Source organism: Corynebacterium sp. HMSC078A10 (genome assembly GCF_001811565.1).
Lineage (GTDB): Bacteria > Actinomycetota > Actinomycetes > Mycobacteriales > Mycobacteriaceae > Corynebacterium > Corynebacterium hesseae.
Genome location: NZ_KV805185.1, coordinates 57,672 through 115,091, shown reverse-complemented (window position 1 = coordinate 115,091; position 57,420 = coordinate 57,672). Strand labels below are relative to the sequence as shown.

Genomic DNA, 57,420 nt, shown 5'->3' with positions numbered 1-57,420 from the left:
ATACCGGTGCTGTACGCAAGCGACTAACGCAGCGAATGGAGGAGGCCTCAGAGAACCTCGAGTTCGAGTTGGCTGCCCGCCTGCGCGACGATCTCGGCGCGATTGACAAGCTCATGGAGCAACAGGCTGTCGTGCTTTCCGACGGCACCGACGCCGACCTCATCGCGTTTAGCTCCGACGAGTTGGAGGCGGCAGTTCAGATCTTTCACGTGCGCGCGGGGCGCATCCGCGGCCAGCGAGGCTGGGTGGTGGAACGCTCCGGTGACCAAGCCATCACGGAGCCAATCGAGGAAGGACAGCCTGATCCGGGGCTTCCGGCGCTCATCCAGAATTTCTTAATCCAGTTCTATTCGGATGCCGTGGAGCGTCAGCGCCAGGAGGCCGCGGAAGACGCCAAGCTGGAGCGCAGGGGAGTAGACCAGGAATCCCATACCGCGGTTCATCGGGGAAACGCCATCCCCCGTGAGATCTTGGTCCAAACGCTGCCGGACGAAGCCGGTGAAGTGAAGATAGTTCTGGAGGACCTGCGGGGCGCGCAGATTGACTTGCGGGTTCCGCAACGCGGTGACAAGCGCGCCTTGATGGAGACCGTCGAGCGCAATGCGAAGGAGCAGCTGCGGCAGCACAAACTCAAGCGAGTCGGAGACCTTACTGCTCGATCCGCAGCCCTGCAGGAGCTGCAGGAAGCGTTGGACATGGATTCCGCGCCGCTGCGCATCGAGTGCACGGATATCTCGCACATTCAGGGCACCGATGTCGTGGCCTCCCTGGTGGTTTTCGAAGATGGGCTACCGCGCAAGTCCGATTACCGCCGCTACCGCATCAAGGAGGCGGCGGGCGATGGCCGCTCCAACGACGTGGGGTCTATCGCTGAGGTGACCCGGCGCCGCTTCAAGCACCACCACGAGGACAAACGAGCGGTTCCGGACGAGGAGCTGGAAAACACCACCTTCGCTGAAGAAATGGTCCGCGAGGAGGCCGCGAGCCAGACCAAACGCAGCTCCTACCCGCCGCAACTGTTCATCGTCGACGGTGGCGCACCGCAGGTGGCGGCGGCGCAGGCGGTGTTCGACGAGCTCGGCATCGTCGATGTGACACTCATCGGCCTGGCCAAGCGCCTGGAAGAAGTGTGGGTCCCGGGCGATGATGAGCCGGTGATTCTGCCGCGTAATTCGCAGGCGCTATTTCTTCTTCAGCACCTCCGCGATGAGGCGCACCGCGTAGCTATTACGTACCACCGACAGCAGCGGTCGAAGCGGATGCGCTCGTCCGTACTCGATGCGGTACCGGGATTGGGGCCGCAGCGGCGCACCGATCTGGTGAAGCACTTCGGCTCAGTGAAGAAGCTCAAAGAGGCCAGCGTGGAGGAGATTGCTGCGGTGAAGGGGTTTGGCCCGAAGCTGGCGCAGACGGTATTTGATCATCTCCAGGATTCCTAAGCAGGTTTCCCTCCTTGCCTCGTGATCAGATGGTAAGAATGGAAGTCATGACGCTGTTAGACTCCCCACCCATTTTGATCACGGGCATGTCAGGCGGTGGCCTGACGTCGGCGGCTAAAGTGCTGGAGGATAAGGGCTATTACGTAGCCCACAACATTCCGCCGAAGTCTATCGTCGACCTACTGAGGCTGTGCGCTCGGCCCGATTCCCCGGTGACAAAGATTGCCGCGGTGACCGATGTGCGTTCCCGAATGTTTCCGGGTTCTTTAGCGGAAACCTTGGAGGAACTCGAAAAGCTGGATATGAAGCCCACCCTGCTTTTCCTCGATGCGCGCGATGATGTGCTCATCCGTCGCTTCGATTCGGTGCGGCGTACCCACCCGATGCAGGAGGGCGAAACCCTCAAAGCAGGCATCCAACGAGAGCGCGCAGCGGTGCAATCAATTCGCGAGCGCGCGGACATCATCATCGATACGACCAACCTGTCCGTCCATGATCTGCGGCGCGCTATCGAAGCATCCTTCGGCGAAATGGGTCATGAGAAGCAACACGTCACGCTTGAGTCCTTCGGCTTCAAGCATGGCTCACCGCGTGATGCGGACCTTGTCGTTGATGTTCGCTTTCTTCCCAATCCCTATTGGGTACCTGAGCTGCGGGGGTACCGTGGCACCGACGAGCCAGTTGCAGATTATGTCTTGTCTCAAGAGGCGGCTGAGCCCTTTATCGAGCGGTTCATCACCATGTTTGACTCGATGCTCACCGGCTACCGCCATGAGGGGAAGAACTTCATCACCGTGGGCATCGGTTGTACCGGTGGGCACCATCGCTCGGTGGCCGTTACGGAAGAAATTGCCCGCCGCCTCAGGGACCGCGGTGACCTCGATGTGAGCACGTTGCACCGAGATATTTCTCGCGATTAGGTGCGATAAGATACATATTCATTCCCTACCTAAATAACTGAAAGCTATTATTCCCGTGACGACTCTCCCTATCCACATGGCTAGCCTGGGCGGCGGCCATGGGCTGTATCAAACTCTGCTGGCCGCACGCCGTACGGGCGCGGAGACAATCTCCGCCATCGTCACCGTGGCCGATGATGGCGGTTCCTCCGGCCGCTTACGCCGTGAGATGGACATCATCCCGCCTGGTGATTTGCGCATGGCCCTTGCCGCTCTGTCGAGCGATTCGGACGAAGGACAGCTGTGGGCTTCTACTTTGCAGCATCGATTCCAGAGCACAGGTGCCATGGCCGGGCACGCTGTGGGCAATCTCCTTATCGCCGGACTCAACGAGGTGTTGGGGGACTTCCAGGCGGCGCTCGATGCCGTTGCGCGTTTGACGGAGTCGGCCGGACGGGTGCTGCCGGCCGTCAATCTACCGCTCGAGATTGAGGCGGATGTTTCCGGGCTTGACGACGACCCCCGTATCATGCGCTCCGTGCGCGGCCAGGTCGCCGTTGCCTCAACTGTGGGGCAGGTGCGCCGCGTGCGCATCATCCCGGAGAAGCCGGAAGCTAACCCGGAAACGATCGCTGCGCTGCACGACGCGGATCTGATCACCTTGGGCCCCGGCTCGTGGTTTAGCTCCGTGCTCCCGCACGTTCTCGTTCCGGACATCGTCAACGCTATAACGTCGTCGGATGCCCTTCGCGTGGTGGTGCTCAATCTTTCCGCCGAACCAGGGGAGACCCAGGGGTTTTCTGCAGAGCGCCACCTGCACGTGCTAGCGCAGCATGCGCCAAACCTGCGGGTCGACAAAGTCATCGTCGACGGCACCGGTCTCCCCAATGAATCGGAGCGAGTCTTTGTGCAGCGCGCTGCTAGTGTGCTCGGCGCCAGCGCAGTATTTCGGGATGTCTGTCAGACGGACGCTGACGGGAACTCGCTGAACAAACACTGTCCAGACAAGCTAGCGCAGGTTCTTACCGAACTGTATGCCGAGTACGCTGCCGAACGTGGGGCGACGGCGGGTGCCCCGGGCACTCATCGGGGCTAGGCGCACGATAGACTATGGGGCATTCATTGTTCACTGCTACGTCATAGCGCACAAGTGCGGCGCGACGCGTTGCGTGCCTTCCAGAGTGAGGTCAGGCTGCGTCGTACTGCGCTACTGCCGACGTTCGCGGTGCACTGTGTCAAGAGTTGAAAGGGGAGGCACGAGGTGTCTGCGTCGTTGACCGATCAGGTCAAGGAAGAGCTTACGGCGGTGTCCGTACCGCGCCATTCCGCTCGTGCGGCGGAGGTTGCCGCAATTCTCAGGTTTGCCGGTGACCTCCACATCACCGGGGATCGAGTGATGTACGAGGTCGAATTGGAATCCCAGAGCGTGGCCAATCGTTTAGTCACCGCGCTCGATGAGCTGTACTCAATCGCGGCGAGCACCCATGTGGCGGGTCCCGCTGCATCCTCTAAGAAGAGTAGAGTGCAAGTGCGAATCACCTCCGGGGCCAAGGAGCTTACGAGGCGGCTGGGTTTGGTAACTCGTTCCGGACACCCCGTGGTGGGCCTGCCACCGCAGGTCATTTCAGGTTCTGTTGCTGATAATGAAGCGGCGTGGCGTGGAGCCTTCTTGGCTCAAGGATCATTGACAGAGCCGGGCCGCTCTTCAGCGCTCGAGGTGACGTGTCCGTGCCAGGAGGCGGCTCTCGCCCTCGTGGGCTGCGCGCGCCGTTTGGGCGTGGTGGCGAAGACCAAGGAAACACGCGGCGCCGACCGCGTCGTGGTGCGCGATGGCGACGCCATTGGCGCGTTGCTGACCCGTATGGGCGCTCAGGAGACTCGCCTGACGTGGGAAAAGAAGCGCATCCAGCGAGAGGCTCACGACACCTCTCGCCGCCTCGACAACTTTGACGATGCCAACTTGCGCCGTTCCGCTCGAGCGGCAGTAACCGCTGCGGCCCGCGTCGAGCGTGCCATGGTGATCTTGGGTGATGACGTGCCGGAGCACTTGGCTGATGCTGGCCGTCTACGTGTGCAGCACCGCGAAGCCTCCTTGGAAGAACTCGGGCGATTGGCAGATCCGCCGATGACCAAGGACGCGGTGGCTGGGCGTATTCGCCGCCTATTGTCCATGGCGGATAAACGCGCCAAGGAACTTGGTGTACCGGATACGACGAAAGCAGTGACTGAGGATCTCTTTGAGGAGTCCTAGAATCCAAACGTCTTAGTTTCCAATCCTTGCCCCAGACAGAGTCGTGGGTGCCCGTTCGGGCACTGAAAGGCTCGTCTGGGGCATTTTTCACGGTTTGAATGCCAGTACTGTTTTTGGGTTAACCCGCTTTTTTCCGGTTAAGTGAGATATCCCACCCTACAATTCCGGCACCCAACACAATCCCACATAATCGGGCATTACCGCAGGTGTCTGAACTTTGGTCCCCCACCATCCCGGTTTGAAGCCTCACTAGTGTACGCCTCTTTGTGCCGCCATGCGAGAGCTTGCAACAGGAGCTCACATGCTCACTGCGGGAAGCACAATGGGTCGGTATTATCGGCCGTGTTGGGAAAACCACCGAGCACGTCACGGAAGTGGCAGAGCAACGGTGCCGCGGAAGCGGTTTACCGCACTGCCGTTAAAGACAGAGTCTCGGAAGCCCCACAACAGAACTTCACTCGATTATTTGAGGAGACATTACAGTGACCATTCGCGTAGGTATCAACGGATTTGGCCGTATCGGCCGTAACTTCTTCCGTGCAGTTGCACAGGGCAACACCGACCTCGAGGTCGTAGCCGTCAATGACCTGACTGACAACGGCACCCTTGCCAACCTGCTTAAGTACGACTCCGTGCTGGGCCGCTTCGACGGCACCATCGAGCACGACGAGGAGTCCATCACCGTCAACGGTCACCGCATCGCTGTCTCCGCAGAGCGTGATCCGAAGAACCTGCAGTGGTCTGAGCACAACGTTGACATCGTCATCGAGTCCACCGGCTTCTTCACCGACGGTGAGGCTGCCAAGGCTCACATCGAGGCCGGTGCCAAGAAGGTCATCATCTCCGCACCGGGCAAGAACGTCGACGGCACCTTCGTCTACGGCGTCAACTCCGACAAGTACGATGCTGAGAAGCACAACGTCATCTCCGCTGCTTCCTGCACCACCAACTGCCTGGCTCCGATGGCAAAGGTCCTCAACGACAAGTTCGGCATTGAGAAGGGCCTCATGACCACCGTTCACTCCTACACCGGTGACCAGCGCCTGCAGGACGCTCCGCACCGCGACCTGCGCCGCGCCCGCGCCGCCGCCGTGAACATGGTTCCGACCTCCACCGGCGCTGCTAAGGCTGTCGCCCTGGTTCTGCCGGAGCTCGAGGGCAAGCTGGACGGCTACGCAATGCGCGTTCCGACCATCACCGGTTCCGCCACCGACCTGACCTTCGAGGCTTCCCGCGAGGTTACCGCCGAGGAGATCAACGCTGCCATCAAGGAAGCTGCTACCGGCGAATTCGGTGAGACCCTGGGCTACACCGAGGACCCGATTGTCTCCACTGACATCATCACCGACCCGCACGGCTGCATCTTCGATGCCGGCATGACCAAGGTCTCCAACGGTAACCTGGTCAAGGTACTCGGCTGGTACGACAATGAGTGGGGCTACACCAACCAGCTCGTCCGCACCACCTCCTTGGTTGCCTCCAAGCTCTAAGGATTAAATTCTTAGAATGAGCACAGTGAACCAAGCTGTGATTGCCTGCGGTAGCACCACAGGTTAGAAAACCGGCCCATGCGCCACGCCTCATGATTACGTGGCGTGCGCTGGGCCGTTATTCGTCTATCCAGAACGCACACGGCGCCCCGATCCCGCCGTGCTAGGCGTTCACCACACTTTCTAATTGAATAGCATTAACCTTTAGCTTGAATACCTACCTTTAAGGAGAACACTATGGCTTTCAAGACTGTGGACGATTTGCTTGCAGAAGGCGTTTCCGGCCGTCACATCCTTGTTCGTTCGGACTTCAACGTTCCGCTCGATGACGAGGGAAACATCACCGACTCTGGCCGTATCACCGCCTCGTTGCCGACTATCAAGGCATTGATCGAAGGCGGAGCCAAGGTCATCCTGTCCGCGCATCTGGGTCGCCCGAAGGGCGAGGCCAACCCGAAGTACTCCCTGGCACCGGTTGCTGAGGCACTGTCTGAGGCCCTGGGCCAGTACGTTGCCCTGGCCGGCGACGTCAGCGGTGAGGATGCCCATGAGCGCGCCAACGGCCTCAATGATGGCGATGTCCTGCTGCTCGAGAATGTTCGCTTCGATCCTCGCGAAACCTCCAAGGACGAGGCCGAGCGTGGGGCCTTTGCCGATGAGCTGGTTGCGCTCGCTGCGGATAACGGCGCCTTCGTTTCTGATGGCTTTGGCGTCGTCCACCGCGCACAGGCTTCGGTGTATGACGTCGCCAAGCGCCTGCCTGCCTACGCCGGCAAGCTGGTTCAGAAGGAAGTGGAGACCCTCGCAGCAGTGGCTGAGAAGCCTGAGCACCCGTACGTTGTCGTACTCGGCGGCGCTAAGGTTTCCGACAAGCTCGGTGTGATCGAAGCCCTTGCTGGCAAGGCCGACAAGGTCATCATCGGCGGCGGCATGTGCTACACGCTCCTGGCTGCAAAGGGCTACAACGTTCAGAATTCCCTGCTGCAAGAAGACCAGATCGACAACTGCAAGGAGCTGCTCGAGCGCTTCGGCGACAAGATCGTCCTGCCGGTCGACCTCGTTGCTGCAACCGAGTTCAACGCTGACGCAGAGAACAAGGTCGTTGCACTCGACGGAATTCCGGAGGGCTGGATGTCCCTCGATATTGGACCGGAGTCTGTAAAGAAGTTCGACGAGGTCATCGCTTCCTCCAAGACCGTCTTCTGGAACGGCCCGATGGGCGTGTTCGAGATGGAGGCCTTCTCCAAGGGCACCGCAGGTGTCGCTCAGTCCATCATCGACGCCACCGCGAAGAACGGCTCCTTCACCGTCGTTGGCGGTGGCGACTCCGCTGCCTCCGTCCGCCTCCTCGGCCTCGACGAAGAAGGCTTCTCCCACATTTCCACGGGCGGCGGCGCTTCCTTGGAGTTCCTGGAGGGCAAGGAGCTGCCGGGCGTTAAGGTCCTGGAATCCTAGTCATATACACCGTCAACACAGTCTGATCTAGAAAGGCTAATCATGGCACGTACCCCGCTTATTGCTGGTAACTGGAAGATGAACCTCGACCACAAGGAAGCCATCAGCTCCCTGCAGAAGTTCGCCTTCTCTCTGCCGAAGGACTACTACGAAAAGGTCGACGTGGCCTTCATGGTCCCGTTCACTGATATCCGCACTGTGCAAACGCTTGTCGACGGCGACGACCTCCAGTTCACCTATGGCGCACAGGATATTTCCAAGCACGAGTCTGGCGCCTACACCGGTGAAGTATCCGGCAAGATGCTGTCCGCCTTGGGCTGCTCGTGGGCAGTCGTAGGCCACTCCGAGCGCCGTCAGTACCATGGCGAGACCGACCAGCTCGTTGCGGAAAAGGCTGCAGCGGCGCTGGCCAACGGAATCAGCCCGATTGTGTGCGTCGGCGAACCTCTCAACGTGCGCGAGGTTGGCACTCACGTCGATTACGTGGTTACCCAGACGCGCAACTCCCTGCAGGGGCTTTCCGCAGAGGATCTTGCTAAAACCGTCATCGCATACGAGCCCGTGTGGGCAATCGGCACCGGTAAGGTTGCCTCCGCTGATGACGCACAGGAAGTGTGCGCCGCTATCCGTGAGCTCGTTCGCGAGCTGGGTGGCGATGAAGTGGCCGAAGGCATCCGCATTCTCTACGGCGGTTCCGTCAAGGTCGACTCCATCGCAGAGATCGTGGGCAAGCCTGATGTAGACGGCGGCCTCGTCGGCGGTGCATCCCTGAAGGGCGAGGAGTTTGCCAAGTTGGCGGCTAACGCTGCACAGGGCGCTTAGTTCTTCCAGCTGATCGCATCTGCACCACTCTGTCGTGGCGGGTCGGAATGGTTTCTGGCCCGCCACGTGGTGTATCATCAAGGTTTATTGCGCCCGTTCGCTGGCGCCCCTTTTCCAGCGTGAAAGTGATGCACACCTTCACGCGCCACACTAACCGTTTGAACGCGTACAACAAGGAACTATTTCATGATCTTGGCACTGGAAATCATCCTCGTGATTGCCGCAATCTTGATGTCTATCTTCGTGCTGCTGCACAAAGGTAAGGGCGGCGGCCTGTCCAGCCTCTTTGGCGGCGGCGTACAGTCCAACCTGTCTGGTTCCACCGTGGTGGAAAAGAACCTCGACCGCTATACCGTGGTCATGGTGGTCATCTGGCTCGCCTGCATCGTAGCCCTGAACCTGCTGCAGGCTTATAGCTAAAGGCCGCTGACGAGCCTCCGGCTCCGGACACGATTAACGCCGCGTGCCTCCTCACGTCGAGGGGACACGCGGCGTTATAGGTTTTCTCGGGTTGCGCGCACGCGTTGTTAGAGCTTCTGCGCGGCGTCTTCGCTCACGAAAAGCAGGGTCTCTTCTGTTCCCTGGGCGCCAGCGGCCGGCCAGTCTTCTGCGGTAGCGCCAGCAACGAGGTGTGATACCGCCTCGGCTTTTTCCTCGCCGGAGACAAGGAACCAAATGCGCTGAGAGCGGTTGATCGCGGGATAGGTTAGCGTGACACGCTCCGAAGGCGGCTTCGGGGAATCGTGGACTGCGAATGCATAGTCCGAGTCCTCGTAGACTGCCACCGAATGCGGGAAGAGGGAATTGATATGGCCTTCGTGTCCCATGCCGAGGAGATGCAGATCAAAACCCTCAGGTGCGAATTCACGAATCTCGCCTTCATAAGCCTGGGCGGCGTGTTCCATGGACACGGCGCCCAAGTCATAGCCGTGGATATGGCGCTCGGGAACGCCGACCTGGCTCAGGAGTGCTTCGCGGGCTTGGCCCTCGTTGGAATCAGGATCACTGACCGGCACGTTGCGCTCGTCGCCGAAGAAGACATGGACTCGCGTCCAGTCCACCGAGAGGGCAGGGAAGTCGGTTCCTTGCTGCTGGGCGGCGTGAGCAAGGCGAGCCAATTCGCGCAAGACACCAATGCCTGCACCGCCACCGGTGAGGACTACGCGGGCTACTCCGTCTTTGTGAAGGCCTCCGCCCGGGGCTTGAACCGCCGCAACCGTCTCAATGAAGGCGAGTGCGGCGGAGGATATGAGCTCATCGATGTCGCTAACGCGGCGAAGCGTGACCATAGTGCAGAAAGATCCTTGTGAATGCTGTGTCTAGGGGGTCTAGGGGTCTAGGTGAAAAAGAAAAGTCTACGACTACACACTGTAGTCCACTCGAGCTAAAGCGCGGAGAGAATGGGCGTATGTCTTATCTGCGTCGAGGTGGCGGAGTTCCTCTGAGAGTACTTCCGCTTCGGAACGTACGGTGAGGCTTACGAGGGACTCTGGGGAGCCGGGAACGCTGACCCTGACCGTCTCGGAATCGACAACGGTCACACTGACATCTGCAGTGGGGCGGCGGAAGACTACCGAGGAGATCGGGAAAGGACCCGCCGTGCAGTCCGAGACGGTGCGGGTGACGGGGACGGAGAGGGCGTCGAGAAGCCAGCCAGCTGCAAAGTCGACTGCAGCGTGGTGCTCAGCACCAGAAATTTCGACGGAAGTGACCGGCTCATGGGGGTGACGGTCAAGCGCCGAGGCTACGATGCCTCGCCACAGGGTAATAGCGCCCCACGACATGTCGGAATCACCAGGCGTGTAGCCCGAAGACAACACGTGCAGGTCATACTGGTCAACGCCGCTGCCGAAAGCCACGTTCGTAATGCGGCGTTGGGCGAGTGCGCCGATGGGCACCGCGGCTGGTGACGGCGGGCACGCGGTGGGCCACCATGCCACGATTGGGGTATCGGGAAGAAGAAGGGGAGTAACCACGGACTCCGCTTGGTCCGCTAGCGCGCCGTGCAGGTGCATCACGACGATTTCGGAAGCGCCCGCTTCGCCGCCCACGCGCAGCTCGGCGTCGAGCCGCGTCTCTTCCTCCAAGGAACCTGTGGCAATCACGATGACGCGAGAAGGGTGCTCGTGGGAGGCATCACGAACCGAGGCGAGAAGGTTGTCTAGGTCATCGCCCTCCTCAGTCATGACGATGAGGGTGAGGACGCGGCCTGTCGTGAGCGTGTAATGCTCCTGCATTTCCACGAGCTTCTTGGAGATCTTGCGCGTAGTCGTATCGGGCAAGGGGATAATCATTAAGCCATTCCTCCTAGGGACCTACGGACGACGCCAGGAATGTCCCCGGCGGCGCAGCATTTTATCGGCAGACTCCGGTCCCCACGTGCCGGCGCGGTATTGCTCCGGCTGACCAATGTTGGACCAGTATTCAATGATGGGATCGAGGATGGACCAAGACAACTCAACCTCTTCATTGGTGGGGAAGAGGGAAGACTCGTCAAGGAGGGCGTCGAGAATCAGGCGCTCATAGGCCTCGGGAGATTCCTCCGTAAAGGCCTCGGCATACGCGAAGTCCATGTTGACATCACGGACCTCCATCGTGGATCCGGGGACTTTGGAACCAAAGCGCATGGTGACGCCCTCATCTGGCTGAACGCGGATCACCACGGCATTCTGGCCTAGAGCCTCAGCTTGGCCTTGATCAAAAGGCTGGTGGGGTGCTGTCTTAAACACGAGCGCAATTTCAGTCACACGGCGGCCTAGGCGTTTGCCAGTGCGCAGGTAGAAAGGAACGCCCGCCCAGCGGCGGGAATTGACCTCAAGAGTGCAGGCTGCATAGGTTTCCGTCGTGGATTCCGGATCAAAACCCTCTTCCTCCCGGAGGCCTTTGACATATTGCGATCCCTGCCAGCCGGCGGAGTATTGGCCACGCGCAGTGGTCTTGTTCAGCGGATGCACGGCGTTGGTGGCTCGCAGCACCTTAATCTTTTCCGCCTGAAGAGCCTCGGGGTCGAAGGAGGAGGGCTCCTCCATTGCTACGAGAGCAAGCAATTGGAGGAGGTGGTTTTGGATGACGTCGCGCGCGGCGCCGATGCCGTCATAATAGCCGGCACGCCCGCCCAGCCCGATGTCCTCAGCCATCGTGATCTGCACGTGATCGATGTAATGCGCATTCCACATTGGCTCGAAAATCTGGTTGGCAAAGCGCAGGGCCATGATGTTTTGGACCGTTTCCTTGCCCAGGTAATGGTCGATGCGGAAAACCGAGGACTCAGGGAAGACGGCGTTGACAATCTCGTTGAGCTCGCGCGCGGAAGCCTGATCGTGTCCGAATGGCTTTTCAATGATGACGCGGCGCCAGGAATTATCCGTGCTATCGGCCATACCGACGCGCTCAAGCTGGTGGCAAATATCGGAGAAAAACTCCGGCGGTACCGAAAGATAGTAGGCCCAGTTTCCACCCGTGCCGCGGGAGTCATTGAGCTCCGCCAGCCGCGCAGAAAGCTTGTCAAAGCCGGCGTCATCGAAGTTGCCCTGCACAAACTCGATTCCCTTGGCAAGGTGCTCCCACACATGCTGGTTGAAGGTGGTTCGCGCACCTGCTTCGGCGGCCTCGCGGACATAGTCACAGAATGCCTGCTTGTCCCAGTCGCGACGGCCGTAGCCGACCAAAGTGAAGCCTGCCGGAAGCAATCCGCGGTTGGCCAAGTCGTAGATGGCGGGGAGGAGCTTCTTGCGCGCCAAGTCACCCGTGACGCCGAAAATCACCATGCCAGAGGGGCCGGCGATGCGTGGCAGGCGCTTATCCTTCGAGTTGCGCAACGGGTTGACCCACGCGCTGCTAGTGCTCACTAAGTGTCCTTTCGGTCTGTGTGAGGTAAGTCCAACAGCCCAGCATAGCGACACGCGCCCCGCCGACCATAGTTGCATGGCCATTTGCGGTGCGCGCGGCGATTGTAGGCGGTCAAGAATTCACGTTCGATTAGGAGAGGCGATCAGTCATGGAGGCAAGCAATTCCTCCCAGGCGTTGACGAACTTGTCGACGCCCTCCTTCTCCAGCACAGCAAAAACATCGTCGAAGTCGATGCCGACTGCCTTCAGTTGTGACCACACGTTCTCTGCCTGCTCAGCAGAGTCACTGAGAGCGTCGCCGTGCAGGTTGCCCTGTTCGAGAACGGCATCGATGGTTTTCTCCGGCATTGTGTTGACGGTATCTGGGCCAGCTAGCTCGGAGACGTACAGCGTGGCGGGGTAGTCGGGGTTCTTGACGCCCGTCGAGGCCCACAGGGGGCGCTGCGGGTGTGCACCAGACGGCAGGTGTGCGCCTGGCTCCTTGAATTCCTTGAGGAACAGGGCATAGGCACGCTGGGCGTTGGCAACCCCGGCCTTTCCACGCAGTGCGAGGGCCTCCTCAGTGCCGATCAGCTCGAGGCGCTTGTCCACTTCGGTATCCAGGCGGGAGACGAAGAAGGATGCCACGGAATGAATCGTGGAGACGTCCTTGCCAGCCTCGGCAGCGCGCTTGATTCCCTCCTTGTACGCAGCGATGACGTGGGCATAACGCTCTACGGAGAAGATTAGGGTGACGTTGACGGAGATACCTTCCGCAAGCGCCTCGGTGATGGCTGGTAGGGAGCCTTCCGTAGCCGGAATCTTGATCATGAGGTTGGGGCGGTCAACCTTGGCCCACAATTCGCGCGCCTGCTTCAAGGTTGCGTCTGCATCGGCGGAGATGCGTGGGTCAACCTCGATGGAGACGCGGCCGTCGCGCCCGCCCGACTTCTCGTAAATCTCAGTGAAGATATCGCATGCGTTGCGGACATCGTCGATTGCCAGCGAGTACACCGCCTCATCTGCGGCAGCGGACTTTTCCTTCAGCGCTGCGATGTCGGCGTCATAGGAGGTGCCGGAGGACATTGCCGCGGCAAAGATGGCTGGGTTCGTGGTGACGCCCACGATGGACTTGGTGTCCAAGAGCTCACGAAGATTGCCGGAGTCTAGGCGCTCGCGGGAAAGATCGTCGAGCCAGGTCGACGTCCCGAGGCGAGCCAATTCATCAATATGCGTCATGGTGTTGTGCAGATCCTTTCGTGGTGAGAACTCGGAACGGGAAACTAGCTTTCCTTGGCAGCGTTCAGTGATTCCCGGGCGGCGTCGGCAACAGCGTCGGCGGTGAAGCCGAACTTCTCAAAGAGCTCCGCCGCCGGTGCGGAGGCACCGAAGTGTTCCAGGGATACAGTGCGGCCGAAAGTACCGGTGTACTTGTGCCACGGCATCGAGATGCCAGCCTCCACGGAGACGCGAGCGCGGACCGAGGAGGGAAGGACCGATTCGCGGTAGGAGGCGTCCTGCTCGTCGAACCACTCCAGGCACGGAGCGGAGACAACGCGCGTTGCCGTGCCTTCAGCCTCGAGCTGCTTGGCGGCTTCTACCGCGAGCTGAACCTCGGAACCGGTGGCGAGGAGAATGACGTCCGGGGTTTCCTTCGATGCTTCAACGAGGACGTAGGCGCCGCGGCGAACACCTTCGGCGGCCTTCTCCTTGGTGCCCTCGAGCACGGGCAGGTTCTGTCGGGACAGCGCCAAACCCTTCGGCGCTGCCTTGTATTCGAGTGCCGCTGCCCATGCCTGGGCAGTCTCATTGGCATCGGCCGGGCGGATGACGGAGAGGTTGGGGATGGCACGGAGGGCAGAGAGCGTCTCCACCGGCTGGTGGGTGGGGCCGTCCTCACCCAGACCAATCGAGTCGTGGGTCCACACGTAGTAGGTATCAGTAGACATGAGCGCACCGAGGCGGACGGCAGGGTACTGGTACTCGGAGAAGATGAGGAAGGTACCGCCGTAAACGCGGGTATTACCATGCAGCGCGATGCCATTCATGATTGCGGACATGGCGTGCTCACGAATACCGAAGTGCAGGTTGCGGCCGTAAGGCGTGGCCGTCCAGGCGCCCGTGGTGATGGACTCCGGGCCGAAGGAATCCGCACCCTTGATGACTGTGTTGTTGGAACCCGCCAGGTCGGCGGAGCCGCCCCACATCTCCGGCAGGGAGGCTGCGAGCGCTTGGATAGCGGCCTCAGAGGCCTTGCGAGTGGCCAGAGATTCGCCTGCCTCCCAGGTAGGAAGGTCAGCGGCGAAGTCAGCCGGAAGTTCCCGGGCCTGGAGGCGGTCGAAGAGCTTCTTTTCCTCCGGGTGGGCCGCAGCCCATGCGTCGAACTTCTCCTGCCATTCGGCGTGCTTCTGTGCACCGCGGGCAGTCAGCTCACGGGTGTGAGCGAGGACTTCCTCGTCGATGTGGAAGGACTGTGTGGGATCGAACCCGAGGATTTCCTTGGTGGCGGCGACTTCATCCTCACCGAGGGCGGCGCCGTGGACGCCACCGGTGTTCATCTTGTTCGGTGCCGGGTAGCCGATGACCGTCTTCACACGGATGAAGGAAGGCCGAGAGGTCTCGGCGCGGGCAGCGGCGGCGGCTGCCTCGATGGCTTCAACGTCCTCGCCGGATTCGACGGTCTGCACATGCCAGCCGTAGGCCTCGTAGCGCTTGGCCACATCCTCATTGAAGGCAATGTTGGTGTCGTCCTCAATGGAGATGCGGTTGTCGTCCCAGAAGACGATGAGGTTCCCCAGCTTCTGCGTACCCGCCAGGGACGAAGCCTCAGCAGTCACGCCCTCCTGCAGGTCACCGTCCGAGGCGATGACGTAGATGAAGTGATCGAAGGGAGACTCGCCCGCTGGGGCGGAGGCGTCGAACAATCCGCGCTCCTTGCGCGCGGCCATTGCCATACCAACCGCGGAGGCCAGGCCCTGGCCCAGCGGGCCGGTAGTGATTTCTACGCCGTCGGTGTGGTGCACCTCCGGGTGGCCGGGCGTCTTGGAACCCCAGGTGCGCAAGGACTTGAGGTCCTCCATCTCGAGGCCGAAGCCACCGAGGAAGAGCTGAATGTATTGCGTCAGGGACGAGTGTCCGACGGAAAGGACGAAGCGGTCGCGCCCGGCCCAGTGGGCGTCTGCTGGATCGTGGTTTAGCACGCGTTGGTAGAGCGTGTAGGCCAACGGGGCCAGGGACATAGCGGTACCCGGGTGGCCGGAGCCGCAGTTTTGGACTGCGTCGGCAGCTAGCACGCGCACAGTATCCACGGCGCGGGTATCGAGGTCACTCCAGTCCGAAGGGTAGCGGCGCTGGACCATAGCCTGCAGTTCCGGGGACAACTTATCGTGCGACACGGCGAAAACCTCACTTCGCTTCTGGAAACAGATATACCGTTTATCAGTGTAAAGGTTTTTCGATCCTCGGCGGGGGATTATAGAAACCAGGTTTCGGACGGTAATCTGGCATGGTTGACGCCGTTGCTCCCTGCTATCGGCCAGTGGCCGGCGAGTTTTCTCCGGAGAATGATCTGGATTCTCGCCACGAGGTTTTCAGGATGTGTTCTAGACGTCCTTGGGAACTTTCTAGCACGAGCAGACGACCACTACTTCAGACCAATAAGCCATTCACCCACGTGCCGGATTTACGGAGGACTGTTCCTTGGAGACCATCAAGGCCTATTTTGCGCTAACGAAACCGAGGATCATTGAGCTCCTCCTCGTGGCAGCAATCCCGGCTATGCTCCAGGCCCAGCGTGGATTCGAGGCGGTGTCGTCGAATTTCTGGCTCATCTTATCCACCATCTTTGGTGGCTGGATGGGTGCCGCAGCAGCCCACACGTTCAACAACGTTGTGGACTATGAAATCGATCAGAAGATGCAACGTACGCGCGCTCGCCCGCTGGTGCGCAAGACCATTGCGCGCCGCAATGCCGCTGCCTTCGCCTGGGTCATGCTGGCGCTGTCCGTCTTTTGGCTGGGCGTGCTGGCGCATTCTTGGCTGGCCGCGTTCTTCGTGCTGTTGACCAACTTTTTCTACGTCATCGTCTACACGAAGTTCCTCAAGATGCGGAATTCCCAGAACATCGTGTGGGGCGGTCTCGCTGGCTGTATGCCCGCCATGGTGGGCTGGGCAGTGATTCGGGATAACGCGCCCGCGGGGGAGCCCGATAAGTGGTGGCAGGCCGTGGTGTTGTTCCTCATCATTTTCTTCTGGACCCCACCACACACGTGGGCACTCGCAATGAAGTACAAAGAGGACTACCGCAAGGCTGGGGTACCGATGTTGCCCGTTGTTGCCGGAGAAGTGGAAGTAACTCGCCAAATCGTTTGGTACACAATCGGAACGGTCATCGTAACCTTCCTCATCATCCCGGCCGCTTCGTGGATCTATCTGGTGGCCGCGGTGGCTTCCGGTGCGGTCTTCCTGTGGATGGCCATCCGCCTGCACCAAGGAGTAAAGAAGGGCGCAAAGGTCAAGCCCATGCGCCTGTTTATCTACTCCAACAACTATCTGTCAGTTCTTTTCATCGGCCTGTCCATCGACGCCATCGTGGGTTGGGAGCCCATCGGGCGCATGCTGGGTTGGTCAGCCACGCTCTTTTAATTAGCTAGTGTTTATCTAGCTATTCTTCCTCCCGCACGCGCAAAACAATTGAGCCGGTGGTCTTGCGCTCTTGGAGGTCGCGGTGGGCCTGAGCGGCTTCTGCAAGCGGATATTCTGCAGATACGCGGAAGTCAAGCTCGCCGTCGATAACCGCCTGCACCACGGCCTGAGCGCGCATCTGGAACTCGCCTTCTTGGGAGGTCCAGGCGCCGAGTTAGGGGCGGGTGAGGAAGATGGAGCCGTGCTTATTCAGCAGCTGCGGATCCATGGGCGGGACTGGTCCCGATGCGGCGCCGAAGAGCGCCACAGTACCGCGCGGGCGCACGACTTCGAGGGACTCGCCGAAGGTCGCCTTGCCGACGCCGTCGTAAACCACGTCAACCCCACGCCCACCGTTGTGGCGGCGTACCTGTTCGGCCAGGCCACTGCTGTAGCGGAAGACACAGTCAGCACCTGCGCTATAGGCCAGCTCTTCTTTCTCATCGGTGGAGACCACTGAGTAAACGGTGGCGCCGAGGGACTTGGCCATCTGCGTAAGGACTAGGCCGACGCCGCCCGCACCGGCGGTAATCAGGCACGATGCGCCTTCCCCAAGCTGATATACACCGTGAGTGAGGTAGTGTGCCGTCATGCCTTGGAGGAGCATAGACCCTGCGACAGCGGACGGGATCTCATCCGGGACGGCCACCACGCGGTCGCGCGGCACACAGACCTGCTCGGCATAGGAACCGAATGCGTGATCCCAGGCAACCATCGTGCCCGGGGCGATCTCCCCCTGGGGATCGTGCACAACCCGGCCGGTGCCTTCGAGGCCGAGGATGAAAGGCACAGAGGCGTTGTAGATGCCTTCGCGGTAGTAGGTGTCGATGTAGTTGACGCCGGCCACGGAGACGTCGACAAGCAACTGCTCCTGCGATGGCGTGGGGGAATCTACCTCGGCGTAGGTGAGGACCTCAGGCCCTCCGGTCGTGGTCACCTGAATAGCATGCATGGTGTCTAGGCTAAACGAGATCCCGGCCCCCGCGCAGCAAAAGCGCCGCCTTCCTCCTAGCGTGGTGGGGAAGACGGCGCTGTGAGCACCTACCGGGTTGCCCTAGCTTTGGGTTGCGGAGCTGCTTTCGACACCAATTTGAGTAGCGCTGGAGGAAGCAATTTCAGTGGTGCGGACGCGGCGCAGTCCATGCGCCCACAGTAGGGCGGTGAAGGCCGTAACCACCGAGGACATGCCCACGTGGAAGGGGACTGTCCAGCGTGGAATGTGCAGGTAGAACTGCGTTACGCCAAGAGCCCATTGGATGACGATGCAGGCAATGAGCACCCAGCCGTCCTTCCTGGCCGCCTTGGGCGCACCAGTGCGGTGAAGGAGGAAGACCACGATGAGGGTCAGCGCCAAGTAGACGTACATGCAGATAGCGTGGATGACGGCCATGCCATAGGTATCGACTCCGAGGCGTCCCTCCATGCCCACGCCAGCGTCGCCGGAGTGTGTTCCGGAGCCGGTGACAAAGGTACCGGTCAGCAGCACGATGGAGAGCGCTACCGCAGCAACGACCGCGAGGGTGCGCACGGCGGCAGGGAAGAGGCGAGTAGGGGTTCCGTCATCGGGTTCGTTGATGCGGGAGAACAGCATGGCCGCAATCCACACCAGGGCCATAGAGGGGAGGAAGTGAATTGCCACGCTCCACCAAGAAAGCTTCAGCACGACCGACAGGGCGCCAATGAGTGCCTGCACGAAGATACCTGCGAGCCCCGCCCAAGCATAGACCTTGAGCTCCTTGCGGCGCTGCGCCTTGTGAACGGCCACGATGCTGGCGATGGCCGCCGCCGCAACAACAAAGGTCAAAAGCCGGTTACCGAATTCAATGGCTTGGTGCAGCATGGGGGCCGCGCCTTGAATGGGGACGAGGGAACCGGGGTGGCAGTTGGGCCACGTCACGCAACCAAGGCCGGAACCGGTCACGCGGACGATGGAACCCGATACTGTAATGCCAGCCTGACAGATTAAGAGGACGAGTGCGATAATGCGCTGTGTCTTCAGCGAGGGGCCTGCAGGATTTGTAGCAGGCGCAGGGGTGCGTTGAGAAGAAATGTTGGCAGTACTCACGGGTACTCAGCCTACCGTTCGGCACCGCTCCGGAACCAAAATCAGTATGTGCGTCACGCCGTGCAAGGGAGAAGAATCACTTTTAGCCCTCGAAGCGGAACCAACGCACCGCTGCAAACGACGCTACCGCTGACCAACCGATGAGGAGGAGGATCTCAAAGACAGGGAACGCTCCTTTAAGAGCGATGTCGAGCCCACCGGCCATCGCCACAGTGGGTACGAGCGTGAGTACCCCATTATCGCCCAGACCCTGAGAATACATCACCCAGCCGACGGTGCCGAGCAGAATGAACCAAATGAGGTTGGACACCGCCAGGACAGCCTCAGAGCTGAGGGTCCCGCCGAGCAGCAAGCCGAGCGCTGTAAATGTGGCAACACCAAACGCCAACACCACCACACCGATGGCGGCACCGCCGGCAGTAATACGCAGCCCGAGGATGGCAGCTGCTGTGCCCAGTACAAGGACCTGAAGTACCACCATTGAAAGAACGCCAAGGATCTTTCCCACCACGATGGCCCAAGCCGGAACTCCTGATGCGCCCGTTCGTTTGAGCGCGCCATAGCGACGGTCGAAAGCCAGAGAAATAGCTTGGCCGGTAAACCCAGAGGATGTAGTGCCGACGGCTAGGACCATGGGGAAGATCTCCTCTACGCCGTGGCCCGTACTGTCCTGCATCTTGGCGGCGCCGATCAGGATAGCGAGCGGAATGATGATGCTCAGTAGCTGTTGCTCGCCGTGCCGCAGCATCAGCTTTGACTCGATTGCCCCTTGGGCACGGGCCATGGCGGCAACGCCAACGCGCTGCGGATTCGGGCTGAATGTGCCGGGTGCGAAGGTGCTCATGGAGCTTCTCCTTGATCAAACAAAGTGGTAGGTGTCAGATGCGGGCTAACTGCGCATCTCGCGGCCGGTGAGATCTAGGAAGACCTCTTCGAGGTTACGGTGCGAGGTTTGCAGGTTGCGGAGGACAACGTCGTGCGCGGCTAAGAACGTGGCGAGCTCTGCGATGACCTCCGGGCTGACCGAAGAGGCGAGTCGGTAGTGGAGAGGGCGGGTAGCGTCGGCGGAGATGCCTGCCTTACGCAGCGCCTCAAGGTCCACTGGAGTCGCGGTCTCAAAACTCACCTGTGGGATATCAGCGGAACTCGTCAGCGACGCTGCGGTGCCGCTGGCGACGAGCTGGCCGTGATCAATAATGACGACGCGGTCGCTGAGTGCTTCCGCTTCATCCATGAGGTGCGTGGTGAGGATGACTGTCACGCCATCTGCACGCAAGGCACGGATGAGATCCCACACGGCAAGGCGCGATTGCGCGTCCATACCTGCCGTGGGTTCATCGAGGAAGATCAATTCTGGACGTCCAATGATGGCCAAGGCGAGAGAAAGCCGCTGTTGCTGCCCGCCCGACAAACGGCGGTAACTATTCTTTTCCACCGCCCGCAGCCCTAGGGTATCCAGTAGCCATTCCGGGTCTAAGGGATTGTCGTTATAGGAGGCGCTAAGTTGCAGCATCTCCTTAACCTTGATTCCGGAATAAGAACCTCCGCCCTGCAGCATGATGCCAATGCGGGCGCGCACCGCGTCAGGGTTGCGTGCAGGGTCAAGCCCCAGAACCTCAATGTGGCCGGAGGTGGGTTTCTTAAATCCCTCACACATCTCGATGGTGGTTGTCTTGCCCGCACCATTGGGGCCAAGCAGACATAGAATCTCGCCGTAATTAGCGCGGAAGCTCAGCCCATTTACCGCGTTGACGTCGCCATAGGTCTTTATGACGTTTTCTAGAATGAGAGCCGATCTAGTCACGGGCAGTTAGTTTAAGACACGCACGCCCGCTCGACGCAACGCAACCCACCCCGCAGCGATCAGTGCTACGAACGTCACCACAGCGGCCAAGTAGATAACGAAGACCGTGCCTGGGGGCAGGCCTAGCCCGCGCGGTAGGACGATGAAGCTCATCAACCCGGAGTAAATCATTACCGCCATACGGAAGAAGCGCCGGTTTGCCCACGCCGCGAGCGGCAGCACCGCCCACAGGATGTACCAGGGCTGGACGACTGGGAAGAAAACCACGAGCGCGAAGGTGGACACACCGAGTCCGCCCACCGGGTGGATGGCTCCGCGGAAGGTCGCATACAGCATGCGGAGCATAAAACCGGCGGCAATGATGACGCCGACAGTGCGGGTGACGCTGAGAATGGCCTCGGTGTGATCACCCAAACCCAACAGCATCCCGAGGAAGCCGGCGCCGACGCCCACGGAGGTCGTCGCAGAGAGCCAGGAACGGATCGTAGCCGCGCCGCCTTGACCAAAGATCCATCCAATATCGATACCCGTGACTATCGTGACTGCCGCAATAGAGACGGCGAGCAGAAGCAGCTGGGCAAAACCGGCGCCAAGGACCGCCCGGACGGCGGGCACACCGTGCTTGTCGACGAGCCCGCGAGCAGCCGCCATCCCGACAAACCCAAGTCCAATAAAGCCAGTAACCTTCACCATGCCGGCGCACGAAATGAGGACGCCAGACGCGATGAACAGTGCCCATACCCGCCAACGGGCGGCGTGGGAATCGTTGACAGCCCGAAGGCCCAATTCCACTCCGACGAGAGCCAGCCCAAGCATGAAGGATTCATTGTGAATGCCTCCTACCAGGTGAAGGATGGTCAAGGGGTTGAGGATGCCGAGCCAGAGTGCTGCCTCTGGGGCCACGCGGCAGCGGGCGGCGAGACGTGAAATGGCCCAGCCAGCAGCGATGATGCCGACGAGGGAAAACACTCGGTGAAGGACTACGCCCCAGATGATGGAGTCGTGGGTGAGCCAGCTGACCAATGCGGCCAGTCCTAACGCCACAGGGCCATACGGGGAGGGGGAGTTTGCCCAGATGAAAGGGACCGAACGGGCAAGGTCATTATCTGCGCCCAAAAGTTCCACGGGGCCTGCGGAATAGGGATCGAGGCCTTGCAGCACGATGGATCCGTTGGCCAGGTAGGAGTAGATGTCTTGGGTGAAAAGGGGAGCGGTGACCAGTAGTGGAAGTACCCATCCCAGCCAGGTTCGCCACATCTGGCTTTGCGTCAGCACTCGGGGGGAGTGGCTAAACCTCGTATCTTCCCCGTCGCCCGTTAGCTTTGGATTATGTTCGGCCTTGCGCAGGCGCAGTGGTGCTCCCACGAGTGGGGCCATACAAATCCACGCGGTCACCATGAAACCGACACCGATAAACACGATGGCGGAGGAGGACTGCAGCATTCGTGACATGAGTGAACCGAAAGGTAAGGACTCATACGGGTTTCCCACCACTGGGAGCGCGCCGGCGCCCAGGCCGCCGAGTGCAATGAGCAATGCGCCGATCGTGCCGAGCCAGCGAAGCGTGAACAGTGTACGCAGCTGGGAGATGGTGCGGCGGTGGGCGTCGCCAAGCGCGGCGTGATCTGCGCCCTCGGCGGAGTCGGGGAAGTCTTGGTGAAGGAGCGCGGAACGGGAACCAGGAACACCCATGCGGGGAAGCTCATCGCGCACGCCCCAGATGACGCGGGGCAGTCGCCCCGATCGGGTGTAGTCGCGTTCCATATTCATGACTGTCTACCTTAGCGGCTCAGTGGTGAGCGGGAACTAGCTGCCCGCGACACGAATGAAAGAGTGGAAATTGGGAATGAATTAAGGAACACTAGTGTTGTCTAAACAGGGAATGATTCACTCAAGGAGGTGTGCACCGTGACGAAGGAGTTACCCAGGGAGACTCGCTCGACCGAGGGCGATACTCGCCGCCACGTCATGTTGTTGCTTCTCAAGGACGGCCCGGTGACGGCGTCGTACTTAGGTGAACGCCTAGGTCTCTCTGCAGCCGGCATACGCCGGCACTTAGACATTTTGGTGGAGGAAGGACTCACCGAGGTTGTACACCGCCGCCCAGCAGCCCGTCCCGGGCAGTCGGCAGGCCGTGGTCGCCCCGCCAAGCACTTCCGCCTCACGGATCAAGGCCGTGCCCAATTCGGGCACGCCTATGACCAACTGGCGGCGGAAGCACTCACCGCGTTGCGGGAAGCGGGTGGGCCCGAGGCGGTCCGGCGCTTTGCCAAGGCCCGCTTCGAGCGGCTCGTGGAAGACGTGACTCCTTTGGTAGAGGAGGAAGAATCCGTACCTGAGGTGGCACGCCAGCTGGCCGCTGTGCTTGATGCACACGGCTACGCGGCCACGGTGACATCGGTGGGAAATGGAGTGCAGATTTGCCAGCACCATTGCCCGGTGGCCCATGTGGCTGCTGAGCATCCGGAGTTGTGTGAAGCTGAACAAGAAGTTTTCTCCGCGCTATTAGGCAAACATGTGCAGCCCTTGGCCTCCATCGCGGATGGCCACGGAATCTGCACCACGAATATCCCCTTAAAACCTGTCCCGCCGTCTGCGGTGGAACGGGAAAAAGACTAATCAACATAGAAAGGAGCGGGCTTTGACACAGGCACAACCAGCACCAGGGCTTGAGACCAAGATGAGCGATGATGAGATCATCTCCTCCATCGGTGGATATGACTACGGCTGGCACGATTCGGACGCGGCCGGCCAGGCAGCACACCGAGGTTTGAGCGAAGACGTCGTCCGCGATATCTCGGAGAAGAAGAACGAGCCGGAATGGATGCTTGAGTCCCGACTCAAGGCACTGCGCGTTTTCAACAAGAAGCCGGTGCCTACGTGGGGCCCGGATCTCTCCGACATCGACTTTGACAACATTAAGTACTTTGTCCGCTCCACTGAGAAGCAGGCCCAAACCTGGGATGACCTGCCGTCAGATATTAAGGAGACCTACGACAAGCTGGGTATCCCGGATGCCGAGAAGAAGCGTCTAGTCTCCGGTGTTGCCGCCCAGTACGAGTCCGAGGTGGTCTACCACAAGATTCGTGAGGACCTCGAAGCCCAGGGCGTTATCTTCGTCGATACCGATACTGCTGTGCGCGAGTACCCGGAGATCCTCCAGGAGTACTTCGGCACGGTCATCCCGGCCGGTGACAATAAGTTCTCCGCACTGAACAATGCCTGCTGGTCTGGTGGCTCCTTCGTCTATGTGCCGAAGGGCGTCCACGTGGACATCCCGTTGCAGGCTTACTTCCGCATCAACACGGAGAACATGGGCCAGTTCGAGCGCACCCTCATCATCGTGGAAGAGGACGCCTACGTCCACTACATCGAGGGCTGCACCGCTCCGATCTACAACTCGGACTCACTGCACACCGGTGTCATCGAGATCGTCGTGAAGAAGGGCGGCCGCTGCCGTTATACCACCATTCAGAACTGGTCCACCAACGTCTATAACTTGGTGACCCAGCGCGCCAAGGTGGAAGAGGGCGGCACCATGGAATGGGTCGATGGCAACATCGGTTCCAAGGTCACCATGAAGTACCCCTCCTGCTGGCTGACCGGCGAGCACGCTAAGGGCGAGGTTCTGTCCCTGGCTTTCGCTGCGGACAACCAGGTGCAGGACACCGGCTCCAAGATGGTCCACATGGCGCCGAACACCTCCTCCAACATTGTGTCCAAATCGGTGGCCCGCAATGGTGGCCGCGCCGCTTACCGTGGTTTGGTGCAGGTCAACGCCAACGCTGCCAACTCCACGGCCAACGTCGAGTGTGACGCGCTGCTGGTGGACAATAACTCGCGTTCGGATACGTATCCGTACAACGATATCCGTAACGACCACGTCACCTTGGGCCACGAGGCGACCGTCTCGCAGGTCTCCGAGGAGCAGTTGTTCTACCTCATGTCCCGCGGTATCGCCGAGGAAGAGGCCATGGCGATGATCGTGCGCGGCTTCGTTGAGCCGATTGCAAAGGAGCTCCCCATGGAATACGCATTGGAGCTCAACCGTCTTATCGAGCTGCAGATGGAAGGATCGGTGGGCTAAATGGTAGCTTCCAACGAATTTAATCCTGCTGACGTCACCAAGGGTGACCAGTTCACGTCATTCAATGTGGAGGACTTCCCGGTCCCGCATGGCCGCGATGAGGTGTGGCGCTTTATCGCCCTGCGTAACCTGCGGGGCCTGCACAACGGTGAGTTTGCGCCGGCGACCGCACAGAAGATCGACGTCACCGCTCCGGAAGGCGTAACCTCCGAAACCGTCGCGCCTGACGACGCCCGCCTTGGCACCGCTGGCGCCCCTGCTGACCGTGTTGCCGCACAGGCCTGGACTTCCATGCCGGAAGCACAGGTTGTCACTGTGGACGCTGAGGCACAGTTGGACCAGCCGGTGGAGATCACCATTACCGGTGCTGGTGAGGGCGTGACCTCCTTTGGTGCGACCTCCATCCACGTGGGACACCACGCCGAAGCCACCATCGTGCTGAAGTACGTCGGCTCCGGCACCCACGCGGACAATGTTGAATTCGTGTTGGGCGACGGCGCCCACGTCACCGTCGTCGTTGACGCTGATTGGGAAGATGACGCCGTCCACCTGTCCCACCAGATCGCGAAGGTGGGCCGCGACGCCGTCCTGCGCCACAACACCGCCATCTTCGGCGGCGAGATTGTGCGCCTCGTTCCACGCGTGGTTTTCGACGCCCCGGGCGGCGATGCCGAACTGCTGGGCGTCTACTTCGCCGATGCCGGCCAGTACTTTGAGAACCGTCTGCTGGTGGACCACGATGTGCCGAACTGCCGCTCCCGCGTTTTCTACAAGGGCGCGCTGCAGGGCGCTACGTCCGCGCAGAAGGCCGAGGCTGGCTCCGCTTCCCGCACCCCGGAGGCCCGCACCTGCTGGGTCGGTGACGTGCTCATCCGCAAGAACGCGAACAACACGGACACCTATGAGACGAACAACAACCTGATTCTCACCGAGGGCGCACGTGCAGACGCCATCCCGAACCTGGAGATCCAGACCGGTGAGATCGTCGGCGCCGGCCATGCCGCAACTGTGGGCCGCTTCGATGACCTCGAGCTGTTCTACCTCATGTCCCGCGGCATTCCGGCCGCCGAGGCACGCCGCCTCATCATCCGCGGCTTCTTCTCCGAAGTCATCTCACGCATCCCGGTCGAGTCCCTGCGCGAGGAACTGGAATCCCGCGTCGTCGACGAGCTCGCCAAGATCAACGCTTAAAACTCCCCGAAAGCAGGTACCAACTCAATGTCTACTCTGGAAATTAAGAATCTCCACGCGCAGGTGCTCCCCAACGAGGAGGACGGCGAGCCGAAGGAGATCCTCAAGGGCGTCAACCTGACCATCAACTCCGGTGAGACCCATGCCGTCATGGGGCCCAATGGCTCCGGCAAGTCCACCCTGTCCTACGTCATTGCCGGCCACCCCAAGTACGAGGTTACTGAGGGCGAGGTGCTCCTCGACGGCGAAAACATCCTCGAGATGGAAGTTGATGAGCGCGCCCGCGCTGGCCTCTTCCTCGCCATGCAGTACCCGACCGAGGTGCCGGGCGTGAAGATGTCGCAGTTCATGCGCTCTGCCGTGACTGCTATTCGTGGCGAGGCCCCGAAGCTGCGCGAGTGGAACAAGGAGCTCACAGAAGCTCGTGAGAAGCTCTCCATCGACAAGTCCTTCGCCCACCGTTCCGTGAACGAAGGTTTTTCCGGCGGTGAGAAGAAGCGCCACGAGGTCATGCAGCTGGACATCCTGAAGCCGAAGTTCGCAGTCATGGATGAGACCGACTCCGGCCTGGACGTCGACGCCCTGCGCGTGGTTTCCGAGGGTATTAACCGCTACCAGGAAGAAACCAAGGGTGGCATCCTCCTCATCACGCACTACAAGCGCATCCTTAACTACGTCGTCCCGGACTTTGTCCACGTCTTCGCAGACGGACACGTCATCAAGACCGGTGGCGCCGAGCTGGCTGATCAGCTTGAGGCGGACGGCTACGAGCAGTTCCTCAAGTAGAACTCATCAGGCTGCACACACCACGTACGCAATCGATAAAGAACCGAGCACAAGGACCTATGTCTGAACTAGACGTTAATGCGATCAGGGAGCAATTCCCCATCCTCTCGCGCACCGTGCGCGACGGTAAGCCAATGGTGTACCTGGATTCGGGTGCGACCTCGCAACGTCCCCTCCCAGTGTGGAAGGCCGAGGAGGAGTTCGTACTCGGCACCAATGCGCCGGTGCACCGCGGCTCCTACCAGTTGGCGGAGGAAGCCGATGACGCGTATGAGTCCGCCCGCCAGGCCATTGCCGCTTTCGTTGGCGCGGACCGCGATGAGATTTCCTTCACCAAGAACGCCACTGAGGCGTTGAATGAAGTTGCCTACGTGCTTAGCGATGAGCGCGCGGGGCAGCTTTATGTCGGCGAGGGCGATACCGTCGTCGTCACCGAATTGGAGCACCATGCGAACTTGGTTCCGTGGCAGGAGCTGTGCCAGCGCACTGGTGCGACGCTGAAGTGGTACTCCATGACTGAGGACGGCCGCATTGATCTCGATTCGCTCGAGCTCGATGACTCCGTCAAGGTCGTGGCTTTTACCCACCAGTCCAACGTGACGGGAGCCGTGGCCCCCGTTGAGGAACTGGTGCGCCGTGCCCGCGCTGTAGGCGCCATGGTGGTTCTGGACGCGTGCCAGTCCGTTCCGCACATGCCGGTGGACTTCCACGCTCTCGACGTGGACTTCGCCGCGTTCTCTGGGCACAAGATGTGCGGCCCGACCGGCGTCGGTGTGCTCTACGGCAAGGCGGAGCTGCTGGCACAGCTGCCGCCCTTCCTTACTGGCGGTTCCATGATCGAGGTGGTCAAGATGGAGGGCTCGACCTTTGCCGAGCCGCCGACTCGCTTCGAGGCCGGAACTCAGATGACCAGCCAGGTCGTTGGTCTGGGGGCCGCGGTGAAGTTTTTGAGCGAAGTGGGCATGGAGGCCATCCACGCCCACGAGCAGAAGCTCACCGCATTGGCTTTGGACAAGCTTTCCGAGATTCCTGGTCTACGCATCATCGGCCCCAAAAACACCGAGGATCGCGGGGGAGCGGTCTCCTTCATCGTGGAGGGCATCCACCCGCATGATTTGGGCCAGGTGCTTGATGCTCATGGAGTGTCCATCCGAACTGGTCACCACTGCGCGTGGCCACTGCACCGCGCGTGCAAGGCTAATTCGACCGCACGCGCTAGCTTTTACCTGTACAACACTGAGGACGAGGTCGACGCCCTCGTAGAGGCGGTGCGGGCTGCCCGTGCTTTCTTTGGAGTGAGCGAATGAACCTAGATTCCATGTACCAGGATGTGATCCTGGACCACTATAAGAACCCGAAATTCTCCGGCCTGCGCGATGGCCAGGCTGAGGTTCACCACGTTAACCCCTCGTGCGGCGATGAGATCACGCTGCGCGTGAAGCTGTCGGCCGACGGCAAGACTGTGGAGGACGTGTCCTACGACGCTGAAGGCTGCTCTATCTCGCAGGCTTCGACCTCCGTCATGGCGGAAGAAATCGTAGGCATCCCGTTGGAGGAGGCCAACGCCAAGCTCGAGGAGTTTGACCGCATGGTGACTTCCCGCGGCGAAATTGAGGGAGACGACGAGATCATTGGGGATGGCGTCGCTTTTGCCGGCGTGGCCAAGTTCCCTGCCCGTGTTAAGTGCGCGCTGCTGGGGTGGAAGGCCTTCCATGCTGCCACCGCGCAGGCGCTGACTGAATTGGAGAAGTAGATGGCGGATACCACTAACGATAGCCAGCCGACCGACCCGTATCAGGACGAGAACGCCTCCTTCGCCGGCGGCGGAGTAAAGCCTGAACAGACCGAAGAGCAGATTGCCAAGGCATTCGACATCACCGAATACCTCCGGGACGTCATCGATCCGGAGCTGGGCATCAACGTTGTTGACTTGGGCCTGGTCTACGACCTCTGGCTCGAGGACATTGACGGTAAGAACACCTGCGTCATCAACATGACGCTGACGTCCCCTGCGTGCCCGCTGACTGACGTCATCGGTGAGCAGATCGACGACGTCGTCGTGGGCAACAAGCTTGCCGACGCCGTCCAGCTCAACTGGGTGTGGATGCCGCCGTGGGGCCCGAACATGATCACCGAAGAGGGCCGCGAGATGCTCCAGGCCCTCGGCTTCGCGGTCTAATCGTTTCGCTGCCCCACAGTGGGCAAGGACGCCGGATCCAGCGCCGAGGAGATGATATCGACGGCTTCTTCTTGGGTTGTAGCGGACTGAAGGCGAACGCGGAAGTCCTCCTTCATGATTGCCCGTGCCAGCTTGGAAAGCAGCTTGAGGTGTTGCTTGCCGGCGTCGTCTGGCACGGCAATGAGGAACACCATCGTTGTGGGCTCCTCACCCTGTGCCCACGTGATTGCTTCGGGAAGACGTGCAAAAGCCAAGGTAGGAACCTTCACGCCAGCTGAACGGGCATGCGGGATCGCCACGCCATGGCCCACGCCGGTAGAGTGCTTCGTCTCGCGCTCAAGAGCCGCTGTGAGCACCGCAGAAGGATCAGCAAAGCGAGGAGAAACTAGCCGCACTAGTGCTTCGATGGTTTCGTCGCGAGTACTGCCCAGACTGTGGTCGAGGCTCACCGTTTCGATAGACAGCAGTGGTTGTCCCAGATGCGAGCTTTCCGCCGCGTTTGCTGAAGCTTTGTCCGCAGCGCCCTGGTCGCTCTTGCTCTCATTCTTCTCTGTCGTTTTCTTATGCTGAGTAAGTGCGATTAAGAGGAGCATGACTGATGCACAGACGACAACGCCAATAAGCAATGCCACGAAGAAGCCCACGACGTTGTCGACAGCACCGAGCACTGCGACGATGGGGCCGCCGTGCATGACATGGTCTTTAACTCCGAATGCGCCTGCTAGGCCACCGGCAACCGCACCGCCGATGACGTTCGCCGGAATGACCTGCAGAGGGCGTGCAGCGGCAAGGGGAATTGCGCCTTCCGTAATGCCGAATAGCCCCATGAAAAGCGCGGCGATACCGGCGTCTTTTTCGGCCTTATTAAACCAGGCACGGCGGGCAAGGGTGGCAGCGCCCACCGCCAATGGTGGTACAGCGATAGCGGTAGCGGCCATGCCCATAGGGGCTGCATTACCAGCGGCAATCATGCCTCCGCCAAAGAGGAACGCTGTCTTGTTGAAGGGGCCGCCCATGTCAAAAGCGATCATCGCCCCGATAACGAGACCAAGCACAACGACAGATGAGCCTTGCATTCCTGCGAGGTACTCGGTCATGGCTTCAAATGCGCCAGCTATCGGTGCGCCGACCAGGTAAATGAAGATAAGACCCACAATGAGGGTGGTGAAAATCGGGATAACGATGATCGGCCAAATCGGGGCAATGTATTTATTCACCGGAATCTTCTTGATCCCGAGCGCCACATAGCCAGACAGGATGCCGGTGACGATACCCCCCAAGAACCCGGCACCGGCTTCAGATCCGTAGAGTGATCCAGTCGTAGCGATGAGGCCAGTAATCAGACCAGGCGCCAACCCAGGACGGTCCGCAATGCCCACTGCGATATAGCCGGAAAGAATCGGCACCATGAGTGAAAAGGCCAAACCACCCAGCTCGTTCAGCGTATTCCAGAAGGAATCCTCGGGAATTGCCAAGCCTTCGGGCGTCGGGGTTCCTCCAATTGACAGTGCTACTGCGATGAGGAGACCGCCGGTCACCACGAACGGGATCATGTGGGATACGCCGTTCATCAGCGCTTTATAGAGGGTCTGTCCCACGGCGCGCGCGCCATGGGCACTGCCGGAGCTGTCCTCGCGCTGAGATCCCTTCGGCTCTTCGGCAGAAAACTTTTCTTCCCATTTCGACGCGGACAGCGAACGGCGGAGGAGCTCCTTTGGGTGCTTAATAGCTTCATCGACGCCCGTTGCTGCCAAGCGCTTGCCGCGGAAACGATCCTTGGCAATCACAGTGTCGGCGCCAATTACGATGGCATCGGCTTCTTCGATGTCCTTAGCGCTAAAGGTGCCTTCGACACCGATTGAGCCGTGGGTCTCAACTTTGATCCGGTAACCAAGTTCCGCGGCAGCGGCCTCGAGGTTTTCAGCCGCCATGTAGGTATGCGCAATACCAGTTGGGCAGGCGGTAATCGCGAGGATTAATGGCGGTTTCGATGTGGCTGATGTACTCATGATGTCAATGTAGGCACATCTTTCATCTTGTATAGGTCAAGCGCGCCGAATCCGGGCCACGAATTTCCAGATGACTTATCCTCCGTACCGTTAGCTTTACGTCGATCAGCGCCCTGCCGCTGGTTCGGGTTTAACTGCCCTGGTTGCTAGACTGTTTCGACGTGATTGTGACCAATGATTTCGAGGTGCGCGTGGGCGCACGCACGCTTCTCGACGCCCCCGGCCAGCACCTCCGCGTACAGCCGGGTGACCGCATCGGGCTGGTCGGCCGCAACGGCGCAGGAAAGACCACGACGATGCGCATCTTGGCGGGGGAGACCGAGCCTTATGGCGGTTCGGTAACGCGCTCTGGCCCCATTGGTTACCTGCCGCAGGATTCCCGCGAGGGCAACATCGAACAGACCGCGCGCGAACGCGTGCTCTCGGCCCGTGGTCTCGATGAGATCAAGCGGCGCATGGCCAAGCAGCAGGAACTCATGGAGACGGCAACGGACGACAAGTTCCGCGATAAGGCCATCCGCAAGTTCTCGCGCTTGGAAGAGGAGTACCATTCCCTCGGCGGCTACGAGGCGGATTCCGAGTGCGCACAGATCTGTGACAACCTTGGCCTCCCGCAGCGCGTCTTGGATCAGCAGCTCAAGACGCTCTCCGGTGGCCAGCGCCGCCGCGTGGAGCTGGCGCAGATTCTTTTCGCGGCGTCGGCAGGCTCCGGCAAGTCCCAGACCACGCTGCTTCTCGACGAGCCCACGAACCACCTCGACGCAGATTCCATCACCTGGTTGCGCGGCTTCCTGTCGAAGCATGAGGGCGGGCTCATCATGATCTCGCACGACGTGGACCTGCTCGAGGCCGTCTGCAACAAGGTCTGGTTCCTCGACGCCGTGCGCGCCGAGGCGGATGTCTACAACATGGGCTTTAAAAAGTATCTCGATGCCCGTGCGACCGATGAGGCCCGCCGCCGCCGTGAGCGCGCCAACGCGGAGAAGAAGGCGGCCGCCCTGCACAAGCAGGCCGCAAAGCTCGGCGCTAAGGCGACGAAGGCCGCAGCAGCTAAGCAGATGCTGCACCGCGCTGAGCGCATGATGAACGAGCTCGATGACGTGCGTGTGGCCGACAAGGTTGCCCACATCAAGTTCCCGGAGCCGGCTCCCTGCGGTAAGACCCCGATGAACGCGAAGGGCCTGACCAAGATGTATGGCTCGCTTGAAGTCTTCGCGGGCGTGGACTTGGCCATTGATAAGGGCTCGCGCGTCGTCGTGCTGGGCTATAACGGTGCCGGAAAGACGACCCTGCTCAAGCTTCTAGCGGGCGTGGAGCGCACCGACGGTGAGGGCGGTATTGTCTCCGGCCATGGTTTGCGCATCGGCTACTTTGCCCAGGAACACGACAACATCGACCCAGACAAGACCGTGTGGGAAAACACCATCGAGGCTTGCCCCGATGCAGGCCAGCAGGATTTGCGCGGTCTGCTCGGTGCCTTTATGTTCTCCGGGGATAAGCTGGAGCAGCCCGCCGGCACGCTCTCCGGCGGTGAAAAGACGCGTCTTTCCTTGGCCACGCTCGTGTCCTCGCGCGCAAATGTGCTGCTTCTCGACGAGCCCACGAACAACCTCGACCCCCAGTCCCGCGAGCAGGTTCTCGATGCGCTCGGTACTTATACCGGTGCCGTAGTTCTGGTAACCCACGACCCAGGCGCGGTAAAGGCCCTCAACCCAGAGCGTGTCATCATCATGCCTGACGGCGACGAGGATCTGTGGAACGACGAATACATGGAGATCGTTGAATTGGCCTAGGGGCTAGTTCCTTACTCCGGTTGCAGCAACGGCAGCGCTCTTTGTTCTTCTGGTCACCGTGATACTTCGTGGCCTTCCATAAAACCTATAGTGCGCTAGAATCGGGGGCACACTCACGCACCGCTCAAGGCTCTTTTCTTGGGTCCTTCCGGCTTCCCACGCACAGGGTCTAGTAGCGCTACGACCCCAGCCATGCTGCAGCAGGAGAGGACTGAAGCCATGAGCCACACCGATACCCTCGATTCTGTCATTGAACCACTGCTTACCGGTTTAGTGAGCAAGCGGCCTGAAGTCCGTGTGGACTGGGCCTTTGCCGAGCTTAAGGAAGGTATTGAGTCAGGTCAGTGGGATGGCCACATCGACCAGGTTCGGGATCGCCTCACCGGTTACCTGCGCACGGACAAGGTGTGGACCAAGGTCATGGCCGCGCGTTTACTCACTGTCCTCGCTGAGTCTGGCCACTTTCATTACGAGGACTATCTCACCTTCCGCGCATGGTACGTCACTGAAGAAGACACGCGTGGCATAGTCAAGGACGTCGGACACGTCATGGCGGTCGGCTACGGCGCGGACTACGTGGAAACCTGCGTGCGCATGGGGATGATTCCTGCCGTGGAAGGCGCGGCAATTATTTCTTGCCGCCTGCGCGTCCCAGGGGGAGTGTGGCACGACGATGAGGCAGAACGCTTGGCGCGTGCTGCGTGCACGACGATTGCTAAGAGCACCTCGCCGCACATTCTAGAAATATGGACTGAGCGCCTGAGCAATACAGTCCTCAACGAGGGAGTACGCAATGGTAACCGCGCGGTAGTGGAAAACTTCGCCCGCTTTCTCACTGCCACAGCGCACATGGTGCGTAGTGAACCCGAGAAATGGGGAATCGACGTTGACCGCGCGCAACTAGCACTACCGTTAATAGCGGAACTCGAAGACAAACTCCGCAACGCCGGCGCATAGGTAGTCTCTTTCCACCAGTGAAAGCGCCATTTAATGTTCGCGCGCAGCACTGAAGAAGCGCACCCTATCAACCTCCATCGGCTGGGGCCGCTGCCAAGGATAGCGATCCGGGGTGGCCATAACAGGCGAGCTCAGCTGCAGGAGGGCGTCCGTGCCTGCGGGGCCGCCTACTGTCAGCTCGCCATCGCGTATTTCAACCGCTGAGGCAAAACTGCGGTCAACGCTCTTGTGCTGCACAATGGCAGTTGGTATCTCAGCGAAGACAGTTCTTCCGCGCCGCAGAACGGTAGCATCGTCGGAGATATAACTGGGGCGAATGCGCTCAGCGGCAATCAACCCCCACACGAAAATGATGGCCCACAGCGACAGTAGTAGCGCCACAACCCGAACCGCACCTGCGGGGAGAATCAGGTGGACGACTACCATTTCAACCACCAACACCGCGGTGACAAACCCAAGCATTTGCAGCCTGCCCGGAGGGTGGGGAAGTGCCTGAGCACCAGCGGGGAGCAAAGTCTCGCCGCGTATCCAAAGCCACAAATCGCGGTAGAGGCTAAGTTCATACCTTGCCAATCGGAATCCAGGATGTTTTCCGAGGAATCTCCTTATCCTATCCATGTGGCGCTCCCGCCAGTACCGCGAGCGCTCTGCCCTGTGCACCGGTAGTCGGTGCATCGGTGGCACTCAGCGGGACCTTACCTGGGCGCAACGTAGGATAGATTCCCCGCATGAGGCCACGTTCGCCTAAATGCTGCAGCTTGGCGACGATTACCGTGACCTCGCGATCATTCGGGGACAATGCACCCAGTTTTCGCCATAGCGATTCAACCTCGCGGAGAACTCTCAAACATTCGGCATCTTCAAGGTTCTCGCGCAATTGTTGCCAGGTTCCTTCCGTCGCGACACCACACAGCGCCATCAGATCCCAAGAATCAAGCTCGAGCTGCAGCATCGCGGGATCATGGATCGCCTCTTTGAGTGATTCGCGGATGTCTCGTGGAGTCCCGTTGGGTGCTTGGGCAAGGGCGCGTAAGCGTTCACGTTGGTTCTTGAGCCGAGCGATGCGCTCGTCGAGCACGCCAAATGAACGATCGATAGCATCCGGCAGATTTACGTCGGCGACGGGGACACCGGCGTCGATCAGCGCCCGCGCGCGCAGCACCGAAGCCAAGTCAGAAACAGAATAGTCGCGGTAGTTCCCGCTGGTGCGGGCGGGTTCAGGAACCGCGCCCGTCTCGTGTAAATGTCGTACAGAACGAACTGAGCATCCAGCGACCGCGGCGACGTCCGATATCTTCATAGGACAAAACTAAACCCTCACATGGTGTGAGGGTCAAGTGCTTGGTGAAAACTAATCCGAGTTGCTGAGGTCTTAGTTTCGGAAGCCGTGCACCGGCGCCGGGATGAAGCCACCGCGGTTGATGAAGGTGGAGTTGCCCACCTCATTGACCGGAATGACCGGAGCATAGCCGAGCAAGCCGCCGAAATTGACCTCATCGCCAGCTTTGGTTCCCGGGGCGGGGATAACGCGCACGGCGGTCGTCTTATGATTCATCACGCCGATGGCGGCTTCATCAGCGATCATGCCGGCAATAGTTTCCGCAGAAGTATCGCCCGGAATGGCGATCATGTCCAAGCCCACCGAGCAGATGGAGGTCATGGCCTCCAGCTTGTCGATGGAAATAGCGCCGGTGCGCACCGCATCGATCATGCCCTTGTCTTCCGAAACCGGGATGAAGGAACCAGACAGACCGCCCACGCGGGAGCAGGCCATCATGCCGCCCTTCTTGACGGCGTCGTTAAGCAGTGCGAGGGCTGCCGTCGTTCCGTGCGTGCCCACCTGATCCAGACCCATGTGCTCCAGGATGTGCGCGACGGAATCTCCCAGCTCGGCAGTGGGAGCTAGGGAGAGGTCAATGATGCCAAAGGGTACCCCGAGGCGCTCCGAGGCCATCGAACCAACGAGCTGTCCGGCACGCGTGACCTTGAAGGCGGCCTTCTTGACCTCCTCGGCGACTTCATTAAGGGTGGCGCCCTCCAGGGATCCGAGAGCACGGTCGACAACACCCGGCCCAGACACACCGACGGAGACAACGCAGTCCGGTTCCTCGATACCGTGGAAGGCACCGGCCATGAAGGGGTTATCGCCCACGGAGTTGGAGAAGATCACGAGCTTCGCACAGCCGATGGCGCTGCGGTCCTTGGTGAGTTCGGCAGCTTCCTTGATGATGCGTCCCATCTGCGCTGCGGCGTTCATGTTGATGCCGGCGCGCGAGGATGCGATATTCACCGAGGAACACACCAGGTTGGTCTCAGCCAGCGCTTCCGGGATAGAGCGGATGAGTGTCTTCTCCGCAGTGGTGGCACCCTTTTCAACCAATGCGGAGTAGCCGCCGACGAAGTTAACACCTGTCGTCTCAGCGGCGCGATCCAGTGCACGGGCGACGTCGACGGGGTTTCCTTCTACGCCAGCCACGATAAGTGAGATCGGAGTGACGGAAATACGTTTGTTGACGATCGGGATGCCGAGCTCGGCCTCGATCCCTTCGCAGACTTCCACGAGCTGAGCCGCCCGGGTGGTCACGCGATCATAAACGGCCTCTGCGGTAGCTTCCATGGTGGAGCGCGTGCAGCCGAGCAGCGAGATCCCCATGGTGACGGTGCGGATATCGAGGCGGTATTTCTCGATCATCTCGATGGTGTCGAGAATACTGACGGTGTTGAAGCGATTAAGCATGACTGATTCTCGCTCCTAAATTTCATTCATGGCGGTGAACAGTGCTTCCGACTGCACACGAATGGATTGCTTGATGGACTCACCGACGGTGTTCATCCGCTCCTGAATCTGCTGGATGCTGACTTCATTCTCATCGAATTCGACGCGCAGGATCATCGTGAAGTACCCAGACATGAGGGTCTGCGAGACGTCAACGATGTTGATCTTGAGCTCAGCGAGGGCGGTGGAAACGGCAGAGATAATTCCGGTGTTATCAACACCGGTAACAGTCATGATGGCGATCATAATTTGATTGTAGCCCGTGGGTTTTCATGCTGCCCTGGGGTCATGCAGGATAGCGAGCCGGCGCGTACGGTGGCGCACATGACTGATACGACAACAACTACGCGCAAGAAGGTTCTGTACATCGGCGGCCACGGCAAGGTTGGGCTTTTGGCGGCGCCCAAGCTTGTCGACGCCAACCTCACCGTCCATTCCCTCATCCGCAACCCGGACCAGGTCTCTGATATTGAGGCCCTCGGTGCCGCCGCGGTGGTTCGCGATCTCACCGAGCTTTCTGTTGAGGACTGGGCTGCACTTTTGAGCGAGTATGACGTCGTCGTGTGGGGCGCCGGAAATGGTGGCCGTGCTGGTGCGGAGGTGACGTGGGCGGTCGACCGTGATGCGGCGCTGGCATCTATTGCGGGTCTGGAAAAGCTTTCTGCCGAGGGCAAGAACACTCCCGCCTACATCACGATTTCCTACATGGGTGCCACGGAGAACACGACCGATCCTGCGGATGAGAAGTGGTACGCCTACGTGGAGTCGAAGAAGGAGGTGGACAACAAGCTCAATTCCACCGACCTCAATTACCTCATCCTTGGCCCGGCAGCCCTGACGGAGGAGCCTTCGCGCGGCATCACCGTGCTAGATAAGGACGCAGAGCGCACCGGTAAGCTGACAACCTCCCGAGAGCTTGTCGCTGAGGTGGTCACCGAGGTCGCCGGCCGCGAAAGCTTCCCAGCCTCGCCGCTAGAGTTCATCGATGGCGATGGCAGCGTGAAGGATATCTAAAATCGAGCGGATGCCGCCGCGTCAAGCGCTGCGATAACTTGCTCTCTGCTCAGTTGGTGATGGAGGCTCGCATAACGAAGTGGCTTTGTGGACAGGTGGGCCGCGATATACCACCCTGTGGGGTGCTTGAATATCGCTTGGCTTTGGAACCGTACCACGGCCACACCCTGCTCCCGGAAGGAGCGGGGAGAAGTGTGGGACTCAAACTCATCGCTGATGATTTCTTGAACTGTGCCATCTGGAAGGAAAATGCGTACTTTCGCCTTGTAGTAGTACTCGGTGGGATCAGCGTGCGGCACGTGTCGACCTGTTTGCCAGATCTCACTAAGCAGCGCGGGGTAGTACTCGATCCACCCATTTTCCGACGCCGTCCGTAGACGGCGAGCACCCCACGTAGAGCTCCGAATTACTCGAATGTTTCGACCGGCCGCCACGGCGAGGAAGAGGACAAAGACCGCAACGGCCAATCCCTGCCATCCGGAACTAATAGACATATCTTCGCCGATAAAGGCTGATAGTGCGATAGCAAGGCCCACTACCGCCGCGATGAGGTTGTTCCGTAGGCTTCGCCATTCAGGTGTGGCGCCGCCTGGGAGTGGCCCAGCCGCGGCGATCGCGCGAACAATACTAGATGTGCTTGATCTCAAGTTCGGGGCGGACACAGAACGCCGAGTGCGGGGAATGAGCCTCTCGGAGTAGTGGTGTTCCGGGAAGTCGAATGGTGCTAAAGCGTGGTCAGACATTCTTATCACTAACTTCTTACCCAGTTCCGCTCTGCAAAAGACAGTGCTGCTTCAATGTTCTTTTTGCGCAGACCATTCTGCAGTTCTGGCTGCGGTTTATCTGCATCTGCCCGGTAACCCACCACGCCCCATCCGTTGTTGTGGTTGAAGTCCACGGTGGCGACGAGGGGCCCGTCGGCAAGCAGCCGGCCACGCAGCTTCAGCCAGTTCGGGTTTGGAGCAATGAATTCTTCGGTCATGCTTTTCGTCAATGAGCCGTCCGGTTGCAAGATCAGTATCGGGGCGGTGTAGTAAAAGTCGGTACTGTCGTCGTAATCAACGCGGCGCCTATAGGTCAGCTCGCCGATCAGTGCGGGGCGGTACTCAATCCAGCCATTCGCCCACGCGGTGCGAAGCCTTGTTGTGGCTCCCAATCGCCCCCGCAAAATCAAGATTCCAACGAAGACGAACACGAGGGCTGCAGCTCCAGTGATAAGGCTGGCTATCGGAATATTCCCAATCGTACCGCCGGCTCCGGGAAACAGGACTGATATAAAGATCGTGTGAGCCACCGAGAAGAGTAGCGCTGAGCCGCCAATGAAGATGAAAAAGGAAGCAACGATGACCATGCCGAGATTGGATTGGCCGATCGGAGACCCGACGCTATTAATAGCCTCGCGGATGCCGCTGCGATCCGTGTTTGGGTTGGGTTGCTGATCGTGATCCTTCAAATCCTTAGGCGCGAGGGATCCTGCACTTGAGGAAGGAAGCTTCAGCGGAGTGCGGGGCAGCTGCAAAGGCGAGTGAGTCATGGATCACAGCTTAATGGTCGTGGTCTCCATTTTCTCGGTGACCATCGGCGGCTGGGGACTAGCCCCCCACGGAAGGAACTCAGTCTTAATTGGGAGAGCTAGCGCACCCACCGCTGTTCAGCGAATTGGAGCACGGCATCAAGTTGGCCGCTGGTGAGACCGCTGGATAGTTCCGCCTCCGAACTTGATCCATCAGCGCGGTAAGCCGCGACGGTCCATCCATTATTGTGCGCGGTATCCACGGTTGCTAGCCGGGAGCCCTCAGCGAGCGCGGCGCCCCGTGATCTCAGCCAGTTTGGATTCGCAGCGCGGAACTCACCGGACATGGCCTTCGCTAGTCTGCCATCTGGCTGAAGGAGCAAAAGGGGCGCCGAGTAATAGAAATAGGTCCGTTCACGGTCTTCGGGACCTTCGGTCTTGCTGCGTAGGTAAACCAACTCACCGATGAGAGCGGGACGGTATTCGACCCAGCCGTTGCGCCACGCAGTTCGCAGACGCCGCGCGTTACCGACTTCCTTGAGAATATTCCGTAGACCTATAACGAAAAACACCAGGCTGACGAAACAAATAATGACTGGGATCAGCGCAAATATACCTACGTCTGAGAAGCTGACTCGCGGAGGACCAAAGCCACCAGCGAAGAATGAAAACGACATGGTACACATAAGCAGCCCAACCATACCGATAAATGCCCAGACGGAGACTTCCCTGAACGTGAGGCGCCCTGGCTGAGGCCCTGCCTCCTCGATGACCTCGCGGAGCCCTGAACTATCTATTCTCGGGTTCGGCTGAGCATCGTGGGCGCGCTGTTCTTTCGGTGCAAGCCGCGGCGTAGCCTTTAAGCTGATTCTGCACTGCGTCCGCGGAAGCTGTAGGGGAGTATGGTCCATGCGCCACAGTGTAGCGTCAATCACACTCCACAACGAGCGTTGAGCAGTTAGTGCTCGGCGCGGGAGCCGCGAATCGATTGCTCAACCAAATCCAAAACCTGCTCTAGATTCTTCGTGTCCCCGAGCGCTAGGCGGTTGATAAAACCGTCCATAAAGGTTTCAAGATATGTCACGAGAGTGTCGATGGAGACGTCGTCTCGCATGCGCCCCTTTTCGGCGTTGGACTCCAAGCGGGCGCGGACTGCCTTATCCAGAACCTGCTGTTCTTCGTGCCAGCGCGCGGCGAAAGAGGGATCGGTGCGCAGCATCGAGGTGACGGCAAGGCGCGTGGCCAGCCAGTCATGGCGCTCCGGGTGGCGCAGCATTTCACTCATGACCTCAACCAGACCGTTGTTGGCAACGACCTCAGCTTCGCGGGCGGCGTCTTCGCGTGCCAAGGCAAGGAAGAGGGACTCCTTATCGCCGAAGTGGTGAAAGATTGCGCCCCGCGATTTACCGGTGGCTTCTTCAAGGCGGCGAACTGTAGCCCCGTCATAGCCGTGCTCAGCAAAACACTTTCGAGCACCAACCAAGATGTCATTGCGGCGGCGATGAAGTTCAGAGTCGCTCATAATTGGCATGGCTGGAATCTCGCTCCTTAAAGCACGGCGGTGGATAGACGGGGGATAGAAGTAGTTAATGGTTAGGAAACAGAAAGGCCAGCCAGCACTCCTTGTTGCTAGCTGGCCTCCTGCCTAGCTATGCGGGGGATGCCCATTGTTGGCTACCCCGCATGTCGGACAAGGCTGATTTAGGCCTTGACCATCTGGCGCAGAACGAACTGCAGAATGCCGCCGTGGCGGTAGTAGTCGGCCTCACCAGGTGTGTCGATGCGAACCTTGGCATCGAACTCAACGGTCTCGCCGGACTCCTTGGTGGCGGTCACGTGGACCGTCTTCGGAATGCCGCCCTCGTTGAGGGCTGCGATGCCGTCGATATCGAAGGTCTCGGTGCCATCCAAGCCCAGGGACTCGTGGGACTCGCCCTCCGGGAACTGCAGCGGGATGACGCCCATGCCAATGAGGTTCGAGCGGTGAATACGCTCGAAGGACTCAGTGATGACAGCCTTCACGCCAAGCAGGTTGGTGCCCTTAGCAGCCCAGTCACGGGAGGAACCGGTGCCGTACTCCTTACCAGCAAGGACAACCAGCGGAATGTCGGCTGCCTTGTAGTTCTCGCAGGCATCGAAGATGAAGGCTTGCGGTGCGCCCTCCTGGGTGAAGTCACGGGTGTAGCCACCGGCGACGTCGACCAGCTGGTTCTGGAGGCGGATGTTGGCGAAGGTACCGCGCATCATGACCTCGTGGTTACCGCGACGGGAACCGAGGGAGTTGTAGTCCTGGCGCTCCACACCGTTGGCATCCAAGTACTGAGCGGCCGGGGTACCCGGCTTAATGGAGGAAGCCGGGGAGATGTGGTCGGTGGTCACGGAGTCACCGAGCTTAGCAAGGACGCGAGCGCCCTTGATGTCCTGAACGGGCTCCGGCTCAGTCGGCATGCCGTCAAAGTACGGTGCCTTGCGGATGTAGGTGGAATCCTCGTTCCACTTGAAGGTCTCGCCCTCCGGAACGTCCAGGTTGCGCCATGCGTCGTCACCCTTGAACACGTCGGCGTAGTCAGCCTCGTAGAGCTCGCGGGAGATGGCTTGCTGGATGGTGTCCTCGATCTCCTTCGGGGAAGGCCAGATGTCCTTGAGGAAGACATCGTTGCCGTCCTGATCCTGACCCAGCGCCTGAGTCTCGAAATCGAAGTCCATGGTGCCAGCAATAGCGTATGCAATGACCATGATGGGGGAGGCCAAGTAGTTCATCTTGACGTCCGGGGAGATGCGGCCCTCAAAGTTACGGTTGCCGGACAGCACCGCGGTAGCAGCCAGATCATGCTCGTTGATGGCGTTGGAGATTTCCTCCGGCAGCGGGCCGGAGTTACCGATACAGGTGGTGCAGCCGAAGCCGGAGAGGTAGAAGCCAAGCGCCTCCAGATCCTTCCAGAGGTCTGCGCGCTGGAAGTAGCCGTCAACAACCTGGGAACCCGGGGCACAAATGGTCTTGACCCACGGCTTGGACTTCAGGCCCTTTTCAGCAGCCTTACGTGCGATGAGGCCAGCGCCAACCATGACGGACGGGTTAGAGGTGTTGGTGCAGGAGGTAATGGAAGCGATAGCAACCATGCCGTGGTCCAGGGTGTACTCGCCACCGTTCGGGGAGGTGACGGTAACCGGGTTGGACTGGCGGCCGGAGCCGCCCTTGGCGGCGGACTCGCCTTCGCCTGCACGGGACTTGTTCAGGCCACCGGTAACGTCGACGAGAGCATTCTCGTCGCCACCCTCGGAGGTCATGCGCTTTGCCTCGATGGTGGACTCGTCTGCAACAACCTCGCCGGAAGCGTAGGTCGGCAGATCCTTACGGAACTGCTCCTTTGCCTCAGAGAGGAGAATGCGGTCCTGCGGGCGCTTCGGGCCGGCGATGGACGGCTTAACAGTGGACAGATCCAGCTCGAGGTACTCGGAGTACTGTGCCTCCGGAGCGTCCTGCTCGAGCCACATGCCCTGAGCCTTGGCATAAGCCTCGACGCGGTCGATCTGCTCCTGCGGACGGCCGGTGAGCTCGAGGTACTTGATGGTCTCCTCGTCGATCGGGAAGATCGCAGCGGTGGAACCGAACTCGGGGGACATGTTACCGATGGTGGCGCGGTTAGCCAGCGGCACGGACTTCACACCGTTGCCGTAGAACTCAACAAACTTCTGAACCACACCGTGCTGGCGCAGCATCTCGGTGATGGTCAGCACCACGTCGGTAGCGGTCACGCCGGTCGGAATCTCGCCGGTGAGCTTGAAGCCCACGACGCGCGGGATCAGCATGGACACCGGCTGCCCCAGCATTGCAGCCTCGGCCTCGATGCCGCCAACGCCCCAGCCCAGGATGCCCAGGCCGTTTTCCATGGTGGTATGGGAGTCGGTACCAATACAGGTATCCGGGTAGGCAACACCATCGTTGTCGAAGACCACGCGGGAAAGGTACTCAATGTTGACCTGGTGGACAATACCGGTTCCCGGAGGAACAACGCGGAAGTTGGAGAAGTTCTCGGCACCCCAGCGCAGGAACTGGTAACGCTCCTGGTTGCGCTCGTACTCGATCTCAACATTCTTCTCCAGGGCCTCGGTGGAGCCGAAAGCCTCGACGATGACGGAGTGGTCAATAACCATCTCGGCCGGGTTGAGCGGGTTCACCTGGTCCGGCTTGCCGCCGAGGGCGGCGATAGCCTCACGCATGGTTGCCAAGTCGACCACGCAGGGGACGCCGGTGAAGTCCTGCATCAGAACGCGGGCCGGGGTGAACTGGATCTCGGTATCCGGCTCAGCGGACGGATCCCAGTTGGCCAAAGCGTTAATGTGATCCTTGGTTACGTTCTTCCCGTCCTCGTAGCGCAGCTGGTTCTCAGCCAGGACCTTGAGGGAGTAAGGAAGCTTCTCCAGGCCCTCGACTGCATTGATGTCAAAGTAGTCATAGGACTTACCGTTGACCTCAAGAGTCTTCTTGGCGCCGAAGGAGTTCAGGCTTTCAGTCATAAGGAGCTCCATTCCTTGCTTTTCGCTTGTGGGTTATCGAACACTGGTCGAAGGTTCATCGAATTTGCCGATATGCCCAAGCAACCACATGGAGCCAGGTGTATCGGCGATCTCAGAACGCGAATGTTCCGTATCTATTGTAGATGCAAGAACCCTCGGTCGACACCAGCATAACAGTACGGGCGTTCTGTTTCCTACATTTCGGGGGTAGCGGCGAGTCGCCGGCCTCGCCCACATTCCGAGGTTTAGGCTCGATCGGGAATCCGGGGGACAAACCTCCGAATCGTGTTTGGGCAGAAGACTGTGCCACCAAGCATTAACGGCCATAGAGATTAAGGAGTGGCGGATGATCCCGGCGGGCGTAGATGTAGACGACATTGCAGATCAGCTCTCGGTCGACGGTGTAGCGTTCTCCAACCCAGAGCTGGCGCTAGACGACGACCTCCAGGCCCGCATCGCAGACTCCCTCCAGCCCAACCATGGCATCGCAGTGGTAGATGTCTTCCCCGACAAGATTCCAGATCTACGCGACCTGGCGACAACCCTTCAAGAACAAACGGGACTCGATACCGTGATTCTCCAGGCGCCAATGCGGGTGTCCGCAGTCAGTAATTCTTATGATCGGGCATCCATTGAGGCAGCCGAGGATTCGCTGCCAACTGGACTCGATCAGGTAACTTTGCTGAATGATTTCTATGCAACTGCAGATCATTTTTCAGCGCCATGGCTGACAATCTTGACACTGTTTTTCTGCGTAGCGGCAGTTGCGGGCTGGGCGGGATTTCGAGCCGCCACACGGAAGGCTGACACGGTCAGAAACTAAGCAATCGAGGCCGCCGCGAGCATTCCACTAAACATGCGCCGTACCTACCGCAGGGGTAGGGAAGTGGCTAGTATCAACCACTAAGCCTTGACTTTTGCAACGGGGGAGTGGTTGAGAGGTACGCAAGGGGCCTAGGAATACGGCTCGCACAGCGACCACATCGGATGCCGCACAGGCACCTTAAGTCGACGAATACTTCGGTTCTCTCCAGTCCCGAAATGGAGCGTTTCCTGCACCCCAGAAGACAGGTTCCGCTGGGAGCAATCGGAGCTTCTGCGGCAGCCCCAGGGCCGCAATCCACAGCGATAGTCAAGGGGAAGAGGTTTGCACTCCGGGGGAGAGTGAGCAACGTCACAGTCACACATTGATAACAAAGTCATTGCAGGTTAGGTGCGCCTGTAACGCCTTGTGGTTTTCCGTGGCTGATGTGAAAGATGGGAAAAGTGTGCGAGATGGCGTGTCGGTGACGTATGGTTCACGTATCGACTCACGGGTTGACTATTGCTCCATACGTTCATGGACCAAGCCTTGACTCTCAACTGATTTGTCGCACGGGTATGTGGGGAAGCACGCCCCGAGCGAAGAGGACCGTTGGGGTTCACCGCCTGGTGGATGACCGTCGCACCGCGCCAGCGATGCGCGTAGCAATGCAGTTTTCTCGACGCAGTCGGTACCAGTGTTCAACCTTTTAGATATCGAAACACCTACCTCCCGAGTGGAAGAGGCTTCATACACTTCATTCGCACGCCCTCATCGAGGGCTGTGATGGCCATGAGTTCCATCGGTTTCCGGTTGGGTGCCAGCTGTGAGTGCTTACGCGTGCGCCACTAAGGACCGCGGAAGTGCCCTCCACGAGCGCGGCGCCGAGCGAGGAGGAACCGACGCAGGACCTCGAGCCTGAATATGGGTGTGTGTCCCTTCGTCGTCGGATCGTGCAGCCACACTCGGCGCCGCTCTCCGTGAGCCCAGCGAGCACCATGAGAGTGCAATGTGGCTAGCTATGACGCACGGTTCGACGTGATGTTGGTGCACACGCCAGACGCCCCGCAGGTTTCCTGCCGCCTCCATAAGAGAAAATGCCGCCCCGTCAATTCGGCATTTAGTGGCGTAGAGAGCAAAGAGCTCTTCAGAGGCAAGCCGCGTTCGCGTATCCCGGTCAATTCCGGGCGCAAGCCTTATTAAGTCCACTATTCCCATTAGGAAATCGATTGCCGCCTCATCCTGCTTGAAGGCGAGACTAGCTACGTACACACCGCTGTTTCTTTTGCTCGTCCAACTCGTCGCCTCCAGGTCTCGATGTCCGGCAAGCGCGTCTACGCAACATGCGTGACATCTCCGGGTAGGTGTCTAGGAGATAACCCTCGTGGCCACCACATCATCTTTCGGCTTTCGGCGCTTTAAGGCAGCGTGCGCTGCCATAGCGACCACCGCCGCCTTGTCTACTGTCTCCGCGCTCACTCCTGCAGTGGCTGCGGAACCTGAGCAGATCAACATCAAATCCCTGCTATCCTCCGACAACCCATCCATCGCAGATCTCGCGGGCGCAATCGCCCAGATTGAGGAGCGCATCGCACAAGCGGAAGCCTCCATAGGTGCGCAGCGCGAAACCGTCAACCGTGCGCTGGTCGATCTCAACGACGCCCGCACTAAGGCAAACCAAGCGCGCCAAGGAACAACGACGGCGCGCGAGCAGCTTGACGACGCACAAGCGGATGTCGCCGATGCCCAGGCCAAGCTGGATGAGGTCTCCCGTTCCGCCTACCGCCGAGCCAATACTTCCGATGCCGTCTCCCATGCGGCAGGAAAAGACGCGCGTTCGGACATGCTGGAGCGCCAGTCCTACCTTCGCTCGCAGTCCGAGAAGCAGCAGGCCGTCGTTAGCGACTTGGAGAAGCAGCGCACGGAAAAGGCGAACAAGGAATCCCAGCTGCGGAAGACCCAACAACTGGCCGAGGAACGTGCGGACCGGGCGGCCGATGCCGAGGCTGCCGCGCGCGAGCAACTCTCCGCGTCCGAGGCTTCGATTGAGGAATCTACGTCCGAACGCGAGGACCTACTCTCTCAACTCTCATCTCTTCACAAGGCACTAAATCAAGCCAAGGGCCTGGACCGAGAAAATGTGTCAAGCCCAACAGCTGGATCTAAGGTCAAGGATCGGGCCGGGACTAATGATGTACAGGGTCCTTCCGAGTCTAGTGCCACGACTCCTGCCCACGACCCATCGACGGTATCCTCGCCGTCCGCTGCGGGGCATTCGACACCGGCCAGCTCGGAGCCGACCTCCGAGCCCACAGCGTCCACCGTGGCCGGCCCCTCCACCTCTGAGGCACAGAACCCCACGCTTCAATCGCAGCCGTCGACGGCTTCTGCCGATGCTGATGATTTGGAAGAGCTCTCTAGCGCCGCAAGCACTGTGGCTTCCGATCCGAACGTGCAAGAGTTGTCGTCGACAAGCACGGCCAGCTCCTCTGAAGAGAACGCCGAGAACTCCCAGGGCGGGAGCTCCAGCTCTTTCGATCCGAACGGGATCGATGCTGAAACCGTTGCGCTTGGCATTGAAGCGGTGGGAACGGTGGCCTCGATGGTGGCCGCATCTCAGCCGGACCACAATAACAGCTTGAGCCAAGAGGAAATCGATGCTCTGGCGGAAGGCTCTTCCAAGCTCTTTGCCCTCCAGGGTGGGCAAGACAGCACTGGGGAAGCGTCGGATTCCACGGCTGCGTCCGATAGCGAGTCAGCGAACGCAACTGATGACGAGGATTCCCTTGAGTCCGATGTCTCCGGTGTCCTGGAGGAACTTGACACCACCGATAGCGTGACGAAGAAGGCATCCGCTTCACTGGGCGATGCCTCCCGCGAAGCAAAGATCGAGACCGTCATCGAGCGCGCAACGTCTCAGGTGGGAGTTCCCTATGCCTGGGGTGGTGGCGATGCCAACGGTCCTACGCAGGGCATTCGTGACGGCGGCGTCGCTGACTCTTATGGCGACTACAACAAGGTCGGCTTTGATTGTTCTGGGCTGGTGCTCTATGCCTTTGCTGGCGTCGGCATTTCCCTGCCGCATTACACCGGCTACCAGTATCAGAAGGGAACCAAGATTTCCCCGAGCGAGATGCAGCGAGGCGACCTAGTCTTCTACGGGCCGAGCGGAAATCAGCACGTGGCAATCTATCTTGGTGACGGCACCATGGTCGAAGCTCCGCAGTCCGGTCAAAACGTCAGCATCTCCCCAGTACGACAAGCCGGCATGGCACCCTATGCCGTGCGACTGATCTAGTTCAGCCCGTTGCTAAACTGGGCTGCATGACTGACACATTGCGTACTGCCCAGGGCAACACCCGCGGCACCGATTCGGTGCCCTCCTCATTTGACGCCCTCCTCGTTCTTTCCTTCGGTGGCCCGGAAAGAAACGAGGAGGTCGTCCCGTTTTTGGAGAACGTTACCCGTGGGCGCGGCATCCCGCGCGAGCGGCTCGAAGTCGTCGGGGAACACTATTTCCGCCTAGGCGGCATTAGTCCGCTTAATGCGCTAAATCGAGAGATTATTTCTAATGTTTCCGCAGAGCTGAAGGAACGCGGACATAATCTTCCGGTTTATTTCGGTAACCGTAACTGGTACCCGTTTGGGACAGAAGCCGTCGAGCAGATGGCCGCCGATGGTGTGCGCAACGTCGCCGTATTCGCCACCTCCGCCTGGGGTGGCTACAGTGCTTGCCGCCAGTACAACGAGGACATCGTTGCATTGCGCAAGCACCTCGAGGACAAGCAACTGCCCAACATGAACTTCACCAAACTGCGCCAATTCTTCGATCACCCCAAGTTCATCGAGGAGATGGCTGCAGCCGTCCGTGAGGCTTATGCGGAGGTTCCGGAAGACAAGCTGGCTAGCACCCGCATGCTTTTTACTGCGCATTCAGTGCCATCGGCACACGATGCTGTTGGGGGAGCAGAAGGCGATAAACATATCTATTCCCGCCAGGTAGCGGAGGCTGCACGGCTCGTAGCCAGGGCTGCCGGGGTCCAGAATTATGACCTAGTGTGGCAATCCCGTTCAGGTAACCCAGCCACCCCGTGGTTGGAACCGGACATTGTCGACCACACCACGCGAATCCACGAGGAAGATGGTGTCGACAGCGTCGTCGTGTGCCCAATTGGATTTATCTCCGATCACATGGAGGTCATCTGGGATCTCGATACTGAACTGAAGCAAGCCGCTGAGGAAATGGGCGTCAGCGTCTATCGCACCCGCACCGCTGGTCCATCTGCAAGGTTTGCCTCGCTCGTCGTGGACCTCATCGAGGAGCTAGAGCATGACGCTGAACCTGCTTCACTCGGTGAGGTTACCGTTCAGGGCTGTACGGTCAATGGCGCACCCTGCGCTGAAGGTTGCTGTGACATCTGGTCTCTGCGCAAGCCGCATTAACGCGCGAAATCGGTGAGCGCATAAGCCACGCCGGCCATGCGTGCTTGGCGGATATGGCGCCACAGGCGCAGAAGCTGCGGATCGAGACTGTGATCTTGAATGCGGTCAGTCACCGTCTCGATGATGGCCGCCACGCGGTCGGCGCGGGCGAAAAGCTTCGCTGCTCGCCCCGGCACTGCAGCGGGTAATCCGGGGGTGTCGTAGAAATCGCTTAGTGTGCCTACTGTTAGCCGGGGATTGGGGAGGGCATCGCTGCGATAGCCCAATGCCTCGATGAGGTTTGCTGACTCATTCGTCGCAGTACTCAAGAGCTCATCGGCCTCGCCCGGGCTAAGCCAAGCGGGCGAGGGTAACGGGGCAGTCTCTTCAATCACCGTCCACCGTGTCGCGCCCACGGCATAGGTGGGCACCAGCACCAGGTTTCTTTCCCGATTATTGGTACGCACCACGATTGCGCCTGCCGGATTTTCTGCCGCCGCTTGCGCCGATTCCGTGCCGGCTGGAAGTGCTGGCGCGTCGCCAGGGCCGGAGAGAACTAGCCGAAGCAGCGGTTCGCGCTCTCCACGCTCGATGACGGAGGCCGTTTCACGCCGGAGGAGTGACATAACATCAACAAACGGCTCTCCGTCGACCCCTTGTTGCTCACCGCCCAGCTCGCTGAGGGCATCGAGAAAGCCATCGGTGGATTCGTGACCCCATAGCCATGCACCAAGCCAAACAGAAACGTTTTGTACAGGGGACCAGACTTCGGCGCGCATATCCATGGCTGGACAGTGTAGACGATAGGGTAGACCCCTATGAGCTTGAATTCCCGAGATCCCTATGGCAGCGATATTTTTGCAGGACATGCGCGGAACAAGAAGCCGGAGTACCCCGAGGTACCCGCTGAACCAGGCATGGTCGTCGAGGTTCGAGGTGATGACTTTGTAGGGGCAGTGTTGGGCGTCGACAAAACCGTATGGGGCCCAGTCGTGCGCCTCGAGGACCGACATGGAAATGAGCGAGTATTCAAACTCGTGAAAGGGGGGTTCTTGTTGGAGGGGCAGCCAGTGACGTTAACGCGATACGTCGAAAAGCAGGCGCCGCGGAAGTCAAACTCAGGGTCGCGCCGTGTGGAGAATCTTGAGGCGAAAGTTGCCGCACCTTCGCGCATTTGGGTTGAAGGCATTCACGACGCGGCCATCGTTGAAAAGGTCTGGGGTCACGATTTGCGGGTGGAAGGTGTGGTCGTCGAATACCTCGAAGGACTCGATAACCTTGAGGAACGCCTGGCTGAATTTCAGCCCGGTCCGGGGCGCCGTGTGGGCGTCCTCGCGGATCACCTAGTCGAAGGCTCAAAGGAAACGCGGTTGACGCAAACGGTGGGCGAGCACGTGCTTGTCACGGGTCACCCCTTCATCGATATCTGGGCGGCCGTAAAGCCTGAGCGCCTAGGGCTGCGCGCCTGGCCCGAGGTTCCCTATGGGGAAGACTGGAAGACGGGCATCTGCAAGCGCGTGGGGTGGTCTGATCCAAAGGAAGGGTGGAGCCGCGTGTACAACGCCGTGAATTCTTTCCGGGATCTCGATTCCACGCTCATCGGCGCCGTCGAGCGGCTCGTCGACTTTGTCACAACACCGGAATTGAGCAAAGAAGATTTGCTCTAATTCGAATTCGCTCGGTCAATGAGGTTGATGGCGAGCTGGCAACCGGCCGTCTCTGCTGCCCACCCCGCCGCTTGGAGGCGCTGGGACATCGCTTGTTTGGAAATGCCCAGCTCTTCCGCAGCTTCGTTCTGATTCAACCCGCCGCGCACTAGAGATGTCGCCTCACGGCCTTCCATTGTGCGCTTGTGCAGCACAAAGCCGAGTAGGGCGAATGCCGCTGCAATATCCTGCGCCTCCGCCGCGCGCCCGCGCCGATCAATTTTGGCGTAGACGTGTCCGGCCCGCGCCGAGCCCTTTACCGCGGCGGTTGCCACTGCGCGTGTTTCAGCATCACCCGCACCGTCGCCAGGGATAATGCCAATGCCAATGGCCCAGTCACCGTCCGCAAGAAGCGCCATAACGACATCACAGACCGCCGGAGAAGAATAGGCCACAGCGCAAATATCCTCAACACCAAGGACCTCAAATTCGCCGATTCCCTCCAGGGTGGAAAGCGCGGCGGCGGATCGTTGGACCAAATCGGCGCGGCGTACCGAGCGTCCGCGGTAGCGGGCATGGACAGCTAGCACAGTGAGAGACTCCTTCCAGCAAGAAACAACGCTCAGTCTATTCTTTGCGCTTGACTGGGCCACGCATTCCGGGGCCGAGCGGCAACCGCGTGTCTAGGATGAGACCAGCGATTCCCACTGCCGCAGCGATAAGGAAGCCGGCGATCGTGTAGGGGCTCATCGCTCCGGTGAGCGCATCCCCGAAGAAGACCCCGATGGCGGTGGTGGGAATCGAACCGATGAGTGTAGCGATGGCGAAGTGAGTCACCGAAATCGGAGTGAGCGCTGCAACATAGTTTAGTAAGGAAAACGGAACTCCGGCGACCATTCTCAATGACGCCACCGCTAGCCAACCCCGGCGCTCAAGCCGGGCATTGATTGCATATACCGCTTTGTGCGTGAGATGCGGGCGAATCCACTCACCAAGTAAGCCGCGGACGATAAGGAGAGAAATGGTGGCGGAGATAGTCAGCGCGACAAGGGAAACAGAAAGTCCAAGCCACGGGCCGAAAAGAAGGCCTGCCGCCAAAGTCCACACGGTCCGGGGAATAGGGAACTGGGTGAAGAAGATGTAGGCGCTCGTAAAAGCAACAACAAACCACGGCCCGAGTTGGTCTGACCACGTGCGGAGGGCGGCGAGTGAGGGGACGTCGACAAGCACGGCGAGTAGCATCAATGCCGCACCGGCAGCGATTACTGCCGTCCAACGTTTCCACGTCCAACGCTTGCAGCTTTGCCACGCAGCGCGGCCCAGAGACGCACAAAAGTCCCCGACGCTGTGCACCCAACCTGTGTTCATAGAGATAGAAGTCTAGTGCCGAAGACGTCAAACCCCGCATTGAGCCCAAAGCATGGGAGAACGGCTAAAGACGGAGGCAGGAGACGGCTTGGCTGGCTGGGGAGCAGCTGAGAGCTGCACCTCAACTTACTGTTAAGCCGCGATTCGATGCATGAGTATTGCCGTGCGCGGGGGATACTGAACAGCAGTGCGCATCCGCATGTATCTCTAGGGCCACTTTTACTGTGTCAGTCTTAGCTAGTTTCACCTTTTATTGTCTCTACGCCCTAGCTGCGGAGCGAATTCTTGATTCACCACCTACTTTTGGCGCCCGCCCTGGCGCCTGCGTTTTTCTTTGGAGAGCATTATGGACTTTATCCACAACCTCACGTCTTATATGGACGCAGCCACCTTGCTCGAAGCCTTTGGCCCCTGGGTCATCGGTGGTATAGCACTTGTCGTCTTCATCGAGTCCGGTGTGCTCTTCCCATTTCTTCCGGGAGATTCACTACTCGTGACTGCCGCGATTCTGCGTCATGAGCTCCAGGTCTCCCTGTGGATACTCATTGCTGTAGGCATGATCGCCGCGATAGCTGGTGACCAGGTGGGGTACTGGATTGGGCACCGTTTTGGCCGTGGCCTGTTTAAGAAGGACGCTCGGCTTCTCAAACTGGAGTATCTCAACACCGCCGAGGACTTCTTCCACAAGCACGGCCCGCTTGCACTAGTGCTCGGAAGATTCGTCCCAATCGTGCGCACCTTCATTCCGGTAGCCGCCGGCACGGCGGGAATGCGGTACAAGAAGTTCATTGGATGGAATGTCAGCGGCGCAGTCGCTTGGGTGCTCTCCATGAATCTCGTTGGTGTCTTTCTCGGAAACATTCCGGGTATTGCTGACTCGATTGAGAAGATTATGCTGCTTATCATCGCGTTGTCGGTGACGCCTATCGTCATCAAGGGCCTGCATAGCTACATCACGTCGAAGAAGAAGGCTACGGTAGTAGAGGAGACGGCACCTACTGCGGAATCGCACGCATAGACCTTCGACGCATGAAGAAGGCCCCGCGCCTCACATCATCATCGCTGACGGTGTGAAGCACGGGGCTTCGGTCTGTGCCCGAGGGGGGACTTGAACCCCCACGTCCGTTAATAGGACACTAGCACCTCAAGCTAGCGCGTCTGCCATTCCGCCACCCGGGCTAGGGTGTTTGTTCAGCCTCTCGGCTGGGCACTCGCATACTGTATCCCGAACCGGCATAACTTCACAAATCGCCACTTCAGAACGGGTTTTCACTGGGTTCTTAAACGAGGAAAACACAACGATGAAAGTTGCGTATCCACTGCCACCTCCTGAGACAGCCGGGTAGTAAGCGACAACGCGGCAGATAGCTTTCCGGTAGAAATGGATTTATGACTAGTAACACTTCACATTCCACTGCGAACTACGCCACCGACTCCCGTTTCCCCGGTCCAGACCCCTATGCACCGTTGGGGGATGTCCCAGCTTTTACCGTGGCCTCGTCCGATATCGAGGAGGGAGCGGAGATCGCAGAGCGTTTCCGCGCACCTGAAAATGTCTCGCCCCAGCTGTCGTGGTCGGATGTGCCCGAAGGGACCAAGTCCTTTGCCGTCACGTGCTTTGACCCTGACGCGCCGACGGGGTCCGGCTTCTGGCACTGGGCGGCCTTCAACATCCCGGCCGACGTACGCGAGCTCCCCACAGGTGCAGGGTCCGCTGAGGATCTCGGACTCGAAGGCGTTATCAGCCTGCGCGGTGACTCTGGCCAGCGCGTCTATTATGGCCCCCAGCCGCCTGCAGGTCACGCCCCGCACCGCTACCTCTTCGCCGTTCACGCTGTCGACGTCGAACGCCTCGAGATCGACCCGGAGGCAACACCTACGGTCCTCGGCTTCAACCTTTATTTCCACACCCTCGGGCGCGCGATTACCTGGGGCTGGTACGAGGCCCACTAAGCGGCCCAATTACACTCATCACAATGAGTAAGAACCCGGACATCCCTCCCACATCCGACGGAGTAGAAATCCCCGCCGCCCTGCGCGTGGGCGGCGCTTTCATGTTGTTGGCTGCCGTGTTAGCACTATTCGGGCTCGTGTCCATTTTCACCGACGGATGGGGCGCCACCTTCGAATGGACGTGGCGCCGCCTCGCCATCGTTGGTGCGGCCCTCCTCGTCGGCGCATTCAGTACCCAACGCCGCGATCAGCGTGGTAGCCGCGAACAAATCATTGCGCTGATTCTCGCGCTAGTGCTTATCATCGCCAGCCGCGCGCTGCCTAGTACGGTCCTCACGACGATGGGCCAATACGTCGTCTTCCTCTACGCAGTGGCGGCAGGGCTGTGCGCGGTTATCATCCGCCGCACACTGCGCTAAACGCTGAAGCGCTCCGTGCGGCTGGCCTGAAAGCTCTTCGCCGGGCTAGTCAATCCATTCAAGACCAGAACCAATGGCCTCCGAGATATTGCTGAGGCGGTGAGCGTGGATCTGCTGGGCAATGCCGCGGTGGATGTCACGGATCCAATCCGGGCCGCCGTAAATCAAGCCGGTGTAGCCCTGCAACAGCGAAGCGCCTGCCGTGATGCGCTCCCATGCTTGCTCCGGGGTGGAGATTCCGCCTGCGGAAATGAGTACCAGGTCGTTGCCTACGCGGGCATGGAGGCGCTTGAGCACCTCTAAGGAACGCGCAGCCACCGGGGGACCCGACACGCCGCCTGCGCCCATGGCGGCAACCTCAGCGGATGGGGTCTTCAAACCCTCGCGAGAAATGGTGGTGTTGGTAGCCACGATTCCCGCCAGCCCCACGTCAACGGCCATATCCGCCACAGCATCAATGTCCTCATCGCTGAGGTCTGGGGCAATCTTGACCAAGACCGGCGAGGACGTCGATTCCACCACGGCTTCCATGATGGGGCGCAGCGATTCCACTGCCTGCAAATCACGCAGCCCCGGGGTATTAGGGGAGGACACGTTGACCACAACGTAGTCGGCCAGCTCCCCGAGAACTGATGCGCACTGACGGTAGTCATCCACTGCGTGCTCAGCCTCGGTGACCTTGTTCTTTCCGATATTGATGCCGATGACATCGTTGTAGCGGCGCTTCCGGAGGTTTCGTGCGGCCGACAGCGCCCCTTCGTTATTGAAGCCCATGCGGTTGAGGATGGCCTTGTCTGCTTTGAGCCGGAACAACCGGGGAGCCGGGTTTCCCGGCTGCGCCTTCGGGGTGATGGTGCCCAGCTCCGCGTACCCAAAGCCGATGGGGGACCAGACGTCGGCTGCCGCCGCGTTCTTGTCAAAGCCTGCTGCTAGACCCAGCGGGCGCGGAAAGTGCACCCCAAACACGTCTTGTTCAAGGACGGGATCGGTAACCGGCAAAGCTTTGCCCAGAGCTCGGTTGAAGGGGCCGGCCGATTGGAACACAGCCAACCCACCGTTGATGATCCCGTGAATTCTTTCCGGGCTGAGCTTAAACATCCCCTTCAAGGCGGCTTGGTAAGCCACGTGGCGGGCGCGGTCAAGAGCGGAGTACTGCATGCATTGTCCTTTGGAAAGTTGAGGCTAAAGGGGGGACTGAAATACTAACGCGGGGATTTCTCGAGCTGTGGATCAGAAATGAATTGGAGCCCGTCGCCAGAAGCGGAGGCGGTGACGAGGGTGCCGTCGCCAAGCACGGCAATATTGCGCGCATCCGCCACCGTATCCATGGTGCCGACGTTCTCCGGGACACCCGCAGCGATGGTGTAGGCGTGGAGGAGGTTGTTGTCTGTAGTTGTCGCCCACGCTAGCTTGCGCCCGGCGTCCCAAGCCACACCCCACGGGGTGCCATCGGTATTGCCGTACTGGTGCAAGCGGATGACGTCGCTGGCGGTGTAAATGGCGATGCGCTTTCCGACGGTATCCGAAGCCACAACCACGGCGCCCTCGCCGCCTGCGATCTGACCTACACCCTGGCCCACGCGAAGGCGTCCTCCTGCACGCTCCTTCTCCCAGTCCAACGATTGAATCGTGGAGTCTTCCCTCAAGACACGGACGATGCCGTCGGCGCCATCCGGATTAGGCACGGAGATGAGCTGATCCGAGCCTGCTTCCACAGTGATGCCGGTAGTGCGTTCGCCGTCTAGGTACACGCCGATGGTGGTGGAGTCCTTCGAGCCAACGAAGACTTCGCCACTGGAGGCTTCCGCAGCCACCGTCACCGGTTGCTCCTCTTCCACAGCCAATTCCTGCGGGGAATCCGGCTTGAGCGGATCAATGAGCATAACGCTATCCCCGCACGCTAGAAGGAAGTGCTTCTCAGAAGCGGTGAGGTCACCACATTTCTCGCCCACGGTAACCTGCGCGGACTTTTTGCCTTCAAAGTCCGCAGCTGAACCTACCGCGAGCGAGTCCTCGGTGCGCACGGCGAGGATGTCGCCGACGGCTGCGAGGTCTGTCGCTGCATCGAATGGCACGACGTTACCCACCGGCTTCTCGGATGCCGGGGAGGACGCGGGCTCGGCCTTGCCATAGACCGCCGAGTCGGGGTCCCCGCCAACCCCGACCGTAGGATTACAGGCGGCAAGCGCGCATGCGCTGGAAAGGAGGGCAAAAGAAAGCAGGACTCGACGCGTTTTCACGATCCCTCATCCTAGCAGCCAGCGTGGTGGAAACAGGAAGCGATGGGACTCCCGAGTAGGCTATCGCGGGTGACTACAACAGCTACAACTGAAGCCATGACATGGCTGCAGGTCATCGTCCTGTCTCTTGTCCAAGGCCTCACCGAATTCCTGCCCGTGAGCTCGTCCGGGCACTTGCGCATCGTCTCCACTCTTTTCTGGGGACAGGATGCCGGTGCTTCCTTCACCGCTGTCATCCAGCTGGGCACCGAGCTAGCGGTGATTGTCTACTTCGCCGGGATGATTTGGCAGATCCTGAAAGGCTGGTGCGTGGGCCTCGTACACAAGGACCAGCGCGGTCAGGAATATCGAATGGGTTGGATGGTCATCGTTGGCTCAATTCCGATTGGCATCCTGGGAGTGCTGGGGAAAGACCTGATAAGGGATAATCTGCGCAACCTATGGATTACTGCTTCCATGCTCGTCCTGTTTTCCTTTGTGTTCATCCTGGCAGAGCGCGTGGGTAAGAAAACCCGCGGCTTCGACGAGCTCACGATGCGCGATGCCATCGTTATGGGACTATGCCAATGCCTAGCACTCATCCCTGGCGTCTCACGCTCCGGCGGCACCATCTCCGGTGGCCTCTTCCTCGGCCTCGACCGTGAGGTGGCCACGCGCTTTAGCTTTCTTTTGGCTATTCCGGCGGTGATGGCCTCGGGGCTGTTTTCGCTTGGCGACGCCTTCGGTCCCACCGTGGGACAATCCGCCACCGGCGCCCAATTACTCGTTGGCACGCTCATCGCCTTCGTTGTGGGCTATGCATCTATCGCCTGGCTGCTGAAGTTCGTGGGCAGCCACTCCTTCGAGTGGTTCGCCGCTTACCGCATCCCCGTCGGCCTGATCGTCATGCTCTTGCTGGGCCTTGGCGTGCTCGCCGCGTAGGTGGTGAGGAGGCGCAGCCCCGCAGCACCCTGCGATACATAGCCATGTGCCCGGCCATGCGCCCGCGTCGGAGGCAGCACACGTTAGGAT

The 57,420-nt window shown here is 59.9% G+C and carries 51 protein-coding genes, 1 tRNA gene and 1 pseudogene (1 of these 53 cut by a window edge); 27 read left to right on the top strand and 26 right to left on the bottom strand.

Going from position 1 to position 57,420, the window contains the following annotated elements; translation table 11 throughout:
• The 8 genes from uvrC to secG form a co-directional block, all read left to right on the top strand.
• Positions 1-1,439, top strand: partial view of an excinuclease ABC subunit UvrC gene (gene uvrC, locus HMPREF2808_RS02395; protein WP_070564439.1) — the 3' portion only. The gene continues 616 nt to the left of window position 1, outside the view; the window shows 1,439 of its 2,055 coding nt (coding positions 617-2,055); the start codon falls outside the window, past its left edge; its stop codon occupies positions 1,437-1,439.
• 38 nt (positions 1,440-1,477) lie between these two features.
• Entirely contained in the window at positions 1,478-2,359 is an 882-nt protein-coding gene (gene rapZ / locus HMPREF2808_RS02390) for an RNase adapter RapZ (protein WP_070524299.1), read from the top strand.
• A 76-nt stretch (positions 2,360-2,435) separates the two neighbouring features.
• Positions 2,436-3,434, top strand: a complete 999-nt coding sequence (yvcK, locus tag HMPREF2808_RS02385; protein ID WP_070564442.1) for a gluconeogenesis factor YvcK family protein — start codon at positions 2,436-2,438, stop codon at positions 3,432-3,434.
• A 165-nt stretch (positions 3,435-3,599) separates the two neighbouring features.
• Positions 3,600-4,589, top strand: a complete 990-nt coding sequence (gene whiA, locus HMPREF2808_RS02380; protein WP_070623485.1) for a DNA-binding protein WhiA — start codon at positions 3,600-3,602, stop codon at positions 4,587-4,589.
• Between the two features lie 482 nt (positions 4,590-5,071).
• A complete protein-coding gene (gap, locus tag HMPREF2808_RS02375; RefSeq protein ID WP_070623482.1) occupies positions 5,072-6,079 on the top strand; it encodes a type I glyceraldehyde-3-phosphate dehydrogenase in 1,008 nt (335 codons plus the stop codon).
• Between the two features lie 237 nt (positions 6,080-6,316).
• Entirely contained in the window at positions 6,317-7,534 is a 1,218-nt protein-coding gene (gene pgk / locus HMPREF2808_RS02370; RefSeq protein ID WP_070623479.1) for a phosphoglycerate kinase, read from the top strand.
• A 42-nt stretch (positions 7,535-7,576) separates the two neighbouring features.
• Positions 7,577-8,356: a triose-phosphate isomerase gene (gene tpiA, locus HMPREF2808_RS02365; RefSeq protein ID WP_070623476.1), complete on the top strand. Its 780-nt coding sequence runs from the start codon at positions 7,577-7,579 to the stop codon at positions 8,354-8,356.
• A gap of 186 nt (positions 8,357-8,542) precedes the next feature.
• The gene (gene secG / locus HMPREF2808_RS02360) at positions 8,543-8,776 is read left to right on the top strand and encodes a preprotein translocase subunit SecG (RefSeq protein ID WP_070524288.1); all 234 of its coding nucleotides are present in this window, start codon (positions 8,543-8,545) and stop codon (positions 8,774-8,776) included.
• Positions 8,777-8,883: 107 nt separating this feature from the next.
• Here the strand turns inward: secG and pgl are convergent, their stop codons facing one another.
• The 5 genes from pgl to tkt all read right to left on the bottom strand — a co-directional run bounded on the left by pgl (position 8,884) and on the right by tkt (position 15,543).
• Positions 8,884-9,645, bottom strand: a complete 762-nt coding sequence (gene pgl / locus HMPREF2808_RS02355; RefSeq protein WP_070623473.1) for a 6-phosphogluconolactonase — start codon at positions 9,643-9,645, stop codon at positions 8,884-8,886.
• 72 nt (positions 9,646-9,717) lie between these two features.
• Positions 9,718-10,650 carry a glucose-6-phosphate dehydrogenase assembly protein OpcA gene (locus HMPREF2808_RS02350; RefSeq protein ID WP_070564456.1) on the bottom strand — a complete coding sequence of 311 codons (933 nt, stop codon included), beginning with the start codon at positions 10,648-10,650 and terminating at the stop codon, positions 9,718-9,720.
• 21 nt (positions 10,651-10,671) lie between these two features.
• Entirely contained in the window at positions 10,672-12,204 is a 1,533-nt protein-coding gene (gene zwf / locus HMPREF2808_RS02345; RefSeq protein WP_083303832.1) for a glucose-6-phosphate dehydrogenase, read from the bottom strand.
• A 130-nt stretch (positions 12,205-12,334) separates the two neighbouring features.
• Positions 12,335-13,423 (bottom strand): transaldolase, encoded by a 1,089-nt coding sequence (tal, locus tag HMPREF2808_RS02340; protein ID WP_070623470.1) that lies wholly within the window; start codon positions 13,421-13,423, stop codon positions 12,335-12,337.
• 44 nt (positions 13,424-13,467) lie between these two features.
• A complete protein-coding gene (gene tkt, locus HMPREF2808_RS02335) occupies positions 13,468-15,543 on the bottom strand; it encodes a transketolase (RefSeq protein WP_210386340.1) in 2,076 nt (691 codons plus the stop codon).
• Positions 15,544-15,883: 340 nt separating this feature from the next.
• On the opposite strand from tkt, the gene HMPREF2808_RS02330 reads away from it, so the two are divergent.
• On the top strand, positions 15,884-16,828 hold the full coding sequence (locus HMPREF2808_RS02330; RefSeq protein ID WP_070524276.1) for a heme o synthase: 945 nt from the start codon (positions 15,884-15,886) through the stop codon (positions 16,826-16,828).
• 19 nt (positions 16,829-16,847) lie between these two features.
• On the opposite strand, the pseudogene HMPREF2808_RS02325 reads toward HMPREF2808_RS02330, so the two are convergent.
• The 5 genes and pseudogenes from HMPREF2808_RS02325 to mptB form a co-directional block, all read right to left on the bottom strand.
• Positions 16,848-17,819: pseudogene (locus HMPREF2808_RS02325) on the bottom strand (quinone oxidoreductase).
• 102 nt (positions 17,820-17,921) lie between these two features.
• A complete protein-coding gene (locus tag HMPREF2808_RS02320) occupies positions 17,922-18,932 on the bottom strand; it encodes a COX15/CtaA family protein (protein WP_070596573.1) in 1,011 nt (336 codons plus the stop codon).
• An 82-nt stretch (positions 18,933-19,014) separates the two neighbouring features.
• Positions 19,015-19,776, bottom strand: a complete 762-nt coding sequence (locus HMPREF2808_RS02315; protein WP_070596574.1) for an ABC transporter permease — start codon at positions 19,774-19,776, stop codon at positions 19,015-19,017.
• A gap of 45 nt (positions 19,777-19,821) precedes the next feature.
• Positions 19,822-20,736 (bottom strand): ABC transporter ATP-binding protein, encoded by a 915-nt coding sequence (locus tag HMPREF2808_RS02310; protein ID WP_070596575.1) that lies wholly within the window; start codon positions 20,734-20,736, stop codon positions 19,822-19,824.
• 6 nt (positions 20,737-20,742) lie between these two features.
• Complete coding sequence (gene mptB, locus HMPREF2808_RS02305) at positions 20,743-22,506, bottom strand: polyprenol phosphomannose-dependent alpha 1,6 mannosyltransferase MptB (protein ID WP_070596576.1); 1,764 nt, start codon at positions 22,504-22,506, stop codon at positions 20,743-20,745.
• 198 nt (positions 22,507-22,704) lie between these two features.
• On the opposite strand from mptB, the gene HMPREF2808_RS02300 reads away from it, so the two are divergent.
• Genes HMPREF2808_RS02300 through HMPREF2808_RS02270 form a run of 7 tightly spaced genes read left to right on the top strand, consistent with a single transcriptional unit; the run spans position 22,705 to position 28,979 of the window.
• Positions 22,705-23,355 carry a helix-turn-helix transcriptional regulator gene (locus HMPREF2808_RS02300; RefSeq protein WP_154736555.1) on the top strand — a complete coding sequence of 217 codons (651 nt, stop codon included), beginning with the start codon at positions 22,705-22,707 and terminating at the stop codon, positions 23,353-23,355.
• Positions 23,356-23,377: 22 nt separating this feature from the next.
• Positions 23,378-24,823, top strand: a complete 1,446-nt coding sequence (gene sufB / locus HMPREF2808_RS02295; RefSeq protein WP_070524260.1) for a Fe-S cluster assembly protein SufB — start codon at positions 23,378-23,380, stop codon at positions 24,821-24,823.
• Positions 24,824-26,014 (top strand): Fe-S cluster assembly protein SufD, encoded by a 1,191-nt coding sequence (gene sufD / locus HMPREF2808_RS02290; RefSeq protein WP_070564479.1) that lies wholly within the window; start codon positions 24,824-24,826, stop codon positions 26,012-26,014.
• A 27-nt stretch (positions 26,015-26,041) separates the two neighbouring features.
• A complete protein-coding gene (sufC, locus tag HMPREF2808_RS02285) occupies positions 26,042-26,800 on the top strand; it encodes a Fe-S cluster assembly ATPase SufC (protein ID WP_070524257.1) in 759 nt (252 codons plus the stop codon).
• A gap of 59 nt (positions 26,801-26,859) precedes the next feature.
• A complete protein-coding gene (locus HMPREF2808_RS02280) occupies positions 26,860-28,107 on the top strand; it encodes a cysteine desulfurase (RefSeq protein ID WP_070623467.1) in 1,248 nt (415 codons plus the stop codon).
• Positions 28,104-28,553 carry a Fe-S cluster assembly sulfur transfer protein SufU gene (sufU, locus tag HMPREF2808_RS02275; RefSeq protein WP_070623464.1) on the top strand — a complete coding sequence of 150 codons (450 nt, stop codon included), beginning with the start codon at positions 28,104-28,106 and terminating at the stop codon, positions 28,551-28,553. The genes HMPREF2808_RS02280 and sufU overlap by 4 nt, the downstream gene beginning before the upstream one ends.
• Positions 28,554-28,979 (top strand): metal-sulfur cluster assembly factor, encoded by a 426-nt coding sequence (locus HMPREF2808_RS02270; protein ID WP_070524254.1) that lies wholly within the window; start codon positions 28,554-28,556, stop codon positions 28,977-28,979.
• Here HMPREF2808_RS02270 and HMPREF2808_RS02265 read toward each other — a convergent pair.
• Complete coding sequence (locus HMPREF2808_RS02265; protein WP_070623461.1) at positions 28,976-30,988, bottom strand: fructose-specific PTS transporter subunit EIIC; 2,013 nt, start codon at positions 30,986-30,988, stop codon at positions 28,976-28,978. The two genes, HMPREF2808_RS02270 and HMPREF2808_RS02265, sit on opposite strands and share 4 nt — an antisense overlap.
• Positions 30,989-31,149: 161 nt before the next feature.
• Here HMPREF2808_RS02265 and HMPREF2808_RS02260 point away from each other — a divergent pair, with 161 nt between their 5' ends.
• Together HMPREF2808_RS02260 and HMPREF2808_RS02255 are read left to right on the top strand one after the other, a co-directional pair.
• Positions 31,150-32,781 carry an ABC-F family ATP-binding cassette domain-containing protein gene (locus tag HMPREF2808_RS02260; RefSeq protein WP_070524251.1) on the top strand — a complete coding sequence of 544 codons (1,632 nt, stop codon included), beginning with the start codon at positions 31,150-31,152 and terminating at the stop codon, positions 32,779-32,781.
• A 219-nt stretch (positions 32,782-33,000) separates the two neighbouring features.
• Entirely contained in the window at positions 33,001-33,738 is a 738-nt protein-coding gene (locus tag HMPREF2808_RS02255; RefSeq protein WP_070524248.1) for a DUF2785 domain-containing protein, read from the top strand.
• A gap of 30 nt (positions 33,739-33,768) precedes the next feature.
• Here the strand turns inward: HMPREF2808_RS02255 and HMPREF2808_RS02250 are convergent, their stop codons facing one another.
• The 4 genes from HMPREF2808_RS02250 to HMPREF2808_RS02235 all read right to left on the bottom strand — a co-directional run bounded on the left by HMPREF2808_RS02250 (position 33,769) and on the right by HMPREF2808_RS02235 (position 36,760).
• Positions 33,769-34,164 carry a hypothetical protein gene (locus tag HMPREF2808_RS02250; protein WP_232755675.1) on the bottom strand — a complete coding sequence of 132 codons (396 nt, stop codon included), beginning with the start codon at positions 34,162-34,164 and terminating at the stop codon, positions 33,769-33,771.
• A gap of 184 nt (positions 34,165-34,348) precedes the next feature.
• Positions 34,349-35,038, bottom strand: coding sequence for a MerR family transcriptional regulator (locus tag HMPREF2808_RS02245; RefSeq protein ID WP_070596577.1), 690 nt, complete (start codon positions 35,036-35,038; stop codon positions 34,349-34,351).
• A 72-nt stretch (positions 35,039-35,110) separates the two neighbouring features.
• Entirely contained in the window at positions 35,111-36,475 is a 1,365-nt protein-coding gene (locus HMPREF2808_RS02240) for a PFL family protein (protein WP_070564503.1), read from the bottom strand.
• Positions 36,476-36,490: 15 nt separating this feature from the next.
• Entirely contained in the window at positions 36,491-36,760 is a 270-nt protein-coding gene (locus HMPREF2808_RS02235; RefSeq protein WP_070524521.1) for an ACT domain-containing protein, read from the bottom strand.
• A 78-nt stretch (positions 36,761-36,838) separates the two neighbouring features.
• On the opposite strand from HMPREF2808_RS02235, the gene HMPREF2808_RS02230 reads away from it, so the two are divergent.
• Positions 36,839-37,528, top strand: a complete 690-nt coding sequence (locus HMPREF2808_RS02230; RefSeq protein ID WP_070596589.1) for an SDR family oxidoreductase — start codon at positions 36,839-36,841, stop codon at positions 37,526-37,528.
• Here HMPREF2808_RS02230 and HMPREF2808_RS02225 read toward each other — a convergent pair.
• The 5 genes from HMPREF2808_RS02225 to can form a co-directional block, all read right to left on the bottom strand.
• Positions 37,525-38,022 (bottom strand): hypothetical protein, encoded by a 498-nt coding sequence (locus tag HMPREF2808_RS02225; RefSeq protein WP_246818495.1) that lies wholly within the window; start codon positions 38,020-38,022, stop codon positions 37,525-37,527. The genes HMPREF2808_RS02230 and HMPREF2808_RS02225 overlap by 4 nt on opposite strands.
• 257 nt (positions 38,023-38,279) lie before the next feature.
• Entirely contained in the window at positions 38,280-39,062 is a 783-nt protein-coding gene (locus HMPREF2808_RS02220; protein ID WP_070623458.1) for a hypothetical protein, read from the bottom strand.
• A 98-nt stretch (positions 39,063-39,160) separates the two neighbouring features.
• A complete protein-coding gene (locus tag HMPREF2808_RS02215) occupies positions 39,161-39,718 on the bottom strand; it encodes a hypothetical protein (RefSeq protein WP_246818494.1) in 558 nt (185 codons plus the stop codon).
• A 281-nt stretch (positions 39,719-39,999) separates the two neighbouring features.
• Positions 40,000-40,572 (bottom strand): TetR/AcrR family transcriptional regulator, encoded by a 573-nt coding sequence (locus tag HMPREF2808_RS02210; protein ID WP_070623452.1) that lies wholly within the window; start codon positions 40,570-40,572, stop codon positions 40,000-40,002.
• A gap of 170 nt (positions 40,573-40,742) precedes the next feature.
• A complete protein-coding gene (gene can / locus HMPREF2808_RS02205; RefSeq protein WP_210386950.1) occupies positions 40,743-43,559 on the bottom strand; it encodes an aconitate hydratase in 2,817 nt (938 codons plus the stop codon).
• A gap of 346 nt (positions 43,560-43,905) precedes the next feature.
• Here can and HMPREF2808_RS02200 point away from each other — a divergent pair, with 346 nt between their 5' ends.
• The 3 genes from HMPREF2808_RS02200 (at position 43,906) to HMPREF2808_RS02190 (ending at position 48,804) form a co-directional block, all read left to right on the top strand.
• Positions 43,906-44,382 (top strand): Rv1476 family membrane protein, encoded by a 477-nt coding sequence (locus tag HMPREF2808_RS02200; RefSeq protein ID WP_070564515.1) that lies wholly within the window; start codon positions 43,906-43,908, stop codon positions 44,380-44,382.
• Between the two features lie 1,363 nt (positions 44,383-45,745).
• Entirely contained in the window at positions 45,746-47,659 is a 1,914-nt protein-coding gene (locus HMPREF2808_RS02195; RefSeq protein ID WP_070623446.1) for a DIP1281 family NlpC/P60 protein, read from the top strand.
• Positions 47,660-47,685: 26 nt separating this feature from the next.
• Entirely contained in the window at positions 47,686-48,804 is a 1,119-nt protein-coding gene (locus tag HMPREF2808_RS02190; RefSeq protein ID WP_070623443.1) for a ferrochelatase, read from the top strand.
• Here HMPREF2808_RS02190 and HMPREF2808_RS02185 read toward each other — a convergent pair.
• Positions 48,801-49,568, bottom strand: coding sequence for a hypothetical protein (locus tag HMPREF2808_RS02185; protein ID WP_070623441.1), 768 nt, complete (start codon positions 49,566-49,568; stop codon positions 48,801-48,803). The genes HMPREF2808_RS02190 and HMPREF2808_RS02185 overlap by 4 nt on opposite strands.
• 33 nt (positions 49,569-49,601) lie before the next feature.
• On the opposite strand from HMPREF2808_RS02185, the gene HMPREF2808_RS02180 reads away from it, so the two are divergent.
• Positions 49,602-50,450 (top strand): DUF3097 domain-containing protein, encoded by an 849-nt coding sequence (locus HMPREF2808_RS02180; RefSeq protein ID WP_070623438.1) that lies wholly within the window; start codon positions 49,602-49,604, stop codon positions 50,448-50,450.
• On the opposite strand, the gene HMPREF2808_RS02175 is transcribed toward HMPREF2808_RS02180, so the two are convergent.
• Both HMPREF2808_RS02175 and HMPREF2808_RS02170 read right to left on the bottom strand, forming a co-directional pair.
• Positions 50,447-51,019 carry a MarR family transcriptional regulator gene (locus tag HMPREF2808_RS02175; protein ID WP_070623435.1) on the bottom strand — a complete coding sequence of 191 codons (573 nt, stop codon included), beginning with the start codon at positions 51,017-51,019 and terminating at the stop codon, positions 50,447-50,449. The two genes, HMPREF2808_RS02180 and HMPREF2808_RS02175, sit on opposite strands and share 4 nt — an antisense overlap.
• A 37-nt stretch (positions 51,020-51,056) precedes the next feature.
• Positions 51,057-51,797 carry a TVP38/TMEM64 family protein gene (locus tag HMPREF2808_RS02170; RefSeq protein WP_070623432.1) on the bottom strand — a complete coding sequence of 247 codons (741 nt, stop codon included), beginning with the start codon at positions 51,795-51,797 and terminating at the stop codon, positions 51,057-51,059.
• A 346-nt stretch (positions 51,798-52,143) separates the two neighbouring features.
• Here HMPREF2808_RS02170 and HMPREF2808_RS02165 point away from each other — a divergent pair, with 346 nt between their 5' ends.
• A complete protein-coding gene (locus tag HMPREF2808_RS02165) occupies positions 52,144-52,815 on the top strand; it encodes a DedA family protein (RefSeq protein WP_210386949.1) in 672 nt (223 codons plus the stop codon).
• 75 nt (positions 52,816-52,890) lie between these two features.
• On the opposite strand, the gene HMPREF2808_RS02160 is transcribed toward HMPREF2808_RS02165, so the two are convergent.
• Positions 52,891-52,976, bottom strand: a tRNA-Leu gene (locus HMPREF2808_RS02160).
• A 210-nt stretch (positions 52,977-53,186) separates the two neighbouring features.
• On the opposite strand from HMPREF2808_RS02160, the gene HMPREF2808_RS02155 reads away from it, so the two are divergent.
• Both HMPREF2808_RS02155 and HMPREF2808_RS02150 read left to right on the top strand, forming a co-directional pair.
• On the top strand, positions 53,187-53,750 hold the full coding sequence (locus HMPREF2808_RS02155; RefSeq protein WP_070564536.1) for a YbhB/YbcL family Raf kinase inhibitor-like protein: 564 nt from the start codon (positions 53,187-53,189) through the stop codon (positions 53,748-53,750).
• Between the two features lie 23 nt (positions 53,751-53,773).
• Positions 53,774-54,169 (top strand): hypothetical protein, encoded by a 396-nt coding sequence (locus tag HMPREF2808_RS02150; RefSeq protein ID WP_070520563.1) that lies wholly within the window; start codon positions 53,774-53,776, stop codon positions 54,167-54,169.
• A 45-nt stretch (positions 54,170-54,214) separates the two neighbouring features.
• Here the strand turns inward: HMPREF2808_RS02150 and HMPREF2808_RS02145 are convergent, their stop codons facing one another.
• Positions 54,215-55,327: a quinone-dependent dihydroorotate dehydrogenase gene (locus HMPREF2808_RS02145; protein ID WP_070623429.1), complete on the bottom strand. Its 1,113-nt coding sequence runs from the start codon at positions 55,325-55,327 to the stop codon at positions 54,215-54,217.
• A gap of 44 nt (positions 55,328-55,371) precedes the next feature.
• A complete protein-coding gene (locus HMPREF2808_RS02140) occupies positions 55,372-56,409 on the bottom strand; it encodes an NHL repeat-containing protein (RefSeq protein WP_070623426.1) in 1,038 nt (345 codons plus the stop codon).
• A 69-nt stretch (positions 56,410-56,478) separates the two neighbouring features.
• Between HMPREF2808_RS02140 and HMPREF2808_RS02135 the strand changes: the two genes are divergently transcribed.
• On the top strand, positions 56,479-57,330 hold the full coding sequence (locus HMPREF2808_RS02135) for an undecaprenyl-diphosphate phosphatase (RefSeq protein WP_198530948.1): 852 nt from the start codon (positions 56,479-56,481) through the stop codon (positions 57,328-57,330).
• The last annotated feature ends 90 nt before the right edge of the window (positions 57,331-57,420 follow it).

Coding starts and splice junctions, on each gene's coding strand:
- rapZ (WP_070524299.1), top strand. CDS start 1,478: ATGGAAGTCATGACGCTGTTAGACTCCCCACCCATTTTGATCACGGGC.
- yvcK (WP_070564442.1), top strand. CDS start 2,436: ATGGCTAGCCTGGGCGGCGGCCATGGGCTGTATCAAACTCTGCTGGCC.
- pgk (WP_070623479.1), top strand. CDS start 6,317: ATGGCTTTCAAGACTGTGGACGATTTGCTTGCAGAAGGCGTTTCCGGC.
- tpiA (WP_070623476.1), top strand. CDS start 7,577: ATGGCACGTACCCCGCTTATTGCTGGTAACTGGAAGATGAACCTCGAC.
- secG (WP_070524288.1), top strand. CDS start 8,543: ATGATCTTGGCACTGGAAATCATCCTCGTGATTGCCGCAATCTTGATG.
- pgl (WP_070623473.1), bottom strand. CDS start 9,645: ATGGTCACGCTTCGCCGCGTTAGCGACATCGATGAGCTCATATCCTCC.
- HMPREF2808_RS02350 (WP_070564456.1), bottom strand. CDS start 10,650: ATGATTATCCCCTTGCCCGATACGACTACGCGCAAGATCTCCAAGAAG.
- tal (WP_070623470.1), bottom strand. CDS start 13,423: ATGACGCATATTGATGAATTGGCTCGCCTCGGGACGTCGACCTGGCTC.
- tkt (WP_210386340.1), bottom strand. CDS start 15,543: ATGGTCCAGCGCCGCTACCCTTCGGACTGGAGTGACCTCGATACCCGC.
- HMPREF2808_RS02315 (WP_070596574.1), bottom strand. CDS start 19,776: ATGAGCACCTTCGCACCCGGCACATTCAGCCCGAATCCGCAGCGCGTT.
- mptB (WP_070596576.1), bottom strand. CDS start 22,506: ATGAATATGGAACGCGACTACACCCGATCGGGGCGACTGCCCCGCGTC.
- HMPREF2808_RS02300 (WP_154736555.1), top strand. CDS start 22,705: ATGTTGTTGCTTCTCAAGGACGGCCCGGTGACGGCGTCGTACTTAGGT.
- sufD (WP_070564479.1), top strand. CDS start 24,824: ATGGTAGCTTCCAACGAATTTAATCCTGCTGACGTCACCAAGGGTGAC.
- sufC (WP_070524257.1), top strand. CDS start 26,042: ATGTCTACTCTGGAAATTAAGAATCTCCACGCGCAGGTGCTCCCCAAC.
- HMPREF2808_RS02280 (WP_070623467.1), top strand. CDS start 26,860: ATGTCTGAACTAGACGTTAATGCGATCAGGGAGCAATTCCCCATCCTC.
- sufU (WP_070623464.1), top strand. CDS start 28,104: ATGAACCTAGATTCCATGTACCAGGATGTGATCCTGGACCACTATAAG.
- HMPREF2808_RS02270 (WP_070524254.1), top strand. CDS start 28,554: ATGGCGGATACCACTAACGATAGCCAGCCGACCGACCCGTATCAGGAC.
- HMPREF2808_RS02265 (WP_070623461.1), bottom strand. CDS start 30,988: ATGAGTACATCAGCCACATCGAAACCGCCATTAATCCTCGCGATTACC.
- HMPREF2808_RS02255 (WP_070524248.1), top strand. CDS start 33,001: ATGAGCCACACCGATACCCTCGATTCTGTCATTGAACCACTGCTTACC.
- HMPREF2808_RS02250 (WP_232755675.1), bottom strand. CDS start 34,164: ATGGTAGTCGTCCACCTGATTCTCCCCGCAGGTGCGGTTCGGGTTGTG.
- HMPREF2808_RS02245 (WP_070596577.1), bottom strand. CDS start 35,038: ATGAAGATATCGGACGTCGCCGCGGTCGCTGGATGCTCAGTTCGTTCT.
- HMPREF2808_RS02240 (WP_070564503.1), bottom strand. CDS start 36,475: ATGCTTAATCGCTTCAACACCGTCAGTATTCTCGACACCATCGAGATG.
- HMPREF2808_RS02235 (WP_070524521.1), bottom strand. CDS start 36,760: ATGATCGCCATCATGACTGTTACCGGTGTTGATAACACCGGAATTATC.
- HMPREF2808_RS02230 (WP_070596589.1), top strand. CDS start 36,839: ATGACTGATACGACAACAACTACGCGCAAGAAGGTTCTGTACATCGGC.
- HMPREF2808_RS02225 (WP_246818495.1), bottom strand. CDS start 38,022: ATGTCTATTAGTTCCGGATGGCAGGGATTGGCCGTTGCGGTCTTTGTC.
- HMPREF2808_RS02220 (WP_070623458.1), bottom strand. CDS start 39,062: ATGACTCACTCGCCTTTGCAGCTGCCCCGCACTCCGCTGAAGCTTCCT.
- HMPREF2808_RS02215 (WP_246818494.1), bottom strand. CDS start 39,718: ATGTCGTTTTCATTCTTCGCTGGTGGCTTTGGTCCTCCGCGAGTCAGC.
- HMPREF2808_RS02210 (WP_070623452.1), bottom strand. CDS start 40,572: ATGCCAATTATGAGCGACTCTGAACTTCATCGCCGCCGCAATGACATC.
- can (WP_210386950.1), bottom strand. CDS start 43,559: ATGACTGAAAGCCTGAACTCCTTCGGCGCCAAGAAGACTCTTGAGGTC.
- HMPREF2808_RS02200 (WP_070564515.1), top strand. CDS start 43,906: ATGATCCCGGCGGGCGTAGATGTAGACGACATTGCAGATCAGCTCTCG.
- HMPREF2808_RS02190 (WP_070623443.1), top strand. CDS start 47,686: ATGACTGACACATTGCGTACTGCCCAGGGCAACACCCGCGGCACCGAT.
- HMPREF2808_RS02185 (WP_070623441.1), bottom strand. CDS start 49,568: ATGGATATGCGCGCCGAAGTCTGGTCCCCTGTACAAAACGTTTCTGTT.
- HMPREF2808_RS02180 (WP_070623438.1), top strand. CDS start 49,602: ATGAGCTTGAATTCCCGAGATCCCTATGGCAGCGATATTTTTGCAGGA.
- HMPREF2808_RS02170 (WP_070623432.1), bottom strand. CDS start 51,797: ATGAACACAGGTTGGGTGCACAGCGTCGGGGACTTTTGTGCGTCTCTG.
- HMPREF2808_RS02165 (WP_210386949.1), top strand. CDS start 52,144: ATGGACTTTATCCACAACCTCACGTCTTATATGGACGCAGCCACCTTG.
- HMPREF2808_RS02155 (WP_070564536.1), top strand. CDS start 53,187: ATGACTAGTAACACTTCACATTCCACTGCGAACTACGCCACCGACTCC.
- HMPREF2808_RS02150 (WP_070520563.1), top strand. CDS start 53,774: ATGAGTAAGAACCCGGACATCCCTCCCACATCCGACGGAGTAGAAATC.
- HMPREF2808_RS02145 (WP_070623429.1), bottom strand. CDS start 55,327: ATGCAGTACTCCGCTCTTGACCGCGCCCGCCACGTGGCTTACCAAGCC.